The organism is Enterobacter sp. GER_MD16_1505_Eko_090, assembly GCF_003331015.1.
Lineage (GTDB): Bacteria > Pseudomonadota > Gammaproteobacteria > Enterobacterales > Enterobacteriaceae > Enterobacter > Enterobacter roggenkampii.
Genome location: NZ_PUQF01000008.1, coordinates 57,672 through 115,342 on the forward strand (window position 1 = coordinate 57,672; position 57,671 = coordinate 115,342).

Sequence of the window (57,671 nt, forward strand, 5' to 3'; positions counted from 1 at the left end):
GCGCTCGCGCACCAGCGCCAGCGTCTGACGCATTTTGCACGCCGCCGCTGATTTGGACGAACCGAAGTTAGAGTGCGACAGCAGCGCCACCTTCGGCTCGATACCGAAGCGGCGCACGGTCTCGGCGGCCATCACGGTGATCTCCGCCAGCTCGTCCGGGCTCGGATCGTCGTTAACATAGGTGTCAGCGATAAAGGTGTTCCCGCTCGGCAGCAGCAGGGCGTTCATCGCCCCGGCGGTATGGACGCCGTCGCGATAGCCGAAGATCTCCTGCACCACGCTAAAGTGCTCGTGGTAGTCGCCGATGGTGCCGCAGATCAGCGCATCCGCCTCGCCGCGATGGACCATGATCGCGCCGATCACCGTCGTGTTGCTGATGACGGCTTTCTGCGCCTGCTCCTGGGTGATCCCCCGGCGTTTCATGATCGCGTAGTATTCGCTCCAGTACTCTTTGAAGCGCGGATCGGATTCGTTGTTGACGATCTCGAAGTCGACGCCCGGCTTAATCTGCAGGCCCAGCTTCTGGATACGCATTTCAATCACTCTCGGACGACCAATCAGGATCGGTTTCGCCAGGCCTAAGGTGATCAGCTCTTGGGTGGCGTGCAGCACGCGCGCCTCTTCCCCTTCCGCCAGCACCACGCGCTTCGCGTCGGCGCGCGCCTGAGAGAAGATCGGCTTCATGAACAGGTTGGTTTTATAGACAAACTCGGTGAGCTTATCGACGTAAGCGTCGAAGTCTTCAATCGGGCGCGTCGCCACGCCGGAATCCATCGCCGCTTTTGCCACCGCAGGGGCAATTTTGACAATCAGACGCGGGTCGAACGGTTTTGGAATGATGTAGTCCGGACCAAAGCTCAGATCCTGATCGCCATAGGCTGAGGCAACCACTTCACTCTGCTCGGCGTGGGCCAGCTCCGCAATGGCGTGCACCGCGGCCAGCTTCATCTCTTCGTTGATCGCCGTCGCGCCAACGTCCAGCGCGCCGCGGAAGATGAACGGGAAGCAGAGCACGTTGTTCACCTGGTTCGGGTAGTCGGAACGCCCGGTGCAGATAATGGCGTCTTCACGCACCGCTTTCGCCAGCGGCGGCAGAATTTCCGGCTCAGGGTTCGCCAGGGCCAGGATCATTGGCGCGCGCGCCATCTTCTTCACCATCTCCTGGGTCAGCACTTTCGGACCCGAGCAGCCGAGGAAGATATCCGCGCCGTCAATCACGTCCTCAAGCGTGCGCTTGCCGTCGTCTTCTACCGCATACGCCGCTTTGGTTTCCGCCATGTTCGGCTCGCGATCTTTGTAAATCACGCCCTTGGAGTCGCAGACCACAATGTTGTGTTTCTGCATACCCAGCGCCACCAGCAGGTTCATACAGGCGATGGCCGCGGCGCCAGCGCCGGAGACCACCATGCGCACGTCGGAGAGATTTTTCTCTACCACGCGCAGGCCGTTGAGAATGGCGGCGGTGCTGATAATGGCCGTTCCGTGCTGGTCGTCATGGAACACGGGAATGTTCATACGCTCGCGCAGCTTCTGCTCGATATAGAAACATTCCGGCGCTTTGATGTCTTCCAGGTTGATCCCGCCGAAGGTCGGCTCCAGCGCGGCCACCACGTTGATGAATTTGTCAGGATCGAGCTCGTCCACCTCGATATCAAACACGTCGATACCGGCGAATTTCTTGAACAGCACCCCCTTGCCTTCCATCACCGGCTTACCGGCCAGCGCGCCGATGTTACCGAGACCCAGTACCGCCGTGCCGTTAGAGATCACGGCAACAAGGTTGCCGCGCGCGGTGTATTTATAGGCCGCCAGCGGATCTTTTTCGATCTCCAGACACGGGGCCGCCACGCCCGGCGAGTAGGCCAGCGCCAGATCGCGCTGTGTCGCCAGCGGCTTGGTTGGGGAGACCTGAATTTTGCCCGGGACAGGGAACTCGTGAAAATCGAGGGCACTCTGTTTCAACTGCTCATCCATCTTATTTTTCCTTTCACGTATCGGTCAAAAGGGTGACGAAAACGATCCGGTTGCACACCCTGGTGTGCCGCCTAGTATCGCCTCAGGCCGCCTCCTAAACTTTGAAGGCTGCCAAACTCTCACCATCACACATTAAAAATTGTTATCAATTTATAACAGCCATGTTACCCGTCTCAAAAGCAATGCCTCCCCCGTCTGCTATGCTTTTTTGTTAAGTCCATCATGATTTTCTCAGAAGTGTGAACTAACGCACTCAGCTAACGCTTTTATTTCCAAGGAGTAATCATTTATGAACCAGCTAGACGGCATCAAACAATTCACCACGGTGGTGGCAGACAGCGGCGATATCGAGTCGATTCGCCACTATCAGCCGGAGGATGCGACCACTAACCCTTCGCTACTGCTCAAGGCAGCCGGGCTTACCCATTTTAGTCATCTCATTGATGACGCCATTGCCTACGGAAAACAGCGCGGGAAGACGCAGGAGCAGCAGGTCGCCGAAGCCAGCGACAAGCTGGCAGTTAATTTTGGTGCGGAAATTCTTAAAAGCATTCCGGGGCGCGTCTCGACTGAAGTTGACGCACGCCTCTCGTTCGATAAAGAAAAGAGCATCAACAAGGCTCGCCGCCTGGTGGAACTCTACCAGGAGCAGGGGATCGATAAATCACGCATTCTGATCAAGCTGGCGTCGACCTGGGAAGGCATCCGCGCGGCAGAGGTGCTGGAAAAAGAGGGAATTCACTGCAACCTGACGCTGCTGTTCTCCTTTGCCCAGGCGCGCGCCTGTGCCGAAGCGGGCGTGTTCCTGGTGTCACCGTTTGTTGGCCGCATCTACGACTGGTACCAGGCGAAACAGCCGATGGATCCGTACGTGGTGGATGAGGACCCGGGCGTGAAATCGGTGCGCAATATCTACGACTACTACAAGCAGCATCGCTACGAAACCATCGTGATGGGGGCCAGCTTCCGCCGTACCGAGCAGATCCTCGCCCTGGCGGGCTGCGACCGCCTGACCATCTCCCCTAACCTGCTCCAGGAGCTACAGGACAAAGAAGAGACGGTCATCCGCAAGCTGATCCCCACCTCTACCGTTCTGCCAAAACCGAAAGCCATGACCGAAGCCGAATTCCGCTGGGAGCACAATCAGGACGCCATGGCCGTGGAAAAACTGGCGGAAGGTATCCGCCTGTTCGCCGTCGACCAGCGCAAACTTGAAGATCTTCTCGCTGCCAAACTTTAACCTTGCCACGGAGTGAACTATGTCCCGTATAGAGCTCGCCAATGCCATCCGCGCCCTCAGCATGGATGCCGTGCAGAAAGCCAATTCTGGCCATCCCGGCGCACCGATGGGCATGGCCGATATTGCCGAAGTGCTGTGGAACGACTTCCTGAAGCACAACCCTAACGATCCCACCTGGTACGACCGTGACCGCTTTATTCTCTCCAACGGCCACGCCTCGATGCTGCTCTACAGCCTGCTGCACCTGTCCGGTTACGATCTGCCGCTTGAGGAGCTGAAAAACTTCCGCCAGCTGCACTCCAAAACCCCGGGGCACCCGGAGATCGGCTATACGCCGGGCGTGGAAACCACCACCGGGCCGCTCGGTCAGGGGCTGGCAAATGCGGTCGGGCTGGCGATTGCCGAGCGTACGCTGGCGGCACAGTTCAACCAGCCGGACCACGAGATTGTCGATCACTACACCTACGTGTTTATGGGTGACGGCTGCCTGATGGAGGGGATTTCCCATGAGGTCTGCTCCCTGGCGGGCACCCTGGGGCTCGGCAAGCTGATTGGCTTCTACGATCACAACGGCATCTCCATCGACGGGGAAACCGAGGGCTGGTTCACCGACGACACGGCAAAACGCTTCGAGGCCTACCACTGGCACGTGGTGCACGAGATCGACGGCCACGATCCTGAGGCGGTGAAAAAAGCGATTCAGGAAGCGCAGAGCGTGAAGGACAAACCGTCCCTGATTATCTGCCGCACGGTTATCGGCTTCGGCTCGCCGAACAAGGCGGGCAAAGAAGAGGCGCACGGCGCGGCGCTGGGTGACGAAGAAGTGGCGCTGACCCGGCAGAAGCTGGGCTGGAAATACCCGCCGTTTGAAATCCCGAAAGAGATCTACCGGGCGTGGGATGCCCGTGAAGACGGTGAGAAAGCCCAGCAGGCCTGGAACGAGAAATTCGCCGCCTACAAAAAAGCGTACCCGGAACTGGCCGCCGAGTTTTCCCGGCGCATGAGCGGCGGTCTGCCGGAGGACTGGGACGATAAAACCCAGGCGCTGATTGAAAACCTGCAGTCCAACCCGGCAAAAATCGCCACCCGTAAGGCGTCGCAAAACACCCTGAATGCGATTGGCCCTCTCCTTCCTGAGCTGCTGGGCGGCTCGGCGGACCTGGCACCGAGTAACCTGACCATCTGGTCGGGCTCGAAATCGCTGAAGGAGGATATTGCCGGGAACTATATCCACTACGGCGTGCGCGAGTTCGGGATGACCGCGATCGCCAACGGCATCGCCCACCACGGCGGCTTCGTGCCCTACACCGCCACCTTCCTGATGTTCGTCGAGTACGCCCGTAACGCGGCGCGCATGGCAGCGCTGATGAAGGCGCGGCAGATTATGGTCTATACCCACGACTCCATCGGTCTGGGAGAAGACGGCCCCACCCACCAGGCGGTTGAACAGCTGGCGAGCCTGCGTTTAACGCCCAACTTCAGCACCTGGCGCCCGTGCGATCAGGTCGAAGCGGCGGTGGGCTGGAAGCTGGCGGTAGAACGCCATAACGGCCCGACGGCGCTGATTCTGTCACGCCAGAACCTGACGCAGATTGAGCGCACGCCGGAGCAGGTGAAAAACATTGCCCGCGGCGGCTATATCCTGAAAGACAGCGGCGGCAAGCCGGACGTGATCCTGATTGCGACCGGTTCCGAGGTGGAAATCACGGTGAAAGCGGCGGAAAAACTGACCGCCGAAGGCCACGCGGTGCGCGTGGTGTCCCTGCCCTCAACGGATATCTTTGACGCCCAGGACGAGACGTACCGGGAATCGGTGCTGCCCTCTAACGTCGCGGCGCGCGTGGCGGTGGAGGCCGGTATTGCCGACTACTGGTACAAGTATGTCGGGCTCAAAGGGGCGATTGTTGGGATGCGGGGCTACGGTGAGTCCGCCCCTGCCGACAAGCTGTTCCCGTACTTCGGCTTTACCGTTGAGAACGTGGTAGAGAAGGCGCTGAGCGTGATTTAGTGCGGTCTGCGTTGCCGGGTGGCGGCTACGCCTTACCCGGCCTACAAAACCACCAAACCGTAGGCCGGGTAAGCGACAGCGCCACCCGGCAAAAAGCTACCGCGTGATCCACAGCGTGGGCCAGGCGTCTGGCCCATTCCAGTTATCACAGCTGGGTTCCTCGGCATAGCGCACCAGGCGGAAACGCTGGCCGTCAAACCGCCAGCGCGTCTGGATCCCACAATCCCCCATACCGCGCCCCAGCGAGAGCGTGGTCAGCTCGCGCGTCTTTTCATCAAAGCTGGCGTTCATCAACTCGATTTCGCTGCTGTCGCCTGACGGCGTAAACGGCAGACGCAGCCTCACGCTGCGGGCAGAGAACGGTTTTTTACGTGACACCAGCCACGCCAGATCGACCGTGTTATAGGCCCCCGCCTCGCAGCTGACGATCAGCAGCGCTTTGTCATCGGTTAACGCGGTGACGCGCACTTCGCGACGGTTAGGATCCAGCGAACACTGGCTGCTGTTCATCCTGCCGGTACCATAATCCAGCAGATCGTTCAGTTCTGCGTGGGAAAGCGGTGTTGGGGTAGGATTAACGATCGCCACCTTTTTCAGGGCAGGTGCGGGCGGCACGCTTAACGGCGGATCGTCACCTTTCTTGATCCACGCGGTTTCGCTGCCAACGCGCTTTTGCTGGGCATCAATGAACAGCAGCGCGGCTTTCAGACCGGCCAGTGAAATCACCTGCTTACCGCCTCGCAGAGTCAGGGCTTTTCCTTCCTGGATGTTTTTCAGAAAGGCGGTGATGGTGGCCGCATCGTCCGTTTTCAGATGCCAGGGGGTGAGCTGCCAGCGCTGTTTGTCGAGCTTCAGGGGAACATTATCCAGCAGCAGCCGCGGGGCAATATCCGGCTCTTTCACGGAGGGGGTATCAAGACCGCCGAGATCGATACGCAGCGTGGCATCCGTTTTCGCCCCGGCGCTCCGGGTGAGCGTCATGACCAGACCGCGGTGTTCGCCCGTGTTGCGGGCAAGGCAAAAGTTCTGGTTATTGCAGGTCACCTGCCAGTCAGAGAAGGCTTGCTGCGCGGGTGCAGCCCGCACCTGCGGCGCGAGGAGCACACAAAACAGGGAAAATAAAAAGACGCTGTAGCGCATGAATGACACAATCCCGGAACGAAAACGCATAACAGGGCAGTATCTTCGTGTTCCCGCCGGGGTTGCTCAATCGGATTTATCAGATATACCTGAAAAACAGGCTATATCCGTTCGAAAGGGGTGTTCATCAGCCCGGTTGTCTGTAAATACTGCAGCAATATCACCGCTTTACCATCCCTGATTTCGCCTGAACGCACCATCTCCAGCGCTCGGGCAAAAGGAAGCTCCAGCACGTCGATATCTTCATCCTCTACGCCACCGCCCCGGTGCGTGCGCTGTGCGTCGCTGTATTCAGCAATGAAGAAATGGACAATTTCCGTCACGCCGCCCGGGGACATGTACAGCTCGAAGACCTTTTTGACCTCGCCCACTTCAAAGCCGGTCTCTTCGACGGCCTCTTTGCGGATGCAGACTTCCGGCTCATCGTCATCGAGCAGGCCCGCGCAGGTTTCAATCAGACGTCCGTCAGGATTGCCATTGACCCATGTTGCCACCCTGAACTGACGGATCAGCACCACGCTCTGCTTTTCACGGTTATAGAGCAGGATGGTTGCTCCGTTACCACGGTCATAGACCTCGCGCTTGTGGCGGATCACTTCACCGTTGTTACGTGTAAGATCATAGGTGATGTTACGCAGGACAAAGTAGTTTTCAGAGAGAATTTTGTCTTTGATAACGTCAATTTTCAGGGTCATACGGGCTCCACGGCACAATGAGTCGTCCTATACTACGCCGTGAATCCCGCTTTGTCGTCCGCCGGATTAATGATGTTGTGGTACATCAACTCCCAGCCAGTCGAGTATCCCCTGCGCGGCATGACGCCCTTCCGCCATCGCGGTGACGACCAGATCCGCGCCGCGTACCGCATCGCCCCCGGCGAAGATCTGCGGGTTGGTCGTCTGGTAACGATAGCGGCTCTCGACCGAGGCCACGATCCGCCCCCAGTCATCCGTTTCGACACCCTGCGCCTGCAGCCACGGCATCGCGTGCGGATTAAAGCCAAACGCCATGATGACTGCATCCGCGGCCATCACAAACTCGCTGCCCGCCACCGGAACGGGCCGACGACGCCCCTGCGCATCCGGCTCACCGAGCGCGGTACGCAGCATCCGGATACCGTTGACCTTACCGTTCGGATCCAGCGTCAGCTCAACCGGCTGGACGTTAAACTCAAATGACGCCCCCTCTTCTCTGGCGTTCTGCACCTCTTTCTTCGAGCCCGGCATGTTGGCCTCATCCCGACGATAGGCGCAGGTGACCGTCGCCGCGCCGTGACGTAACGCCGTGCGGACGCAGTCCATCGCGGTATCGCCTCCACCCAGCACCACCACGTTCAGGCCACGGGTGTCGATGAACGGCTCGCTGGCCGTCGCCTCCAGCCCCATAACATGCCGCGTGTTGCCCACCAGGAAAGGCAGCGCGTCGTAGACCCCTGGCGCATCCTCGTTCGGAATACCCGCCTTCATCGAACGATAGGTACCCACGCCAATAAACAGGGCGTCGTAATCGCTCTTGAGCTGCGACATCGACACGTCCTGGCCCACCTCGCAGTTCAGCTCGAAGCGGATCCCCATCGCGGTAAAGATCTCTCTGCGCCGCGCGAGCAGCGATTTATCGAGCTTAAATGCCGGGATGCCAAAGGTTAGCAAACCGCCGATCTCCGGATGCCGGTCATAGACCGTCACGCTCACGCCGCGGCGCGCCAGCACGTCGGCGCACGCCAGCCCGGCGGGCCCCGCGCCGACAATCGCGACACGTTTACCTGACGGCGTGACGGCGGACATATCCGGCCGCCAGCCCATCGCCAGCGCCCGATCGGAGATGTAGCGCTCGATGTTGCCGATCGTCACGGCCCCCGCCGCGTCACGAAGCGTGCAGGCTCCCTCGCATAACCGGTCCTGCGGGCAGACGCGACCGGTAATTTCAGGTAAACAGTTGGTCTGATGAGAAAGCTCGGCCGCGCCGGTGATATCCCCCGCGTTGAGGCGCTCAATCCACTGCGGGATGTGGTTGTGCAGCGGGCAGGTCCATTCGCAAATGCTGTGCTCTCCGCACTTCAGGCAGCGCGACACCTCGCGGGCGGCCTGTTCGGCCCGGAACGGCAGGTAAATTTCGTTAAAATGGCCCACGCGCTCTGCGCCAGCCAGCTTGTCGGGCTCGCCGCGGGGCGGGGTCGTTTGCATCTGCTGCAGTTTGGTACGCGGCGCGTCCACGCTGACGGCCTCGGCACCATGCCAGGGCTGTGCCTCCAGGCAGGCCGTGCGCTGTCGGCGCGATTTCGCCAGTTTTTCCAGCGCGGCGGGCGTCGCCAGGGAGAGGGCATCCGCCGGGCAATTTTCGATACAGGCCGGGCCGTGTGGACGCGTCAGACAGAGATCGCATTTATTCGCCGAGGCCTTCACGCTGCCATTGTCGAGCGGAGTGACGATAATCTCCATCGTGCCAAACGGGCAGGCCACCACGCAGGCCTTACAGCCGATGCATTTTTGTTGATTCACCTGTACGCTGTCATCGCATTTGCTGATGGCGCCGTTCGGGCAGCTTTGCGCGCAGGGTGCATTTTCGCAATGATGACAGGTCACGGGGTGGCTCTTCTCGCCGGATCTCAGGACCGTGATACGGGGATGAAAATGGCGCTCGCTCAGGGCATGCTGCTCACCGTTGTGCGCCATCACGCAGGCGACTTCGCAGGCGCGACACCCAATGCACTGCTGGCTGTTAGCCATAATAAAACGATTCATAACCACACCTGTTTTTGGTTCAATAACCTTTCTCTTTATAAGAGTATGGTATTTACGCATCACGGTGCGTTCGGGCAATGTTCAAATGCCTGAAGCGCCCAATTATTTCCAGTGAACCTGTGGCAGATCAATTTTATTCAGAGAGCCGTTCTGTGACCGTTAAACGACCCGTTTCCGGAAGCCTTGCCTGGGCTTTCTTTTCGATCATTGCCCTATCCGTACTCAGCAGCACCGTCGCGTTGCTGACGCTGGCCAGCAGCCAGCGCGATGCCGAAGCCATCAACATCGCTGGCTCACTGCGCATGCAGAGCTATCGTCTGGGCTACGAGATGCAGCGCAACAGCCCTTCCCTTGCGGCACATCGCGAGAGCTGGCAACAGACGCTCGGCGCGCCTGCCCTGCAGAAGCTGAACCGCTGGTATGTCCCGGACAATGTGAAAGCACGCTATCAGCAGCTGCATGTGGCCTGGCAGGAGATGGATGCGCATATCGCCCGCGGCGACAGCGCGTGGTACCAACGCAATATTGAGGATTTTGTCGGCCGCATTGATGCCTTTGTGCTCGCCCTCCAGCACTACACCGAACATAAAATTCAAACGGTCACCCTGCTCTCGCTGGCTGGCGCACTCGGGATCCTGCTGCTGACGCTGTTTACCCTGCGTCGCATCCGTCGCCAGGTGGTGCTGCCGCTGAACAACCTGGTGGCGGCCAGCGAACGCATTGAGCGCGGCGAGTTTGCCACCCCTGCGCCGGATAGCGCCCTGCCGAACGAGCTGGGGCAGCTTTCGCGCGCCTTTAACCACATGTCGGCCGAGCTCGATACACTCTACCGTTCGCTCGAAGCCTCGGTTGCGGAAAAGACGCGGCACCTGCACGAAGCCCACCAGCAGCTCGACATGCTGTTTAAGTGCTCGCAGGCGCTCAATACCGGCCAGATAGACAGCCACTGTTTCCGGCATATCCTGCAGATTGTCCATGACTATACGCAGATGAATTATCTGGAACTGCGCACCAGCGACGACTGGCGGCTGTGCGAAGGGACGGAGGCTGAGGGTATCCCTCTGCAAAACCTGCCGGTACTGATGCAGGACACGCTCTACGGCGAGCTGCGCTGGCAAAGCGAGGCGGACAGCGTCCCCCTTCCGCTGATGAGAAGCGTGGCGACCATGCTCGGGCGCGGGCTGTACTTTAACCAGGCGCAAAAGCATTACCAGCAGCTGCTGCTGATGGAAGAGCGCGCCACCATTGCCCGCGAGCTGCACGATTCGCTGGCGCAGGTGCTGTCGTATCTGCGCATTCAGCTTGCACTGCTCAAACGCGCCGTGCCGGAAGAAAATACCCAAGCGCAGGCCATTATCACCGACTTCTCCCGCGAGCTGAACAATGCCTGGCAGCAGCTGCGCGAGCTGCTGACCACCTTCCGCCTGACGTTGAACCACGCGAATTTACCCGCGGCGCTGCAGGAGTCACTCGATGCCCTGCAGAGCCAGACGCAGGCGAAACTGCATCTCGACTGCCGCCTCTCCTCGCTGGCGCTCGACGCGCAAAAGCAGGTGCATCTGTTACAGATCGTGCGTGAGGCGGTGTTGAATGCCATTAAGCACGCGCAGGCCAGCGAGATCACCGTGAGCTGCGTGACCGCAGCGGACGGTACGCACAGCGTCAGCATTCGCGACAACGGCATCGGGATTGGCGAGGCCAGCGAGCCGCCGGGACATTACGGTCTGAACATTATGCGCGAACGCGCGCAGCGGCTTGGAGGAGTGCTGCACTTTTCACAGCCGCAAAACGGCGGCACGCTGGTCAGCGTGACGTTTCCGGCGCCCACGCCGTTAACGGGTAAATAACGGTAAAGAGGGAAGCGCAGGGAAAAGCGCATGATAATTTACACTATCTCCTTTATTTCTCCACGTTTGACCTGGGCCTTACCGCTAAAGTTATGCGGGCAATAAACAATAATGACGTGCAGCAAAACGAGGTCACACTTTCATGGCGAATTTTTTCATCGATCGCCCCATTTTTGCCTGGGTGCTTGCCATCCTGTTGTGTCTGACAGGTGTCCTGGCGATTACGTCACTTCCCGTTGAGCAATACCCCGACCTGGCACCGCCGAACGTGCGCGTCACCGCAAACTACCCCGGCGCATCGGCACAGACGCTGGAAAATACCGTGACGCAGGTTATCGAGCAGAACATGACGGGTCTGGATAACCTGATGTACATGTCCTCGCAAAGCAGCGCCACGGGACAGGCGACGGTGACCCTGAGCTTTAAGGCGGGCACCGACCCGGACGAAGCGGTGCAGCAGGTCCAAAACCAGCTGCAGTCGGCGATGCGCAAGCTGCCCCAGGCAGTGCAAAACCAGGGCGTGACCGTGCGCAAAACCGGCGATACCAACATATTGACCATCGCCTTTGTCTCAACAGATGGCTCGATGGATAAACAGGACATCGCGGACTACGTCGCCAGTAATATTCAGGATCCCATCAGCCGTATCAACGGCGTCGGGGATATCGATGCCTACGGCTCACAGTACTCCATGCGTATCTGGCTCGATCCCAACAAGCTGAACAGCTACCAGATGACGGCGACCGACGTGACGGATGCTATCAAAGCCCAGAACGCCCAGATTGCCGTGGGGCAACTGGGGGGAACGCCTTCCGTTGATAAGCAAGCCCTGAACGCCACCATCAATTCGCAATCCCTGCTGCAGACGCCGGACCAGTTCCGCAATATCACCCTGCGCGTGAATCAGGACGGGTCGGAAGTGCGTCTGGGCGATGTCGCCACGGTGGAAATGGGTGCCGAAAAATACGACTACCTGAGCCGCTTTAACGGCAATCAGGCTTCCGGTCTGGGGATTAAACTGGCCTCCGGCGCGAACGAAATGGCGACGGCAAAACTGGTGTTAGATCGTCTGGACGAGCTTTCGCAGTATTTCCCGCACGGGCTGGAGTACAAAGTCGCCTATGAAACCACCTCCTTCGTTAAAGCCTCCATTGAGGACGTGGTGAAGACTCTGCTCGAAGCCATCGCGCTGGTGTTCCTGGTCATGTACCTGTTCCTGCAAAACTTCCGCGCGACGCTGATCCCCACCATTGCCGTCCCCGTCGTGCTGCTGGGGACCTTTGCGGTGCTCTACGCCTTCGGGTACAGCATTAATACCCTGACGATGTTTGCGATGGTGCTGGCAATCGGCCTTCTGGTGGATGATGCCATCGTGGTGGTTGAAAACGTCGAGCGCATTATGAGCGAAGAAGGGCTCTCTCCGCGCCAGGCGACGCGCAAGTCCATGGGGCAAATTCAGGGGGCGCTGGTCGGGATTGCGATGGTGCTGTCGGCCGTCTTTATCCCGATGGCCTTCTTTGGCGGCACCACCGGGGCGATTTATCGCCAGTTCTCGATCACCATCGTCTCGGCGATGGTGCTCTCCGTGCTGGTCGCGCTGATCCTCACCCCCGCGCTGTGCGCCACCATTCTGAAACCGCTGCACAAAGGGGAGCATCACGGGCAGAAAGGGTTCTTCGGCTGGTTTAACCGGATGTTCAACCGCAACGCCGCGCGCTATGAATCTGCCGTTGGTCGCGTACTGCACCGCAGCCTGCGCTGGATGATGATTTACGTTGTGCTGCTGGGCGGGATGGTGTGGCTGTTCCTGCACCTGCCCACCTCGTTCCTGCCGATGGAAGACCGGGGGATGTTCACCACCTCGGTGCAGCTTCCGAGCGGCGCAACGCAGCAGCAGACGCTGAAAGTGGTGCAGAAAGTGGAGCAGTACTTCTTCACCAAAGAGAAAGATAACGTTGTCTCGGTCTTCTCCACCGTCGGTTCCGGCCCGGGCGGAAACGGGCAGAACGTTGCCCGCATGTTTGTCCGCCTGAAGGACTGGGACGAACGCGATACCCGGACGGGCACCTCGTTTGCCATCATTGAACGTGCGACAAAAGCCTTTGCGCACATCAAAGAAGCGCGCGTCTTTGCCAGCAGCCCACCGGCGATAAGCGGCCTGGGCAGTTCAGCCGGGTTTGATATGGAGCTGCAGGATCACGCCGGGGCGGGCCACACGGCGCTGATGGCCGCACGCGATAAGCTGTTAGCGCTGGCAGGCAACGATCCCGGCCTGACCCGCGTTCGCCATAACGGCCTCGACGACAGCCCGCAGCTTCAGGTGGATATCGATCAGCGTAAGGCGCAGGCGCTGGGTGTGTCGATCAACGATATCAACGACACCCTGCAAACGGCGTGGGGGTCGAGCTATGTGAATGACTTTATGGATCGCGGCCGCGTGAAAAAAGTGTATGTCCAGTCCGCCGCGCCGTTCCGCATGCTGCCGGATGATATTAACCGCTGGTTTGTCAGAAATAATGCTGGCGGCATGGTGCCGTTCTCCGCCTTTGCCAGTTCGCACTGGGAGAGCGGATCGCCACGCCTGGAACGCTATAACGGCTACTCTGCGGTTGAAATCGTCGGGGAAGCCGCGCCGGGCGTCAGCACCGGTACCGCCATGGACACCATGGAAAAACTGGTGCAACAGCTGCCCGCCGGTTTTGGTCTCGAGTGGACGGCCATGTCTTACCAGGAGCGTCTCTCAGGGGCGCAGGCCCCCGCCCTTTACGCGCTCTCGCTGCTGGTTGTCTTCCTCTGCCTTGCCGCCCTGTATGAGAGCTGGTCGGTCCCGTTCTCGGTCATGCTGGTCGTGCCCCTTGGGGTTATCGGTGCGCTGCTCGCAACGTGGATGCGCGGCCTGGAGAACGATGTCTACTTCCAGGTGGGCCTGCTCACCGTCATTGGGCTGTCGGCGAAAAACGCCATTCTGATCGTTGAGTTTGCTAACGAGATGAATGCCAAAGGCCACGAGCTGATGGCCGCCACGCTGCACGCCTGCCGTCAGCGCCTGCGTCCGATCCTGATGACCTCGCTGGCGTTTATTTTTGGTGTACTGCCGATGGCGACCAGCACCGGTGCAGGTTCCAGCAGCCAGCATGCCGTCGGCACGGGGGTGATGGGCGGCATGATTTCGGCCACCATCCTGGCCATTTACTTCGTTCCGCTGTTCTTTGTACTGGTGCGTCGCCGCTTCCCGCTAAAGGAACGTCCTGAGTAAGTGGTTGAAATAAAAAAAGGCGGCTTTATCGGCCGCCTTTTTACTGTGTGATTAATTCACACTATGGTTATTTTACTTATTTTAGTGCTCTTGCAATTCTTACTGAATGTCATTTACGAAGCATGCCTTCGATAAAATCTTTCCAGTTCCCCAGTTCACGTTCAATCATAACAACCTCTCTTATTATTATGCGCATTCTACAAAAACGTACCATCATTGTGAAGACTATTTAACCAATTGCTGTGATTGTACCCTACGTCCTGCGGGGATTTATGATAAATATGAACGGAGAGCCCTCAATTTTTTGTGACGGCCAGCAATATTTTGAAATAACCCTACGAACGGGTGAGTTTTATTTTATTTGCTGAGTTTATTGGATTTTTAAAGTTAATGGACATCTATGCTTAAATGATGAAAGAATATTCAGCGTACAGTTGTGAGTCGAATTAAGAAGACATATTAATCCAGACAATTCCTGAATGTGTTATATTCCACTTAAGGATATATCTTCGAATTTACTGAACATTTAATTATCAGAACATCAAAAGGATTCACCATGGTTGTGATGTACGGCATTAAAAATTGCGACACCATCAAAAAAGCCCGCCGCTGGCTGGACGCTAACAGCGTAGAGTACCGCTTCCACGATTACCGTGCCGACGGGCTCGATGCAGAATTTCTGCATAGCGCTATCCGCGAACTGGGTTGGGAAGCCCTGCTGAACACCCGCGGCACCACCTGGCGTAAACTGGACGACTCTCTGCGCGCCAGCATCACCGATGCCGACAGCGCGGCAAAACTGATGCTCGAGATGCCGGCAATTATCAAACGCCCATTGCTCTGCGCGCCAGGGCAGCCTATGCTGCTGGGTTTCAGTGAAACCCTTTATTCCGACTTTTTTCGTTGAGGTGTAGTTTATGTCATGCCCGGTCATTGAGCTGACTCAGCAGCTTATTCGCCGTCCTTCCCTTAGCCCGGACGACGCAGGTTGTCAGGCTCTTATGATTGAACGCCTGCGTGCCATCGGTTTTACCATTGAACGCATGGACTTTGGCGATACCCAGAACTTCTGGGCGTGGCGCGGACAGGGCGAAACGCTGGCCTTCGCCGGGCATACTGACGTCGTTCCCGCCGGTGACGCGGATCGCTGGATTAACCCGCCGTTTGAGCCGACCATTCGCGATGGCATGCTGTTTGGTCGCGGCGCGGCAGACATGAAAGGCTCTCTGGCGGCGATGGTCGTGGCGGCAGAGCGCTTTGTGGCGCAGCATCCGAATCACAAAAACCGTCTCGCGTTTTTGATCACCTCCGACGAAGAAGCCAGCGCGCACAACGGCACCGTGAAGGTCGTCGAAGCGCTGATGGCCCGCAACGAGCGTCTCGACTACTGCCTGGTCGGTGAGCCGTCCAGCACCGAAGTGGTGGGTGACGTCGTCAAAAACGGACGCCGTGGCTCGCTGACCTGTAACCTGACCATTCACGGTGTGCAGGGCCACGTTGCGTATCCGCATCTGGCCGATAACCCGGTCCACCGCGCCGCGCCAATGCTGAGCGAGCTGGTGGCGATTGAGTGGGATAAGGGCAACGAGTTCTTCCCGCCGACCAGCATGCAGATTGCGAACGTCAAGGCCGGGACCGGCAGCAATAACGTGATCCCGGGGGATTACGTCGTCCAGTTCAACTTCCGCTTCAGCACGGAACTGACCGATGAGATGATCAAGGCGCGCGTTATCGCCCTGCTGGAAAAATATCAGCTGCGCTATACCGTGGAGTGGTGGCTTTCCGGCCAGCCGTTCCTGACGCAGCGCGGCAAACTGGTGGATGCGGTGGTGAACGCCATCGAGCACTATAATGAAATTAAGCCACAGCTGCTGACAACGGGTGGCACCTCAGACGGACGCTTTATCGCCCGTATGGGTGCTCAGGTTGTCGAACTGGGGCCAGTGAACGCAACCATTCATAAAATAAATGAGTGTGTCAATGCGGCAGATTTACAACTGCTGGCCCGTATGTATCAACGTATTATGGAGCAAATCGTCGCCTGACGAACGCTCTGAGAGGAATAGCGAATGGATTGGCTTTCAAAGTACTGGTGGGTTCTGGTGTTGGTTTTTCTGGTCGGCGTACTGCTGAACGTGATTAAAGACCTTAAGCGCGTGGACCATAAAAAATTTCTCGCCAACAAGCCGGATCTTCCCCCGCACCGTGATTTCAACGACAAGTGGGACGATGACGACGACTGGCCGAAGAAGGATCAGAAGAAGTAATCGATCCGATTCCCCCTCTCCATGGGAGAGGGGGAAGAATCACATAAACTCAACAATATCATCGTTATCCGGCTTACCGCCGCTGAGCGCTTCATCAAAGTAGTGCTTCGGTACGGTATAGCGCAGATGGTCAAGCGCAAACTGCATGCTGCGGTCGTCAATGGCGTGGCCCAGATCGTCAACGATATCCAGCGTCACATCCCCACCCTCACGCATCAGCGCTTCCTGGGCAGCAACCGCATGCGAGAGCTCAATCACCCGGTCTTCACCGCCGTGGATTAAGTGGATCGTGGTTTGCGTGGTTGCGCTTGTCGGTAACGTCGCAAAACGGCCGTTAAAGGCGATCACCCGTGAAACCAGACCCGGCTGCGCCTTTACGCTTTCCAGCGACATGATTGACCCCTGCGAGAAGCCAATCAGCGCGGTCGCTTCGGCTCCTACGCCGCTCTGCTGCTGCCAGTAGCGGACGACGTCGATAAAGGCCGGCATGATGGCGTCGATACGCGCCTGACGGTTCTCTTCCGTCACGCCCTGAACCGAGAACCACTGGCGCCCGTTCGGGCCGCATGGCTCTACGCCACCGATGCTTATAATCAACGCTTCCGGGAAAACGGGCGCAAACCAGCTGCCAATCTGCCCCATATTGACGGCATTATCGCCAACACCATGAAACAGAAGCAGTAACTGTTTAGCCGGTTTGTCAGGGCTTTGAACAACAAAATGGTCATGTTTCATGGTGGTCTCCTTAATAGATGACCTGGATTCTACGCCTCCCGGCGGGAATGACCATGCCACTTTACTGAAGAAGTCATTGAAAAAATTGCCATTGCAAAATGGCTTCCTTCAACTGCTGGCAGCGCGGATAATCAATGGTTTCAAGCGCTTGCGCGGTTTCAGAGCGCAGCTTTGCCAGCAACGCTTTTCGCCCGAGCTCATCCGTTTTCCCTGCTAGTTTCCCCCGCAGGGCCGGAAGCGGCATATCAACGGTGAGCAACAACCGCGTCAGCGCGGCAACCGAGGTTGAAAACGCGCGATGGGCAAAAGCAAACCCCGCCAGCTCCCGCCAGTCATCACTATTAAGGGTAGCTTCCCAGCCGTCGTCCACCGGGATCTTTTCACCGTTCCAGGCCGACAGGACGCGCATATCCCGGCATAAACGGTGATGTTCCTGCGCGCACAGCCGACGCCCGGCCTCGCTCAGCGGCAGCAGCGCCATCGCCGTGTAGCAGCCGCTGCTGGCTTCCCGATGGCTCCCCATCCGCACCAGCACAAACCCGCACCGCTGCCAGAAACGCCACAGCTCGTCGGTATAACCAAAACTCACCGACAGATAATCTTCCCCGCTGGCGCTACGGATAAGCCGTTGCCCGATGCCTTCCCGCTGGCGCAGGGGGTGAATCGCAATGCGGCTAACCCGTCGCCCTTTCAGCGTCGCCGCGAGCGGAGAGCCGCCGTGCGCCGCCAGCGACTGCGCCACGAGATTCCCGCGTGGACGCCGGTATCCCGCCCACACGGCGCGGCTAAGCTCCGGTGACAACCCGCCCTCTTCCACCAGCCAGAGCGCGCCTGCAATATCAGCCCCCGTCTCTGCAACAGCAAAGTGCTGGCCGGGCGCGTCCATCATCCGGCGTAAATCGAGCGGTGACGTGCGGTAGTGTGCAGCACACAGCAATTCATAAACGCTTGCCGCGCGTGCCGGGTCGCTCTCCCACATCCGCGGCGCCAGCGGCGTTATACGAACCTCACCTTCCGGTTTGCGATCGATAAGCGCATCATCAAATAACAGAGCATTTGCCACGAACCGCTCAAGCGGACATCCGGCGGCCCAGCGAATGGGGGTCGATAAGGCATAATGCCGCAGTCCGCTGAAACGGGCGCAGAACTTCAGCAGGAAGCCCCTGCCCGTCCCTTCATAGCCCTGCACCGTGGTGGTTAATAATACGCGCGTAAAGCGCGTCACCAGCTTCTCCAGCAGCGGGCCCGGGATGGCAGCCGCTTCATCGACAATCAGCCAGTCGGCCTGCAGCGTGGAGGCCAGCAGCGCATCCGGGGCCATAAAGTGGAAATGCTCGCCCGCAAAGCGCGCAATGACATCCGTTGCCCCTTTAGCCGGTGCCGTGACCACCGCACTCCCCTGAATGCTATTGAGCAGCATCCCCGCCAGCGCTGACTTTCCGCGCCCGCGCGGTGCCGTTACGGCAGCGATGCCCGCAGGCATGGTCAGAAGCGCGTCGAGGATCTCCGCCTGCTCGCGCTGCGGTGCGCCGCTGGCAGGCTGCCAGGCGGGTAAATCCGGCGCAACGGGAACGGACAAAGGACGATGCTGTTGCCAGACAATCGCATCCGAATCGGCGGCAAGCGTCCGGCAGAAGTGGTGCACAAAGTGTGGAGTGGCGATCGGCTCCGCACTGTCGCTCCAGCGCAAAGAGTCGCTGTCTGGCCTGTCGGCCCAGTCAGCAAGCGGAGGAACCAGCAGCACCAGGAGGCTTCCGGCGCGCAGCGTCCCGCTGAGCGCGGCGAAGGCTGAGACGTCAAACCCGGCGCGCGCGTCAAAAACGGCGTGAAGGTATTCGCGTCCCAGCAGTCCGCTGAGGGTTTTAGAGGGATTGTCATCCAGCCACAGCCAGTCTCCCGGCAGGGTATTACGCAGGTCAGCCGCCTGACTCAACGTCCACTGCGTCTCACCGCTGAGCACCACCAGCCGACGATGGCCGGTGCGCTCAAGCTCGCGTATCAGCTGTTCAAACGCCAGCATTACATCGCTTTACCGAAGGTATTACACTGCGCCGGGTCGCCGCTGTCGAAACCGCGTTTAAACCAGCTGTAGCGCTGCTGCGAGGTACCGTGAGTGAAGCTGTCCGGCACGACGCGCCCCTGGCTCTGCTGCTGAAGACGGTCGTCACCGATCGCCTGAGCGGCATTCAGCGCCTCCTCAAGATCGCCGGATTCCAGCACGCCCTGCTGCTGCATGCTGTGGCCCCAGACGCCCGCGAAGCAGTCCGCCTGCAGCTCCATTTTAACGGACAGGCGGTTCACGTCAGCCTGCGACGCATTTTGCTGGAGCTGGCGCACTTTTGGCTCAATTCCCAGCAGCTTTTGCACGTGATGGCCGACTTCATGCGCGATCACGTAGCCCTGGGCAAAATCGCCATCAGCGCCAAGCTTGCGTTTCATGTCATCGTAAAAAGAGAGATCGATATAGACGGTGCCGTCCGCCGGGCAGTAGAACGGCCCCATCACGGACTGTCCGGTGCCGCATCCGGTGCGGGTTGCGCCCCGGTACATCACCAGCTTCGGCTGCTGGTAGGTACGCCCCATCTTCTCAAAAAGCTGACCCCAGGTGTCTTCCGTTGTGGCGAGGATCACGGAGGTAAATTTGGCCGCTTCATCTTCATTCGGGCTGATGGAGCGCTGAGAATGCTGCTGCTGTTGCAGCGGCTGACCGGTCATTAACCCGGTGAGATCGACGCCGTAATAGCCCGCGACCAGCACCACAATCAGCAGAATGATACCGCCCTTGCCGCTGGGTAAGCGGAAGCCGGGTCCGCCCATGGAAGGACCGCCGCCGCCATCACTGCGTCTGTCTTCTACATTGTCACTTTCACGACGCCCTTGCCAGCGCATAACCACCTCTAACTATTCCATTTATAATAGCTATGATCGTAGGCGGTTAACGGCAAGATTACCATAGGAAACAAAGGTAAGACGCCAAAGGATGCGAACATCCTTTGGCAAGTGAGGGAGTTAGTCGAGCTTAACGCCTAAACGGTGAGCAACCGCTTCGTACGCTTCAATCAGGCCACCCAGGCTCTGACGGAAGCGGTCTTTGTCCATTTTATCCAGGGTTTCTTTGTCCCACAGGCGGCTACCGTCCGGTGAGAACTCATCGCCCAGCACCACTTCGCCTTTGAACAGACCAAACTCCAGCTTAAAGTCGACGAGGATCAGACCCGCGTCATCAAACAATTTTTTCAGCACGTCGTTGGCTTTGTAGGTCAGCTCTTTCATGCGCGCCAGGTTCTCTTTGTTCACCCAGCCGAAGGTTTCGCAGTAGGAATCATTGACCATCGGGTCGTGCATGGCGTCGTTTTTCAGGAACAGATCGAACAGCGGTGGATTCAGTTCGATACCTTCTTCAATGCCCAGACGCTTCACCAGGGAGCCCGCAGCACGGTTACGAATAACGCACTCAACCGGAACCATATCCAGTTTTTTCACCAGACATTCCGTATCGGACAGCAACGCTTCCATCTGAGTCGGGATACCCGCTTCGGCCAGTTTGGTCATAATGAAGTGGTTGAACTTGTTGTTCACCATGCCTTTACGATCGAACTGCTCAATGCGCGCGCCATCCCCTGCTGACGTATCATTGCGGAACTCGAGCACCAACAGATCCGGGTTTTCCGTGCTGTATACGGTCTTCGCTTTGCCACGATACAACTCAGCTTGCTTCTGCATCTTCATTACTCCTGGTGTGATGATTTGTGTTCAAAACTGGGGATATTATGCCACGCACACGTTTGCGTAGCACGAAAATAAAAAGGGCTGGATTCACCAGCCCTCGTATTTATTTGCTGAATGCTGCCTGGAAAACAGCGACCAGCGCATCGTTCTGCGACTGGGTCAGCGTGTGACCTTTTGGATCGATAAACTGCAGGCTACTGCGGTTATCAAGGTCACCGACCTGAATCTTGTAGTCACCGGAGGCAAGCTGAGGATCTTTCGCGCCCAGTTCCTGCCACGCGCTGTCGGAGAGCGGCTTATAGGTTGCCGTCATGCTGCCGGTTGAGCGGGTGCTGTCGGTCACTTTCATGCCCACTTTTTCCAGCGTCGCTGGCAGACGCTGCCAGGTCTGGTTAAACGGTGCACGCACCACCAGCATTGGCAGGCCGGTATCATCCGCGCCGCTCTGGACATCGAAGGTCACACCGTTGCGGCTCTGCGCGGCGTTGGCAGCATCGGTCGCGTTTTTATCCAGGCCTGCGGCAATCACGTTCAGCATTTCGGTGCTGTAACGCTGCAGGGATGCGGCATCCGCAACCGGTTTACCCGCCTGCTCCAGGTTCAACAGCTTAACGTTAACCGCCTGCTGATAACCCTGTGGTTTAACGGAGACTTGATAACGACCGCGGTACTGCTGGTCTTCATCCAGACGGTTCCATTCGATCCAGTCGGTGGTTAACGTCTGGCTGGCATCATCGCGTTTATCGATGGTGTAGTTCTTCGCCTGAATGACGCTGACAACCTGCGGCCACAGGGTGCTACCGCGCGCGCTCTCAACCATCAGAGACGCCGTATCACCGGTGAACTGGGTACGCGCCCCGCTCACCAGCGCCAGAGGCTGTGCTGGTGGACGAATATCAAGCGCTTTACCGACCAGGCCGCTGCCGTTGGTCACGGGAATATTATAATCGCCGTTCTGAATCGGCAGGATCATACCAGCCGGTGCGTGAAGTTCAGCAAGCGGGGTCGCATCCAGATAGGATTCATCACCGCTCACCTGGCGCTTGTAGCGCGAGTCTGAACTACAGGCAGCGAGCAGCATAACAAGCGAAACACTCGCAACCTTCGCCAGGCGCGACTTCTGTACTGAATAAGCCATCAAATCTCCCTAAACTTTACAGCAAACCGGCATGCTTCAGCGCTGCCCTGACGATATCACGACCGTGGTCGGTAATCGGTGTCATTGGCAGACGCAGCGTGTCGGTTGCTACAAGCCCCAACTCCTTACATGCCCATTTCACTGGGATCGGATTGGGTTCGACAAATAATTTATTGTGCAGCGGCATCAGACGCTGATTTATGACACGCGCTTCATCAAAGTGACCGGCCGCGGCCAGTTTGCACATTTCAGCCATGTCGCGCGCCGCAACGTTTGCCGTTACGGAGATCACGCCATGACCACCGAGCTGCATAAAGTCCAGCGCGGTCGCATCATCACCGCTCAACAGGATAAAGTCGTCTGAAACCAGCTCTTTGATCTGATGAACGCGGCTTAAGTTCCCTGTCGCCTCTTTAATACCGATAATATTTTTGACTTCCGAGAGACGACCAACGGTTTCCGGCAGCATATCGCAACCGGTACGGGACGGCACATTATACAGAATTTGTGGCAAGTCAGTATGTTCAGCGATGGCTTTGAAGTGCTGGAACAAACCTTCCTGAGTAGGACGGTTATAGTAAGGGGTCACCGTCAGACAGCCGACAATGCCGCTGTCGTTAAAACGTTTAGTCAGGCTGATCGCTTCTGCGGTGGCATTCGCGCCTGTGCCCGCGATGACCGGAATACGTCCGTCAGCCAGTTCCAGGGTCAGCATAACCACATCGCCGTGCTCGTCGTGGCTCAGCGTTGCAGATTCACCGGTAGTCCCTACCGAAACGATCGCCGAGGTTCCATTGGCGACATGGTAATCAATCAGCTTCTTCATGCTAGACCGGCAGACGTTACCTTTTTCATCCATCGGTGTTACAAGCGCGACAATACTTCCCGTGAACATGAGCCATCCTCTGTGCGAACAAGAGTCTCAATGGTACGTTTGGAACTGTAATAAAAGCAAGCGACCTGAGGCCCTCAGGCGGTTGTATGCATGTTTTTTTTATGCTTTCCTTAGGAAGACTTAACCATGCAAAGGAAGAACAGGTTTGACAACCTCATCACAACATTACCTGGTTATCACTGCGCTGGGTGCCGACAGGCCGGGTATCGTGAACACCATCACCCGCCACGTAAGCAGTTGCGGCTGTAATATTGAAGACAGCCGTCTGGCCATGCTCGGCGAAGAGTTCACATTCATTATGTTGCTTTCAGGGACATGGAACGCCATCACGTTGATTGAATCGACCCTGCCGCTGAAAGGTGCCGAGCTGGATTTGCTGATCGTCATGAAGCGTACCACCGCGCGCCCTCGCCCGGCCATGCCTTCTACCGTCTGGGTGCAGGTTGAAGTGCCTGATTCTCCACATCTGATAGAGCGCTTCACCGCGCTGTTTGACAGCCATCAGATGAACATCGCCGAGCTCGTTTCCCGCACACAGCCGGGCGACGCAAGCACGGTTCCCACGCTATTTATTCAAATTACCGCGCACAGTCCTGCATCACAGGATGCGTCAAATATCGAGCAAGCGTTCAAAGCCCTCTGTACAGAATTAAACGCGCAGGGCAGTATAAGCGTCGTCAATTATTCGCAGCACGAACAGGATGGAGTTGAGTAATGAATCCACTGAAAGCCGGTGACATCGCACCGAAATTTAGCTTACCGGATCAAGACGGCGAGCAAGTAAATTTGACCGACTTCCAGGGACAGCGTGTTCTGGTCTATTTCTACCCGAAAGCCATGACCCCCGGCTGCACCGTACAGGCCTGCGGCTTACGCGATAACATGGATGAGTTGAAAAAAGTCGGCGTGGAAGTGCTGGGTATCAGCACCGATAAACCAGAAAAGCTGTCACGATTTGCTGAAAAAGAGCTGCTGAACTTCACGCTGCTTTCTGACGAAGATCATCAGGTATGCGAGCAGTTCGGCGTCTGGGGCGAGAAGACGTTTATGGGTAAAACCTACGACGGTATTCACCGCATCAGCTTCCTGATTGACGCCGACGGTAAAGTTGAACACGTGTTTGACGACTTCAAAACCAGCAACCACCACGACGTGGTGTTGAACTGGCTGAAAGAAAGTGCCTGAAAGTGAGTGTCGGGTGGCGGCTTCGCCTTACCCGACCTACAAGGATAAATAGGCCGGGTAAGCGCAGCGCCACCCGGCAAAACTTACTGCTCTTCTACCGCCGGCACATCCGGCCACGCGTGGACGACCGCTTTAATCAGCGTCGCCAGCGGAATGGCGAAGAACACGCCCCAGAATCCCCACAGCCCGCCGAAAATCACCACCGATAAGATAATCACCAGCGGATGCAGGTTCACCGCTTCGGAGAACAGCACCGGTACAAGCAGGTTACCGTCCAGCCCCTGAATAATCAGATACACCGCGAAGCAGCTCCAGAACTCGGTACCCAGCCCAAACTGGAACAACGCCACGCCAACCACCGGAATGGTCACCACAAACGCGCCGATGTAGGGGATCAAAACCGAAAATCCGACCAGCACGGCCAGCAGCAGCGAGTAGTTCAGGCCGAAAATCAGGAAGCCAATCCAGGTGGCGACCCCCACCACAATCATCTCCAGCACCTTGCCGCGAATGTAGTTGGTGATCTGCTGGTTCATCTCTTCCCAGACCTGCCCCGCCAGCCCGCGGTTGCGCGGCAGAATACGGCGTACGGCGTTGAGCATCTGGTCTTTATCTTTCACCAGGAAGAAGACCATCAGCGGCACGAGGACAAGGTAAACCGCCAGCGTCAGCAGTCCGACCAGGGACGCCAGAGAGTACTTCACCACCGAATCGCCCATCGTCATGATGCGGGCGCGCATATTTTCGGCCATCGCGTCGATAATCCCGGCATCCATCAGCGCAGGATAACGGCGCGGCAGCGTGGCGGCGAAATCAGAAAGCTTATTCAGCATGCCGGGCATATCGCGGATCAGGTTAATTCCCTGTTGCCAGGCTACCGGCATCACCACAAAGGCCATCAACAGGAGAATGCCGACAAACAGCACCAGCACGATGCTGGTCGCCCAGCGGCGGGAACACCCAATATTCTCCAGGCGCGCCGTTGGCCACTCCAGCAGGTACGCCAGCACAATCGCTACCAGCAGAGGGGCGAGCAGGCCGCTGAAGAAGAACAGGATACCGAACCCGGCGACCAGAATAACCAACAAAGCAATGGCTTCCGGGTCGCTGAACCGACGCCGGTACCACTGCATTAACATTTCGAGCATACAACCCTTCCCTGAATCGAATGGCGGGAGTGAGAGGGTGAATTGTATCTAACTGTCACAAAAAAGACTTTCGCTTTTTGTATCCCGATCGCAATCCGCAAAAGCCTGATGAATGGGATTTTCTTCATGCTACAACACGGCTACACTCCCATGGCAGCAGAGATGAACGATATGCCGGTTCATCGGTCAAACTAGCACATCTAACATACAGGACAGTGGTTATGTTCAGGCAGTTGAGAAAAACACTGGTTGCAACACTGATTGCCGTGGTGACGGTCGGTCAGGTGTTGCCCGCTTTTGCTGACTCGTCCGATACATTGCCGGACATGGGCACCACGGCAGGAAGCACGCTCTCTATTGGGCAAGAGATGCAAATGGGCGACTACTATGTCCGCCAGCTGCGCGGCAGCGCCCCGCTGATTAACGACCCTTTGCTGGTACAGTACATAAACGGGCTGGGAATGCGTCTGGTGGCGCACGCCGACTCGGTAAAAACCCCCTTCCATTTTTATTTAATCAATAATGACGAAATCAACGCCTTCGCCTTCTTTGGCGGTAACGTGGTGCTGCATTCGGCGTTATTCCGTTATTCGGACAACGAAAGCCAGCTGGCCTCGGTCATGGCGCACGAAATTTCGCACGTCACCCAGCGGCACCTGGCACGTGCGATGGAAGACCAGAAACGTAACGCTCCCCTCACCTGGGTGGGCGCACTGGGTTCCATTCTGCTGGCGATGGCCAGCCCGCAGGCCGGGATGGCGGCGCTGACCGGTACGCTGGCCGGGACGCGCCAGGGGATGATCAGCTTTACCCAACAAAACGAGCAGGAAGCGGACCGTATCGGCATCCAGGTGTTACAGCGCTCAGGCTTTGACCCGCAGGCCATGCCGAGCTTCCTCGAAAAACTGCTCGATCAGGCGCGTTATTCTTCCCGTCCACCGGAAATTTTGCTCACGCACCCGCTGCCTGAGAGCCGTCTGTCGGACGCGCGTAACCGTGCCAACCAGATGCGCCCGGTCGTGGTCCAGTCTTCGCAGGATTTCTACATGGCGAAAGTGAGAACGCTGGGGATGTACAATTCCGGGCGTAACCAGCTCACCAGCGACCTGCTGGATGCCCTGGCGAAAGGCAACGTGCGTGAGAAAAACGCCGCGCAGTATGGTCAGGCGCTCCAGGCGATGGAAGCCAGCAAATACGACGAGGCGCGTAAAGCGCTGCAACCGCTTCTGGCGGCCGACCCGAACAACCCGTGGTACCTCGATCTGTCGACGGATATCGATCTGGGGCAGAAGAAGCCTGCCGATGCGATTAACCGCCTGAAAGGGGCGAAAGACGTCCGCACCAACCCGGTGCTGCAGCTTAACCTGGCGAACGCTTACCTGCAGGGCGGCCAGCCGGGTGAAGCGGCGACCATCCTGAACCGTTACACCTTTAACAATAAAGACGATCAAAACGGCTGGGATCTGCTCGCTCAGGCGGAAGCCCAGCTTGGCAACCGCGACCAGGAGCTCGCGGCGCGTGCCGAAGGCTTTGCCCTGGTGGGCCGCCTCGATCAGGCCATTTCCGCGCTCAGCAGCGCCAGCTCGCAGGTCAAACTCGGCAGCCTCCAGCAGGCCCGATACGACGCGCGTATCGATCAGCTTCGCGGCCTGCAGCAGCGCTTCAAGCCGTACGAGAAGATGTAATCAAGGAGAATTCACGTCATGACAGACGCCGTAAAAATTTATCACAACCCGCGCTGCTCCAAGAGCCGCGATACCCTGAGCCTGCTGAAGTCTAACGGCGTGGAGCCGGAGGTGGTGCTGTACCTCGACACCCCACCGGACGCGCAAACCCTCCGCCAGCTGCTGCATATGCTGGGCATGGGCAGTGCACGGGATTTGATGCGCAAGAAAGAAGATCTGTATACGTCGCTTAACCTGAATGACGACCGTCTCTCCGAGGAGCGGCTGATACAGGCGATGGTTGAAAATCCAAAGCTGATTGAGCGCCCGATTGTGGTGGCGAACGGCCAGGCGCGCATTGGACGCCCGCCGGAAGACGTGCTCGAGATCCTCTGATGGTTTCGCCCGGTGGCGCTGCGCTTACCGGGCCTACGGGTGCCATATGTAGGCCGGGTAAGGCACAGCCGCCACCCGGCACAACTATAGCTTCAGAATATCTTTCACAAACGGAATGGTCAGCTTGCGCTGGGCGGTAATCGAGGCGCGATCGAGCTGATCCAGCGTGTCGAACAGCGTGCGCATTTCGCGGTCCAGCCGCTTCAGCAGGAAACGGCCCACGTCTTCCGGCAGCTCAAACCCACGCTGCTTTGCACGCAGCTGTAGCGCCTGAAGCTTATCTTCATCCGACAGCGGCTGGAGCTTGTAGATTTGTCCCCAGTCCAGGCGAGACGCCAGATCCGGCAGGCCCAGATTCAGCTGTCGAGGTGGGCGATCGCCGGTGATCAGCAGCCGGGTTTTGCCCGATTCCAGAATGCGGTTGTAGAGGTTAAAGATCGCCATTTCCCACGGCTCATCCCCCGCCACGCATTCGATGTTATCGATGCAGACCAGGGAGAGATGTTCCATCCCCTCCAGCACGTCAGGGACAAACCAGGTTCGTTTATCCAGCGGCACGTAGCCTACCGCATCACCGCGCGCAGAAAGCTCCGCACAGGCGGCATGCAGCAGATGGCTGCGCCCCGCACCTTCGCGTGACCAGATATAGATGTATCCGCTGTGTTCCTGACGCAGCACGTTTTGCAGTGCAGCCAGTAAAGAGGGGTTATCACCCGGCCAGAAACTTGCAAACGTTTCGTCGTCAGGGAGATAGAGTGGCAGAGAGAGCTGTGCCGGTCCGTTCAGAAGTACCTCAACCAGATCTGACATAAAATCGGCATGGAGTTTAACACGGAACCTGCAAGGAGAGAACCGGGCGGATCGTCCGCCCGGTTAAAGGATCACTGTGACGCTTTTTCGCTTTCGTCAGCGTCCAGCACCACCTCTTCCGGGCGGATCACGGAGATCAGCTTGAAAATGAGGCTCAGGCCAACGCCGACGATGGTCGCCAGCGCCATGCCTTTCAGCTCGGCCGCCCCGATGTGCACCTTCGCGCCGCTCACGCCGATAATCAGGATCACCGACGTCAGGATCAGGTTCTGCGCTTTGCTGTAATCCACTTTGGATTCAATCAGCACGCGAATACCGGAAGCACCGATTACCCCGTACAGCAGCAGAGACACGCCGCCCATCACCGGCACCGGGATGATCTGAATCGCTGCCGCCAGCTTGCCGACGCAGGAGAGCAGAATGGCGATGATCGCCGCGCCGCCGATAACCCAGGTACTGTAGACGCGGGTAATCGCCATCACGCCGATATTTTCACCGTAGGTGGTGTTTGGCGTAGATCCAAAGAAACCGGAGATGATGGTGGAGAAACCGTTCGCAAACATGGAACGGTGCAGGCCCGGGTCGCGGATCAGGTCACGTTTGACAATGTTTGCCGTCACCACCAGGTGGCCGACGTGCTCTGCAATCACCACCAGCGCCGCAGGCAGAATGGTGAAAATCGCAAACCATTCGAAGCGCGGCGTATAGAAGGTAGGCAGCGCGAACCAGTGCGCCTGCGCAATCGGGGTGGTATCCACCACGCCCATCATAAAGGAGAGCGCATAGCCCGCCAGCACGCCGATCAGGATCGGGATAATCGCCATAAAGCCGCGGAAGAGGACGGAACCGAATACCGTCACGCCCAGCGTCACCAGCGAAATAATAATGGTTTTAGAATCCGGTGACTGACCGTCCGCAGGCAGCAGCCCAGCCATGTTCGCCGCGACACCCGCCAGCTCCAGGCCGATGACGGCAACGATGGCCCCCATTGCCGCAGGCGGGAACATCACGTCCAGCCAGCCGGTACCGGCTTTCTTCACGATGAAGGAGACCAGGCAGAACAGCACGCCACACATGATAAAGCCGCCCAGCGCGACCTCATAACCCAGCGGCAGCAACAATAACACCGGAGAGATAAAGGCGAAGCTCGACCCGAGATACGCCGGGATTTTGCCTTTACAGATAAAAAGGTACAGCAGCGTACCAATGCCGTTGAACAGCAGCACGGTTGCCGGGTTAATGTGGAACAGGATTGGCACCAGCACGGTTGCGCCAAACATGGCGAACAGGTGCTGCAAACTAAGCGGGATAGTCTGTAAAAGCGGCGGTCTTTCACTCACCCCGATAGCACGGCGCGTCATAGTGTTTTCCTCTGAGTAGTATCGTTGTTGGTGTTTTATTCAAAAAAAAGCCGACTATCAAAGTCGGCTTATTTATCGTTATTCGATTATTTCGTACCAAAGATCTTATCGCCGGCATCGCCGAGCCCCGGGATGATGTACCCGTGCTCGTTCAGGCCCTGGTCGATAGAGGCGGTATACAGCTCAACGTCCGGGTGCGCTTTTTCCAGTGCCGCGATCCCTTCCGGTGCCGCAACCAGCACCAGCACTTTAATGCTGCTGCAGCCCGCTTTTTTCAGCAGGTCGATAGTGGCAATCATTGAACCGCCGGTTGCCAGCATCGGGTCAACCACCAGCGCCATACGCTCGTCGATGTTGGACACCAGCTTCTGGAAGTAAGGAACCGGCTCGAGGGTTTCTTCGTTACGGTAGATCCCCACCACGCTGATGCGCGCGCTTGGCACATGCTCCAGCACGCCTTCCATCATGCCGAGACCGGCACGCAGGATTGGCACAACGGTAATTTTCTTACCTTTGATCTGCTCAACCTGCACCGGGCCGTTCCAGCCTTCGATGGTGACTTTTTCTGTCTCCAGATCGGAGGTCGCTTCGTAAGTCAGCAGGCTGCCGACTTCAGAGGCCAGTTCGCGAAAACGCTTCGTGCTGATGTCATGCTCACGCATCAGGCCCAACTTGTGTTTAACGAGTGGGTGTTTCACTTCCACAATCTTCATTCTCTTTCTCCTCTGAATGGCATCCGCAAAAAAATCGCGGGATTATACCGCTTTTTTCGGATTAGGCCATACCCATCTTGCTTGACGTATATCAAGCAAAGTGATTTAGAGACAAAAAAACCGGAGGCGAGACTCCGGCTTGGGTGCGGGTTCTGCCGGGTGGCGCTAACGCTTACCCGGCCTACACGTCCCGTAGGCCCGGTAAGCGCAGCGCCACCGGGCAATTATAGCTGCTCGCCGTTGCTCGCAATCACCTGCTTATACCAGTCGAACGACTTTTTCTTGCTGCGGTTCAGCGTGCCGTTGCCTTCATTGTCTTTATCGACAAAGATAAAGCCGTAGCGTTTTTTCATTTCACCGGTACCGGCAGATACGAGGTCGATACAGCCCCACGGGGTGTAACCCATCAGGTCTACGCCATCTTCCACCACCGCTTTTTTCATCTCGCGGATGTGGGCGGCCAGGTAGTCAATGCGGTACTGGTCGTTCACCGTGCCGTCGCTCTCCTGCACGTCGATTGCGCCAAAGCCGTTTTCAACGATAAACAGCGGCAGCTGGTAGTGATCCCAGAACCAGTTGAGGGAGTAGCGCAGCCCCACCGGGTCAATCTGCCAGCCCCAGTCAGATTTCTGCACGTACGGGTTAGAGACCAGGCTCTTGCTCTCGTCATAGTCCAGCTGCGGGTTGTCCGCCGTCGCCTTGGTGGCGAAGGACATATAATAGCTAAACCCGATGTAATCCACGCAGCCCTGCGTCAGCGCGACTTTATCTTCTTCGGTGATATCCAGCGCGAAGCCGCGACGTTCAAAGTAGTTGAGCAGATGCTGCGGATACTTACCGCGCACATGGACGTCGGTGAACCAGTAGCGGCGGTGCATGGCGTTCATCGCCATCATCATGTCGTCCGGTGCGCAGGTCAGCGGGTAGATGGGGCACATGGCAATCATGCAGCCGATCTGCAGGGACGGGTTAATCTCGCGCCCCGCCTTCACCGCCAGGGCGCTGGCCACCAGTTCATAGTGCGCGGCCTGGAACATCACCGGCTCACGATCTTCACCCGGCGCGTACTTCAGCCCGGAGTTGGTAAACGGCGCAAAATCTTCATGGAAGTTGGCCTGGTTGTTGATCTCGTTAAAGGTCATCCAGTACTTCACTTTATGCTGATAGCGCTGGAAAACCACTTTCGCAAAACGCACAAAGAAGTCGATCAGCTTACGGTTGCGCCAGCCGCCGTATTCCGTGACCAGGTGAAAAGGCATCTCAAAGTGGGAAAGCGTAATCACCGGTTCGATGCCGTACTTCAGGCACTCGTCGAACAGATCGTCATAGAATTTCAGACCGGCCTCGTTCGGCTCAAGCTCGTCCCCTTTCGGGAAGATACGCGTCCAGGCGATGGAGGTACGGAAGCATTTGAACCCCATCTCAGCAAAGAGTTTGATGTCTTCTTTATAGCGGTGGTAGAAATCGATGGCTTCATGGTTAGGGTAATTTTTCCCCTCAAGCACGCCGTTGGTGATTTCGCGCGGTACGCCGTGCGCGCCCGCCGTCATCACATCGGCAACGCTAACGCCCTTGCCGCCCTCTTTCCAGCCGCCCTCAAGCTGATGCGCCGCAACGGCACCCCCCCACAGAAAATCTGCTTTAAATCCTGACATTTGCTTTCCCTCATTCTGCGTTATTTTCTGCAAAAACAATTACAGAAACCGGTTTCAGTTCGATGATGTGCAAAGGGGATAGCCGTTGCAAGCAGAACGCCGAAACCGGTTTCATTTTCGTGAACAGAGTCAAGTTTGTCGCCCTGCCTAAGCCAGAGAGAAAAAAAGATCCCCGCACCGAGAATAGGCTCGCAAACGTTTGCCTGGACTGTTAGAATTGCGCCGATTTTTCTTACTAGCTATGCAATCGCGTGGGGACTTGAGCCGTGACCAACAAAACTTCTCTCAGCTACAAAGATGCCGGTGTTGATATTGACGCAGGTAATGCGCTGGTTGACCGAATCAAAGGTGTGGTGAAAAAAACCCGCCGCCCGGAAGTGATGGGTGGTCTGGGTGGATTCGGCGCACTGTGCGCGCTGCCGCAAAAATATCGTGAACCTGTTCTGGTCTCGGGTACTGACGGTGTAGGCACCAAGCTGCGCCTGGCGATGGATTTAAAACGTCACGACACGATCGGTATCGATCTGGTCGCGATGTGTGTGAATGACCTGGTGGTTCAGGGCGCAGAGCCGCTGTTCTTCCTCGATTACTACGCGACCGGCAAACTGGACGTGGATACCGCGGCCAGCGTCATTAACGGTATCGCCGAAGGCTGTCTGCAGTCCGGCTGTGCGCTGGTCGGCGGCGAAACCGCTGAAATGCCGGGTATGTATCACGGCGAAGATTATGACGTCGCGGGCTTCTGCGTCGGCGTAGTAGAAAAATCAGAAATTATCGACGGCAGCAAAGTGGCGGATGGCGATGTGCTGATCGCGCTGGCTTCCAGCGGCCCACACTCCAACGGCTACTCCCTGGTGCGTAAAATCCTCGAAGTGAGCGGCTGCGACCCGCTGACCACCGAGCTTGACGGTAAACCGCTGGCAGACCACCTGCTGGCGCCAACCCGCATCTACGTGAAAAACGTGCTGGAACTGATTGAGAACGTTGACGTGCACGCTATCGCCCACCTGACCGGCGGCGGCTTCTGGGAGAACATCCCGCGCGTGCTGCCGGACAACACCCAGGCCGTAATCGACGAATCCTCATGGCAGTGGCCAGCCGTGTTTAACTGGCTGCAGACCGCAGGCAACGTGAGCTCTCACGAAATGTACCGCACCTTTAACTGCGGCGTGGGTATGGTTATCGCCCTGCCAGCAAGCGAAGCGGATAAAGCGGTTAAACTGCTGACCGAAAAAGGTGAAAACGCGTGGAAAATCGGTACGATTAAAGCCTCCGATTCCGAACAGCGTGTGGTCATTGAATGAAAAACATCGTGGTGCTCATTTCCGGCAACGGAAGCAATTTGCAGGCCATCATAGACGCCTGCAAACAGAAGAAAATCAACGGCACCATTCGGGCAGTATTCAGCAACAAGGCCGACGCGTTCGGCCTTGAGCGCGCGCGGGAAGCGAACATTCCCGCGCACGCGCTGGAAGCCAGCCAGTTCGCCGGGCGTGAAGCCTTTGACCGCGAGCTGGTGCAGGAGATTGATGCCTACGCACCGGACGTGGTGGTGCTGGCGGGCTATATGCGCATTCTGAGCCCGGCTTTTGTCGCACACTACGCCGGACGTCTGCTGAATATTCACCCTTCTCTTCTGCCGAAATATCCCGGCCTGCACACCCATCGTCAGGTTCTGGAAAACGGCGATGAGGAGCACGGCACCTCCGTGCATTTCGTGACCGACGAGCTGGACGGCGGTCCGGTGATCCTGCAGGCCAAAGTCCCGGTCTTTGACGGCGACAGCGAAGAAGACGTGACCGAACGCGTGCAGACCCAGGAACACGCCATTTACCCGCTGGTGGTAAGCTGGTTTGTCGACGGGCGCCTCGAAATGCGCGACGGCGCTGCCTGGCTGGATGGCGTGAAGTTACCCCCGCAGGGCCATGCGGCGGAAGAGTAGTTTGTTATGTCGGGTGGCGCCGCGCTTACCCGACATCTACCTTGCATTACCCGATATTCCCTTCTCCAACCTTCTAAATTCCCCAACAAAAAAAATAACTGTCATACTTTTCTGGCACTGTTGGACATATCGTGGAAATGCTCGCCATAATAAGGACGAGACGGATTTACCACGTCCTGTGATTGAACTGGAGTGTGAGCTGTAATGGGTCAGGAAAAGTTATATATCGAGAAAGAGCTAAGCTGGTTAGCATTTAACGAACGTGTACTCCAGGAAGCGGCTGACAAAAGTAACCCGCTGATCGAACGCATGCGTTTTTTGGGCATCTATTCCAACAACCTGGATGAGTTCTACAAGGTTCGCTTTGCCGAGCTGAAAAGACGGATCATCATCAGCGAAGAACAGGGCTTAAACTCTCACTCGCGGCATCTGCTGGGCAAAATCCAGTCCCGCGTGTTGAAAGCCGATCAGGAATTTGACGGCCTGTATAACGAACTGCTGCTGGAGATGGCGCGCAATCAAATCTTCCTGATTAACGAACGTCAGCTTTCCGTTAACCAACAAAACTGGCTGCGCCACTATTTTAAACAGTACCTGCGCCAGCACATTACCCCGATTCTCATCAACCGCGAAACCGACCTGGTGCAGTTCCTGAAAGATGACTACACCTATCTGGCCGTAGAAATTATTCGCGGTGAATCCATTCGCTACGCGCTGCTGGAGATCCCGTCCGACAAGGTCCCGCGCTTCGTGAACCTGCCGCCGGAAACCCCGCGCAGACGTAAGCCGATGATCCTGCTGGATAACATCCTGCGCTACTGTCTCGACGACATTTTCAAAGGCTTCTTCGATTACGATGCGTTAAACGCCTACTCGATGAAGATGACCCGTGACGCCGAATATGACCTGGTGCACGAGATGGAGGCCAGCCTGATGGAGCTGATGTCCTCCAGCCTGAAACAACGCCTGACGGCTGAGCCGGTGCGCTTTGTTTATCAGCGCGATATGCCGGACGCCATGGTAGAAATGCTGCGCGAGAAGCTGACCATTTCGCGCTATGACTCCATCGTGCCGGGCGGCCGTTACCACAACTTTAAAGACTTCATTGGCTTCCCGAACGTCGGCAAGGCCAATCTGGTGAACAAGCCGCTGCCGCGCCTGCGCCATCTGTGGTTTGATAAATTCCGCAACGGGTTCGACGCCATTCGCGAGCGCGATGTTCTGCTCTACTATCCGTATCACACGTTTGAACACGTGCTGGAGCTGCTGCGACAGGCCTCGTTCGACCCGAGCGTGCTGGCGATCAAAATCAACATCTACCGCGTGGCAAAAGATTCCCGCATCATCGATGCGATGATCCACGCCGCGCACAACGGCAAAAAAGTGACCGTGGTGGTTGAGCTGCAGGCGCGCTTCGACGAAGAGGCGAACATTCACTGGGCGCGCCGTCTGACGGAAGCGGGCGTGCACGTGATCTTCTCCGCGCCGGGTCTGAAAATTCACGCCAAGCTGTTCCTGATCTCCCGTAAAGAGGGCGACGACGTGGTGCGCTATGCCCACATCGGTACCGGGAACTTTAACGAGAAAACGGCGCGGATTTATACCGACTACTCGCTGCTGACCGCCGATGCGCGCATCACCAACGAGGTACGCCGGGTCTTTAACTTCATTGAGAACCCGTACCGCCCTGTCAGCTTCGACTATCTGCTGGTCTCGCCGCAGAACTCGCGCCGTCTGCTGTACGATATGATTGATAAAGAGATTGCCAATGCCCAGAAAGGGCTGTCGTCCGGCATCACCCTGAAGCTTAACAATCTGGTCGACAAAGGACTGGTGGACAGGCTGTACGCCGCGTCCAGCTCTGGCGTACCGGTTAACCTGCTGATCCGCGGCATGTGCTCGCTGATCCCGGAACTGGAAGGCATCAGCGACAATATTCGGGTGATCAGCATTGTTGACCGTTACCTGGAACACGATCGGGTCTATATTTTCGATAATGCAGGCGACAAACAGGTCTATCTCTCTTCGGCAGACTGGATGACGCGCAATATTGACTACCGAATTGAAGTCGCAACCCCGCTGCTGGATCCACGTCTGAAACAGCGTATTCTCGACATTATCGAGATCCTGTTCAGCGATACGGTGAAGGCGCGCTATATCGACAAAGAACTCAGTAACCGCTATGTACCGCGCGGCAACCGCCGTAAAGTGCGGTCGCAACTGGCGATTTACGACTATATCAAATCACTCGAGCAACCCGATTAACCTATGCCGATAAATGATAAGACCCCACGCCCGCAGGAATTCGCCGCGGTCGATCTTGGCTCTAACAGTTTCCACATGGTCATCGCCCGTGAGGTGGATGGCGCGCTGCAGATCATCGGTCGTCTGAAGCAGCGCGTACACCTGGCGGATGGCCTTGATGAACGCAGCATGCTCAGCGAAGAGGCGATGGAGCGCGGGTTAAACTGCCTGTCGCTGTTTGCTGAACGCCTGCAGGGCTTCTCGCCCTCCAGCGTATGCATCGTGGGCACCCACACCCTGCGCCAGGCGCTGAATGCGCCAGAGTTTCTCAAGCGGGCCGAAAAGGTGATCCCCTACCCGATTGAGATCATCTCCGGTAACGAGGAAGCGCGTCTGATTTTCATGGGCGTCGAGCACACCCAGCCGGAAAAAGGGCGCAAGCTGGTGATCGACATCGGCGGCGGTTCTACAGAGCTGGTGATCGGCGAAGACTTTGAGCCTCGCCTGGTGGAAAGCCGCCGTATGGGCTGCGTCAGCTTCGCGCAGATGTATTTCCCGGGCGGCACCATCACCCGCGAGAACTTCCAGCGTGCACGTATGGCGGCTGTCCAGAAGCTGGAAAACCTGGCCTGGCAGTACCGCATTCAGGGCTGGAACGTGGCGCTGGGCGCGTCGGGCACCATCAAGGCAGCGCATGAAGTGCTGCTGGCAATGGGTGAAAAAGATGGGTTCATCACGCCCGAACGCCTGACGCTGCTGACCGACGAAGTGCTGAAGCATAAAAGTTTTGACGCCTTAAGCCTGCCGGGGCTTTCCGACGAGCGTAAGGCGGTCTTCGTGCCGGGGCTGGCCATTCTCTGCGGCGTGTTTGATGCGCTGGCCATTAAAGAGCTGCGCCTGTCCGACGGCGCGCTGCGCGAAGGCGTGCTGTACGAAATGGAAGGCCGCTTCCGCCATCAGGATATTCGCAGCCGCACCGCGCAAAGCCTGGCCAACCAGTACAACATCGACCGCGAGCAGGCGAAGCGCGTGCTGGACACCACGGTGCAGATGTATGAACAGTGGGAAGAGCAGAATCCGAAGCTCGCGCACCCGCAGCTTGCCGCGCTGCTGAAATGGGCCGCGATGCTGCACGAGGTGGGGCTGAATATCAACCATAGCGGGATGCACCGCCATTCGGCCTATATTTTGCAAAACAGCGATCTGCCTGGCTTCAACCAGGAGCAGCAAACCATGATGGCGACCCTGGTGCGCTATCACCGCAAAGCCATCAAGCTCGACGACCTGCCGCGCTTCACGCTGTTTAAGAAAAAGCAGTTCCTGCCGCTGATTCAGCTCCTGCGTCTGGGCGTGCTGCTCAATAACCAGCGTCAGGCGACCACCACGCCGCCCACGCTGAAGCTGAAAACCGACGACCATCACTGGACGCTGAGCTTCCCGCACGACTGGTTCAGCCAGAACGCGCTGGTCCTGCTGGACCTGGAAAAGGAGCAGCAGTACTGGGAAGCGGTCACCGGCTGGCTGCTCAAAATCGAGGAAGAGAGCGCCGACGTCGCCGCGTAACGGTTCAGGCGTCCGCGCAGGACGCCTCTGTTTCCAGCAGTGACTCAAGCGGTGCCGGTCTGCCAATCAGATAGCCCTGCACATAATCGATACCTAGCGCGTGAACCGCGCTACGTATCTCTTCGGTCTCGACATATTCCGCCACCACCAGCATCTTTTTCATGCGCGCCAGATGGCAGATAGACGCCACAATCTGATAATCCAGGCTGTTGTTGACGATATTTCGGATGAAGTCGCCGTCGATTTTAAGAATATCCGCGTCCACGCTTTTTAGCCGCGCGTAGCTTGCATAGCCGGTACCAAAATCATCAATCGCAATGCGTACCCCCATTTTCTGCAGCTGACTGAGGATATGCAGCGCCTGCTCCGCGTTGCAGAAGTTGCTGCACTCCGTCACTTCAAAGATCAGCTGCCACGGCTCAATAGCGTATTTCGCCAGCACGCGGCTCACCTCAAGCGGGAACTGCACCCGACACACTGTTGAAGGCGCCAGGTTAATAGCAAAGCGCTGGCCGGGCAGTCTTTCCCGATACGCGGCCAGGAAGCGCAGCGTATGCTCAAGCACCCACAGATCCACCCGGGAGGACAAACCAAACTCCTGCGCGACGGGCAGGAACTGATCGGGGGAGATCAGTATCCCATTGGTGTCCGGCATCCGCAGCAGGACTTCGTGATAGCAATCGCCACGCAGGCCGCGAACGGGTTGAACCAGCAGGATGAATTCGTCGTTGTCGAGCGCCTTCTGCAGGCGGCTCATCATCGCGACTTTATCCTTCAGGCTGCGCTGCAAATGGACGGCACCGCGCTGCTGAAGATTTTCCGGGTGATTAGAGGAGAGTGACAGATCGGCCACCACCGCCAGCTCCCCCAGCACCAGATAAAGATGGTTAACCGGGGACCGGACATAGCAGTAGCTTACGCCAACCTGCGGCTGCAGCGGCATGCCGTCCCAGACAAAGCGGAACTGCTTGATATGCTCGTCCAGGGCGTCAATCCGCTGCTGGTGCGATTCCGCGTTGAGCCGCACCGCCATGTCATATCCGGTGAGGTGATACACCTGCTCATTGGGCTGGAGCGTAGCGTTAACCCACTGCGCCAGCTGCTGTTTGTACTGAATACGCAGCTGCACGCCGTAATTTCGGCCCAGAATTTCCAGCTCCGGAATGCGCAGCAGGCATAGCGCCGACCACGGATTCTTCGCCAGATCGCGCGACAGCGCCCGCAGGTTAGGCATATGGACAACCGGATCGAGCAGTGCCAGCCTGCGGGCGTGTTTGTTCACCGCGCGCTGCCGGGTCGCCAGCATCGACATATAAATCACCACAAACGAAAAGACCAGGTAACTGGAAGAGGTGATCGCCAGCTGAATATCGTACCCCGCGTTCACTGGGATATAGCGGTAAAAATAGTGAATGGACACCAGCAGTATCGGGGTCCAGATCAGCGAAATCAGCTTATAGCCAAAACGCATCGCGCCCCAGAGCATCACCGGCATCAGCAGCGACAGGGTATAGTTAGTGGTGAAGATGGAGCTGTTTTCATTTATCGGGAGCAGCAGCAGCGACAGCAGCCCGCCAAGCGCAATCGCCCAAAGCAAAAACTCCGCGGCCGTCACCTTTTTATCTATCTGGAAACGGATCTGCGAGAGAAGACTTTTGATATAGCGCGGATGACGGATCAGGCGGATCAGCAGATAGCTCAACGGCACGCCCGTCAGCCCGCTGACCAGCAGCGCCTGGTAGTTAATGAGCGTACGAATGTTAAGAGGGTTCAACCCCGCGAGGCTCTGGCGACTCTCATACACGCCCAGATACACCGCAAACTGAAACAGCACCAGAAACAGCGTCGCGGGGCAGATGACCTGCCAGAAGATGCGCTGCGCCATCAGCCGGATGTCGCCGTACGCCGTCATATTGCGTCTGGGCGCAAACACCCGGTAGCCGCCCCAGCTGAGGACTAAAGGGACAATAAAATGGAGCACCCCGGCAACCGTTTCGAACATCCCGACCGACGGGTAATAGCGGATAAACAGCGACAACACGATCCCGGGAAGGGCTTCCAGGCCAAAGAACATCATCAGCGAGAGCAAAAAGGAGAGCGGTAAATAATAAAGCGCCGCGATACCGTCCCCCAGCTGCGTGAACGTATTTGCCACGCTCAGCACGGGAAGCAAAACCACCGGTAATAGTAGCGGCAATGCCCACCAACGGTATTTATTGTTTTTCAGAAAAGCGAAAATCTTCATAGATGCCCGGTTAAACCCCTTTTTCTCCAGAGGGAAGATAAAGACAGGCATCCAACCTGACCTGGCGCCACCCCGCGACGTGCAGAGTGAACAGTGTGGAGGAGGGATTTTAAATATCAGAGCCGGGAATCCGTTGACTTAAATCAAACTATTTCACGCAAATAAGCCTTGCAGAAGAATTTTGTGAAATAATTTTCTTCATATTATCAATATGGTAAATGCAATTATTAATTTCAATAACAATAGTTAATGCAAACGTTGACGGTTATTTACACATCACAGAATTGACCCCATCTTCCCGCTGTGCCTTAATATCCTTATCGCCCGGGAGGGCTTATCCAGGAAAAACAGAGTGAGTCAGGTCACGCGTATGCGCAAACGCCATCGATTTAACACCCGAATGACCCGCATCATACTGCTTATCAGTTTCCTGTTTTTCTTTGGCCGCTTCGTTTACTCTTCGATTGGCGCCTGGTACCACCATCAGGACAAAACCCAATCACAGCAATCCAGCCTGACCGCCGACACCGCTGACCGCTAACCCCCCAAAGGATGTTGTACGAGCCGAATAAGGGCCGCGATCCCTTTGCTGAGGATTTTATCCTGCCGCATCACCACCGCCAGCTGCCGCTGCAGCATGGGCGTCAGCGACATCACGCACAGCCCCTCGCGATCGGCATCCTGTTCTACCGCCATTCGCGGCACGATGCTGTAGCCCAGCCCCGCGCGAACCATGCGTTTGATCGCCTCGATGCTGCCAAGCTGCATCACCGGCGCCATCGCTACCCCATGGGCGGCAAACCAGCCATCGATCAGCGCCCGGGTCCCGCTGCCTGTCTCAAAGGCGATCAGCGGCTGGGCATGGAGCGCCTCCGGGGTTAACTCCCTGAAAGCGTCCTGCTGCTCCCTTGAGGCGATAAAGACAAACTCTTCGTCCATCACCGGCATGACGTCCAGCGCTCTGCCGCTCACCGGCAGGGTCACCAGCCCCATATCGAGACGGTTCTCTTCAATGGCCCTGACGATGTCGAGGGTGTTGCCCGTCGTGACTCCCACGCTCAGGAGCGGATAGTCGCGGCGTAGCTGCTCCAGCAGCGGCGGCAGAAGATGAATGCAGGCCGTCGCCCCCGTGCCAAGGGTAATGGTGCCGCTCACGTCGTGGCTAAACGCATTCACGGCCCGGATGGCGTCATCCACCACCTGCTGAATACGCTCCCCGTGCGCCAGCAAGGTTTCTCCGGCAGCCGTCGCCTTAATCCCTCGCCCGGTACGCTCCACCAGCCGCGTTTGCAGAAACTGCTCCAGCTGGCGTATTTGCAGGCTGACGGCGGGCTGGGAGAGGCCCAGAACGTCCGCTGCCGCTGAAAAGCTGCCGCGCTGGTGAACCAGGCGGAAGGTGGCGAGATAGCCCAGATTAAGCGTCGTCATTCAAAGTTTCTCTTATACCGTGCATAAGGTTGCAGCCCTGCCAGCACAATACCGCGCCCGTTATGCTCAGGACAACTGCATAACGGAATGAAAACTCATGGAAACTTCTGCCCTTCCTCGTCGCCTCGCCCTCACCGCCGGGTGTAATCAACTCATCAACTGGGGGATCTCGTTTTATATGCCCGGCACCTTTGCGCGGGCCATTTCAGCCGACCGGGGATGGTCGTCACCGCAGATTTACCTCGGCCTGACGCTGGCGATGCTGGTGATGGCGGCGGTATCTCCTTTTGTCGCCCGCCTGCTGGCACGCTTTGGCGGTCAAAAAGTGGTGATGGTCGGAACGCTGCTGATCGCCGCAAGCTGCGCAGAAATGGCGTATACCCGGACGCTTTATGGCTGGTACGGCGCCTGGATTGTCGCCGGCACTGGGATGCGCCTGTCGCTGTACGATGCGCTGTTCGCCGCGCTGGTCAACCTCTACGGGCAGCAGGCGCGAAGAACGATCTCACACGTCACGCTGGCGGGCGGGCTGGCCTCCGCCGTCTTCTGGCCGCTGGGCGATGGCCTGCTTCACATCATGAGCTGGCAGGACGCGTTACGCATTTATGCCCTGCTTGGCCTGCTGAGCGCAGTGCTGATCCGCACGCTTCCCCGGCAGCGGCTGACGGAAAACACGAAGGCCATCGCGCCGCCCCTGCGCAACGAGCGGCGTAACGCCTGGCTTTATGCGGCCTTCATCGCCCTTATCACCTTTGTCTCTAACGGCACCTCCACCCATCTGCCGGAGTTTATTGCCCACTTTAGCCTGCCGGTCGCCATCGGCATGCTGTGGGGGATCGGCCAGACGGGCGCACGCTCGCTGGAGGTGCTGGCAGGTGGCCGCTTAACCCCCTTCAAGCTTACGCTTTTTACCGCTCTTGCCATGCCGCTGTGTTTTCTTGTGGGAATAAGCAGCGCCCTGTTTGTCTGGTGCGCGGCCGGGTTTGTGCTGGGCTACGGCGCCATCAACGGACTGGTCACCATAGTAAAAGCCACGCTGCCACTGGAGCTGTTTAGCGCGGAAAGCTATGCCCGCCGCACGGGCATGCTGCTTATCCCGGGCCAGCTGATGGCCGCAGCCGCACCGTTTGCCTATGCGTGGCTGAACAAAACGCTGGGGATCGCGGGTGCAATGGGAATGTCGACGGGGTTAACGCTGGTGATTGCCGGGCTGGCGATAGCGATCGTGCGCCGTCCCGGGAGGCAAACTGTATCGCACTGTATCCCGCGCGACGCGCTGACAAACGGGTACAAAACGCCCCCTCCGGCAAATATCTCCGATACATAAAAATGGTTTTCTTTCCCTGTCGTCATTCAGAACCGATGAGGAGAGAACCATGATTCGTCGTTACGCAATTTTACCCCTGCTCGTTCTGGCCTCTGTAACACATGCCCAGGCCACGCCGCTGGACAACCTGAGCGCCGCGGACGTTAACGGCCCCGCCGCCGTTGCCCCGCTGGCGCAGCCGCAACCGCCGGCAAAACTGATCGTCGATCCGCCGCTTTCCGGGCCGCTGAGTAAAGGCGCGGTGTTTATCCAGTACCGTGCCGAAAACCTGCGCATCGAGCCGGTATTCGGACCTGAAGCGCTCAAGGTCACCCCGCGCATCGGGCACATTCACGTGGTGGTGGACGGCGCGCCGTGGCACTGGGCTGACGCCAGCGGAGAGCCGGTAATTCTGGTGGGACTCCCCGCCGGTAAACACAAGGTGACGATTATTCTGGCCGACCCGACGCACAAGCCGCTCGACCACAAAACCATCGAATTCACCGTACCGCCTCATGCGGCGGTCCACCATTTTTAAGGAGTCTGAAGATGAAAGCACTGACTGTACTGACGGCAGGCCTGCTGGCGCTTTCCGCCAGCGCCTTTGCGCAGAGCAAAACCAGCGTCGTGCTGGTGCACGGCGCGTTTGCCGACGGCAGCAGCTGGAATAAGGTGATTACCCTGTTGCAGAAACAGCACGCAGAGGTCATTGCCGTCCAGCTGCCGCTCACGTCGCTTAACGATGACGTTGCGGCCACAAAGCGGGCCATCGCCCGCGCCCAGGGGGATGTCGTGCTGGTGGGTCACTCCTGGGGCGGCACCGTGATTAGCGAAGCGGGCAACGATGCGCGGGTGAAATCGCTGGTGTATGTGGCGGCGTTCGCGCCGGATGGCGGCCAGTCGACGGCGGACCTCGCGGGAAGCTACCCGCCGCCGGGCAGCGCGGTCATCGCCAAAACGGCGGACGGCTATTTATATCTGCCAACGGACGCCGTCAGGAAGGATTTCGCGCCGGACGTGAAGCCCGAGGAACAAACTGCAATCGCGGCCACGCAGGGGCCAATTAAGGACGATGCGTTTGGTGAAAAGGTGACCCACGCGGCGTGGCATGATAAGCCGAGCTGGTTTGTGGTCAGCAAAAATGACCGAATGATCAACCCCGATCTTGAACGTGCGATGGCGAAGACGATCCATGCGAAAACCACCGAGGTCTCCGCGAGCCACGTGTCGATGGTGAGCCAGCCGGAGGCTATCGCCCGGACGATTGAGCAGGCGATTGAAGCAAAATAGTATTTTGTAAATTGTAGGCCGGGTAAGCGCAGCGCCACCCGGCAAAAAACAGCCTCAGTGCCCGCCATCCGCGGGATAATCCCGATTAATCCACGCGTGGTCCTCTTCCCAGGTGAACATCCATTTGCGCACCGGCCCGGCCATCACGTTGAGGTAGTAGCTGTCATACCCGGCCATCGTCGCCACCGGGTGGTATCCCTTCGGCACCATGACCACGTCACGGTTATAGACCGCCATACACTCATCCAGCGCTCTGTCGTCGGTGTAAACCCGCTGCATGCAGAACCCCTGCTCCGGGTTGAGGCGATGGTAGTAGGTCTCCTCCAGGTAAGTCTCCCGGGGCGGGTTATCCGTGTCGTGCTTGTGGCTCGGGTACGAGCTGGTGCAGCCCTCGTTAGTCCAGACTTCCACTACCAGCAGGCTGTCCGCGGGCTTATCTTCCGGCAGAATGTTGTGCACGTAGCGCTGGTTATGGCCCTTGCCGCGCGCTTCAGCGTCGATATCCTGCGGCGCAATCAGCCGCGTCGGATACGTGCCCTTGCCGGGGGCGGCGCAGACCGCCAGCTCGAGCCTCGTTAGCGCCTTCACCTGCACCGTCTCCTGCGGGGTAACGTACACCGCCCACGGCTTGATGCGCTCGAACGGGCTCATCCGCTCGCCGATGTCGTTAAACTGCGCGGAAGGCGTGCTGATGGAGGCGCGCCCGGCGACCAGCACCAGGCAACGCTCTTCGCTGACGGCGGGCAGCGTCAGCTGCTGCCCCTCCTGCAGCTCATACGCCTCAAAGCCGACGTATCCCCACCCTGCGCGTTCCGGCGTGACGGACTGGGTCCGCCCCTCCGCGTTCGGCTGTTGCCAGCGTGATAACAGACGTGACATGTCACCTCCTCAAATCAGTCCGGCGTCGCGCGCCAGGCGGCTCAGGTTGTTATACCCCAGACGGGCGTAGGTCAGCGGATGGGCAACCGCCGGGTCCTGCTCCGCCTCCACCACCAGCCAGCCGTGATAGTCCTGCGCCTTCAGCAGCCGCATGATCGGCGGGTAATCGACGCAGCCGTCGCCCGGCACGGTAAACACGCCGCTCAGTACCGCATCAAGGAAGCTGGTTTTACGGTTTTTGACATCCGCCAGTACGTCGGCACGCACGTCTTTGCAGTGAACGTGGTTGATACGCGACGCCCAGCGCTGCGCCACCGCCAGCGGATCGGCCCCGGCAAAAGTCAGGTGACCGGTGTCCAGCAGCAGTCCAACCTCTTCGCCGGTGTGGGTCATCAGGTTGTCCACGTCGTCAGCGGACTCAATCACCGTCCCCATATGGTGGTGATAGGCAATCTGCACCCCCTGCTGCTGGGTGTAGCGGGCAAATTCCGTGAGCTTCTCGCCATACTCCTTCCAGCGTGCCTGCGGGAAACGCGGGCGCAGATGCACCGGCGTCTGCTGCTCGCCGTGAATGCAGCCGCTCACTTCCGCAAACACCAGCACCTTTGCCCCCAGCTCGCGCAGCAGCGTCAGGTGGGACTGCACGGCGGCGATCTCCTCCTCCACGCTGCGCTCCAGCAGTCGGCCGGAGTACCAGCCGGAGACCAGCTGCAGGTCATGGCGCTGCAGGATGGGGCCAAGCAGCCGCGCTTCGCGCGGGAATTTATTGCCCAGTTCAAACCCTGCGAAACCGGCCTCTTTCCCTTCGCTCAGACAGGTCTCCAGCGGCGTCTCTGCGCCGAGAGAAGGCAGATCGTCGTTCGTCCACGTCAGCGGGTTAATGCCCAGTTGTACACTCATTGTCGTCTCCATTATGCGTGTCCGCGCTCGCGCCACCAGGCGATAAGCTGCAGGTAGTTGTCCCGGATGCGCGCCACCAGCTGCGCATCGTCAATATCGTGCTTCAGCCACGCGCGGGAGGCATCGCCGAACAGCGTGCGCCCTACGGCGAAGCCTTTTACTACCGTCTGCCCTGCTGCGGCCCTGAAGTCGGCGCGCAGCTGTTCTGCCGGGGCATCCAGGCCGAGGATCACCACCCCGCGGCAGTGCGGGTCCCGGCGTTCGATAATCTCGCTCAGTGCCGTCCAGCCCTCCGCTGAGAGCGGCGGCAGCTTCCACCAGTCGGGGTAAATGCCGAGGTTGTAGAAGCGGGAGATGGCGCGCAGGTAGAGCTCGTCGCTGCGCGGCATGGTCGCAGGCAGGATCACCTCCAGCAGCAGCTCGTGCCCGGACTGGCAGCAGGCGTGGTACACCTCGGCGATTTTCTGCTCCTGCTCCAGGCGCAGGCCGTGGGCATCTTCCGGATGGAAAAAGACCAGGCACTTCACCACGTGCTCCTGCGGCCAGCTGATGAGCTGGGTGCCGATGTTGCCGTGCTCCATCTCCAGCGGACGCGAGCCAGGCAGCTCAATGGGGCGACCAATCCACCACCCCTCGCCGGTGATGGCGTTGAGCGCGTCCTGTCCAAAGGTGCCGTCGCACAGCAGGCCCGCTTTGCCTGCCAGCCCGGCGCGGCTCGCCGCCTCGCGGCTGGCCTGCAGGATCAGCTGCTTGAGCGCCGGAATACGTTTGAGCGACGCCCCGCACTGCAGCGCCATATCCTCAAGCTGGCTGCGGTGGTCGAAGGCCATCACGCACAGCTCCGGCCATTCGCGGCGGCGGGTAGTGACCCGGTGCAGATGGTTCAGACGCGGGTCGAGATCCGGGCGCGGCACATCCGCAGCGCGGGAGAGATAGTCATCCAGCTCGATTTTGCTCGGCATCGCCGGGGCGCAGCCGTGGCGCGAGACCACCAGCGCGCCGCAGGCGTTGGCATAGCGGCACGCCTGCTCCCAGCCCTCGTCGTTCAGGTAGCCGCGCAGCAGGCCGGACATAAACGCGTCCCCCGCCCCGAGGACGTTCAGCACCTCCACGCGCACGCCGGTCACCGTCAGGCCGTCGTCCAGCCGGGGCGGAATGGCGTCGGTATAGACCGAGCAGCCGAGCGCACCGCGCTTGCAGACCAGCGTGGCCTGGCTCACCGCACGCACCTGCCCCAGCGCCTGCAGGGTCTCCGTGCTGCCGCCCGCGATATGGAACTCCTCCTCGGTGCCGACAATGACGTCGAAGAGGTGCAGCACCTCCTGCAGCTCGCGAGTAACCTTATCCGCGGCGATAAAGCGCGTTTCACCGTCGCCTAAGGAGGTCAGCCCCCACAGCACCGGACGGTAGTCGATGTCCAGCACCGTGCGCACGCCGTGACGGCGGGCATAGCCCAGCGCCGTCAGCACCGCCTCGCGGGTCTGAGGATGAGAAAGGTGAGTCCCGGTGATGGCAAGACACCGTGCGGAGGCAATGTAGCTTTCGTCCACATCGCTGGCCGTAATGCCCATATCCGCGCAGTTATCGCGATAAAAAATCAGAGGAAAGGTGTCCCGGTCTTTAATGCCGAGTAGCACCAGCGCCGTGAGGCGGTCTTTATCGGTAATCAGATGGCTGGTATCGCAGCCCACCTGGCTGAGCTCTTCGCGCAGGAAGCGGCCCATATGCTCGTCGCCCACGCGCGCCAGCATCGACGAGCGCAGGCCCTGGCGCGCGGTGCCGTACGCCACGTTGCCGGACGAGCCGCCGAGGTATTTGGCGAAGCTCGACACATCCTCCAGACGGGCACCAATCTGCTGACTGTAGAGGTCTACCGCCACGCGGCCCATGCATATCACATCAAACTGCTTTTCCACGTTGATACCTCATCAGACAATGTCGTTCACGTTCAGCCAGCGGCCTTCCCGGTGCGAGAGCGCGATCGCGTCCAGCACGCGCGACACCTTCCAGCCCTCTTCGAAGTCCGGCCACATCGGCGCGTCGGCGGCAATCCCGTCCACCAGGTCGCGCACCTCCACCGTTTTTTGATCGTTAAAGCCAATCCCATGGCCTGCGCCCATGCAGAACGCGGCGTAGTCCGGGTGTGCCGGGCCGACGAGCAGGGTGCGAAACCCCTGACGGTTTACCGGATCGTCATGCAGATAGAGCTTCAGCTCCGCCATGCGCTCCTGGGTAAAGCTGATGGCGCCTTTCGTCCCGGTGATGACGTACGACAGCCCCATCTTGCGGCCGCAGGCGACGCGGGAGGTTTCAATCACGCCCTGCGCCCCGCCCGCGAAGCGCACCATCGCGTGGGCCTGATCCTCGTTTTCGACGGCAATCATGTCTGACGATCCGGCCTTGGCCGGACGTGCCGGGACCACAATCTTTAGGTCACCGCAGACCTGCTCGATATCCCCCACCAGGTACTGGGCCATGTTGACGATATGCGCCGCGAGGTCGCCCAGCGCCCCCAGCCCGGCGGTCTCTTTGAAGCAGTGCCAGTGAATGGGCGACAGCGGGTCGGCCATATAGTCTTCGTTGTGGGTGCCGTAGAAGTGGATCACCTCGCCAATCTCGCCGCGGGCAATAATCTCCTTCGCCAGCTGCGCCGTCGGGTTCTTCATGTAGTTGAACCCCACCAGCGTTTTCACCCCGGCCCGCTTCGCGGCGTCGACCATCTCGCGCGCGTCATGGGCGTTCAGCGCCAGCGGCTTCTCCGAGTAGACGTGCTTGCCGTGGCGGATCGCCTCCAGCGCCATCTCTTTATGCAGGTGATTGGGTGAGCAAATATCCACCACGTCAATCGCCGGGTCGGCCACCAGCGCCCGCCAGTCGCCGGTGGAGCGGTTAAAGCCAAACGCCTGCGCGCGCGCTGCCGCCAGCTCCGGCGTGACTTCCGCCACCATCTCGCGCACCAGCCTGCCGCGCAGGTTGAACACCGTCGGGGCCTGGGCATAGGCGATAGCGTGCGCCTTGCCGATATACCCGGTGCCAATCAATCCAATACGAACCTCTTTCATCGTGATCCTCACAGTGCGCCGCGACGGCTCTTGGCGTAGGTATCAAACGCCACCGCCAGAACGATAATTAATCCGGTGATAATCTGCTGGTAGTAGGCCGAGACGTTCATCAGCACCAGGCCGTTAATCAGAATACCCATGATGATGGAACCGATAATGGTGCCGCCGATGCGCCCGTAGCCGCCCATCAGCGAGGTGCCGCCAATCACCACCGAGGCGATGACGCGCAGCTCAAAGGAGATCCCGGCCACCGCCTCGGCGCTCCCCAGACGCGCGCTCAGAATGAAGCCCGCCAGCCCCGCCAGGCAGCCAATCAGCACGTAGACGCTGACCAGCACGTGCTTGACGTTCACCCCCGCCAGGCGCGCCGCCTCCGGGTTGCCGCCGATGGCGTAAACGAAGCGGCCCCAGCGGGTTTTATGCAGCGCCAGATAGCCGCCGAGGGCGACGATGGCGAAGATCCAGATCGGAATGGAGATGCCGAGCAGCTCCCCGCGCCCCCACCAGCGGTAGCCCTGATCGAAACCGGCGATCGGCGCGCCGTCGTTGATCACCAGCGTCAGGCCGCGCCAGATGGTCATCCCGCCGAGGGTGACGATGAACGGCGGCAGGCGCAGGCGGGTCACGCCCAGACCGTGCAGGAAGCCAATCGCCGTCCCCATCGCCAGACAAATCCCCAGCCCAATCAGCCAGCTCATGCCGCCCCAGGCGTTCGGGTCGACGGTGGTGAAGTTGTCGCCCTTAATCACGTACGCCGCGGTCATAGCGCACACCGCCAGAATGGAGCCCACGGAGAGGTCAATCCCGGCGGTCAGGATGACGAAGGTCATCCCCACGGCCATGATCCCGTAGATGGAGACTTCGGTCAGGATGTTGAAAATATTGCGTTCAGAGAAAAAGTTGCTGTTCTGCGACTGGAAGAAGATCAGCAGCAGGATCATGAAAATCAGCACCCCGAAGCGCTCGAAGAAGGCGATGGGATCGATGCGTCCGGCGCGTTTGACCGGGGCCTGCGTTTTAGAAATCATCTGCGTCATGAGAAACTCCGTTATGCCGCGTTCAGGGCGTTGTGGTTGATGGCCATCATCGTCATCAGCCGTTCTTCGTTAGCGTCGTCACCGTGGATCTCGCCGGTCACTCGCCCTTCGCTCAGGGTGATGATCCGGTCTGACACCGCCATCACTTCAGGCAGATCGGAGGAGATCACGATCACCGCCACGCCCTTTTTTGCCATGTCAAACAGCACCTGGTGCACTTCCGATTTGGTCCCCACGTCGATGCCGCGCGTCGGCTCGTCGACGATCAGCACCCGCGGGTTGAGCGCCATGCAGCGCGCGAGGATCACCTTCTGCTGGTTACCACCGGAGAGCTTGCGCACCTCCTGCGCGCTGTTGACCATTTTGATCTGCAGCGCCTTGCGGTAGGACTCGATCAGATCGTCCTCTTTGCGGGTGTTCACGAACCAGCGCCACTGCAGCAGCGAGGAGAGGCACGAGAGCGACAGGTTGTCGCGAATCGACAGCCCCAGCACCGCCCCCTCTTTTTTGCGGTCTTCCGGCACCAGCGCCACGCCCTGGTCAAGGGCATACAGCGGGTCACGCGGCTGGTAGGGCACGCCGTCCAGCTCAAAGCTGCCCGAGGTAAACGCGTCCGCGCCAAAGAGGCAGCGGGCCACCTCGGTGCGCCCGGCGCCCACCAGTCCGGCAATGCCTAAGACCTCCCCGGCGTGGACGTGGAAGCTGATGTCGTGCAGGGCGATGCCGTGCGGATCCAGCGGCGGCTTTTCGCGGCTCAGCCCCTTCACGGCCAGGCGGACGGGTTTATCCTCATGGTGGGTTTCGCTGGCGGGACGGCGGTTAAACGCCACGTCGCGCCCGACCATCAGGCGGATCAGCTGCTCTACGTTCGTTTCAGCCACCGCGCCGGTGCCGGTGAAACGGCCGTCCTGGAAAACGGTGAAGCGGTCGCAGAGCTGGAAAACCTCGTGCAGGCGGTGGGTGACATAGATAATGCTCACGCCACGGTTTTTAAGCTCGCGCACCACGCGGTGCAGGCTTTCCACCTCACTGTCGCTCAGCGCGGCGGAAGGTTCGTCCATAATGATTAGCCTGGCGTTGAGGGTCAGCGCCCGGGCGATCTCCACCATCTGCTGCTGGGCCACGCTCAGACGGGCGACCGGCGTGGTCGGCGCAACGTTCAGCTGCAGATAGTCGAGAATGACCTGCGCCTCCTGATTGACCGCCTTTTCGTCGACGATCAGGTTACGTTTACGCGGCTCGCGCCCGAGAAACATGTTTTCCGCGACGGTCATGTTGGGCAGCAGGTTGAATTCCTGATAGATGGTGATAATGCCCTTGTTCTGGCGCTCCACCGGGGAGTCGTCCACCGGCAGCGTTTCGCCGTTGAACCAGATCTCCCCGCGGGTTTGCGGCTGCGCCCCCGCGAGCGCCTTCAGCAGCGTGGATTTACCCGCCCCGTTCTCCCCCAGCAGGGCGTGGATCTCGCCCGCGCCGACGGTCAGCTGGGCGCTGCTTAGCGCCCAGACGCCGGAAAAGCTTTTTGCCAGGTCGGTCACTTTCAGTAAGGGTTGCGACATCGGTCTGCTCCTCCTTTAGAGTGAGCCGCCGCGCCAGCGACGGCTGCGGATAAATCAGTTACCGGCCTCACCGATACGCTCAGCCTGCTGCAGGTTCTCTTTGGTGATCAGCGTCGGCGGATAGTCGGCCCCGGTGATGGCCTTCTTCTCGCGCACGTTGGCCACCAGCTGGCTCATCGCCGTCTGCACCGCAAAGCCCGGACGCTGGTCCGCCGTTACCGCCAGCCAGCCGTCGCGCACGCGGGCCAGCGCTTCCGGTACCGCGTCAAAGCCGGTGACCAGAATTTCGCCCGGCTTCACGCCCTGGCTCTGCAGGGCTTCGATCGCCCCCAGCGCCATATCGTCGTTGGCGGAGAGGATCACCTGCGGGCGTTTCGGCAGCGAGGGCAGCACGCTTTCCACGATGCGCATCCCTTCAGAACGCATCCAGTTGCCTGTCTGATCGGCAACAATCTTGTACTTATCCCCGCCCGCCTTCAGGCTGTCGCGGATCCCTTTGGTGCGTTCGATGTTGGAGGAGGAGCCCGGCTGGCCGGTCAGCAGAATGATTTCCGCCCCGTCGGGGAATTTGGTTTTCACAAAATCGCCAATCGCCTGGCCGCCCTTGTAGTTGTTGGCGCCAAAGTGCGGCACTTTTTTCTGGCTGTCGACGGAGCGGTCAAGGGTGACCACCGGCAGCTTCGCATCCTGAATTTCATCCACCGCGCTGGAGACCGCGTTCACGTCGTTCGGGGAGACGATAAAGCCCTGCGCCCCGCGGGTGATGGCGTTTTCCAGGTCAGCCACCTGCTTCGGTGAACTGCCCTGCCCGTCCAGCACCTGAAGCTTCACGCCCATCTCTTTTGCGGCTTTTACCGCCGTGCGCTGCATGTGAACTTCAAACGGCATGGCCAGGTTTGGCGTACTGAACACAATTTGCTCGTTTTCGGCGAGGGCGGCCCCGGACGTCATGGCGATGAGGGCGGCTACGATCAGTTTTTTCATTATTATGTCTCTCTGTGTAGGGTGGTTGTGTTTAGAGGACGATCTCGCGCTGGCTGCGCAGTGACTCCAGCGCTTTATCCGCGAGGTACAGCGCACGTTCACCATCATCGCCGCTGCAGTCAGGCACCGCTTCGCCGCGCAGGACCGCAACAAAGTGTTCCCATTCCGCGGCGTAAGCGGATTTGTAGCGCTGCAGGAAGAAGTGTTCCGGCAGCGCGCTGGTGCAGCCCTGTTTGCCGTAGTGCTGCACCTGGTTTTCCAGAATGTTGCCCGCGCACAGCAGCCCTTCGGAGCCGTGCAGTTCCAGGCGCTGGTCGTAGCCGTAAGAGGAGCGGCGGCTGTTGACGATGGTCGCCATCGCGCCGGAAGCGTATTTCAGGACGATAAACGCGGTATCGATGTCGCCTGCCTCGCCAATCGCCGGATCCACCAGGTTGCTGCCCTGGGCATACACCGACACCGGCTCTTCGCCCATGATGAAGCGCGCCATGTCAAAGTCATGAATGGTCATATCGCGGAACATGCCGCCGGAGACGCGCACGTACTCCGCGGGCGGCGGAGACGGATCGCGGGAGATGATGAGCAGCGATTCCGGCTTGCCGATGCGCCCGGCCTGCGCGTCGGTTTTCACGCGGCGGAACTGCGGGTCAAAGCGGCGGTTAAAGCCGATGAACAGCGGCACGTCGTACTCTTTGACCACCTTCAGGCAGTCGCGCACGCGGGCGAGGTCGAGGTGTACCGGCTTTTCGCAGAAGATGGCCTTGCCGTGGCGGGCGGCCATTTCAATCAGATCCGCGTGGGTATCGGTCGCGGAGGCGATCAGCACGGCGTGAACGTTAGGGTCGGTCATCGCTTCATCCAGACTCTGCTGGCGGGCCTGATACTGCGTGGCGAGGCGGGTGGCAAATTCCTGATTCGGGTCAACCACGGACCAGAGCGTGGTCGCGCCGTGGCTGGCGATGTTAGCTGCATGTACCTGGCCAATTCGGCCAGCGCCCAGTAAAGCAATGTTAAACATAACGGCTCCCGGTGTTGGTGAATGCTGTGAACTAACGACCCTATAAATAAAACATTTATTTCATTTTTATAAATAGTGAAAATTATGTTTTTGAGTGCGGGTTAACACTTTTGAGATGAATGAGATAAATTTTGTTATCAATCTCACAACACAGGTGAACGTGCGGCAACTCCCCTCACCCCGGCCCTCTCCCTCAGGCAGAGGGAGTAAAAAACCACAACGAGCCGTCCCCTCTCCCTGAGGGAGAGGGTTAGGATGAGGGGAAAACAAAAATGAAATGAAAATTTCGTTACTTCGGGAAAACTCAATACTGACGGGCTTTTTTCACCTGCGACTGCGTTTGCTCCGCGGCCTCACGCACGGCAGACGACTCTGCCACCTGCGCATCACCGGTTCGCCACCAGGAGGCGTAGTCGTGGGTCATGGTCTTCGGCAGCACCTTGATGTCCAGCAGCGTCGGGCCAGGATGGGCGCGGGCCGCCTCCAGCGCCGCCAGCAGGCTTTGCTCATCGTTTACCCGCCACGCGCGGCAGCCGTAGCTTTCCGCATTTTGCGCAAAATCGACCTTCACCAGCGGCCCGTCAAGCCGTCCGGTTTCCGGGTTGCGATGGCGGTTTTCCGTGCCAAAGCTGCCCATGCCGTGCCCCATCTGCAGGTTGTTAATGCAGCCGAAGCTGGCGTTATCAAACAGCAGAACGGTGACCTTAATACCCTCCTGCACGGCGGTTTGCAGCTCGGAGTGCAGCATCATGTAGGAGCCATCTCCCACCATGGCGTACACCGGCAGCCCGGGTCTGGCGAGCTTCGCGCCGATGGCCGCCGCAATCTCGTACCCCATGCAGGAGTAGCCGTACTCCAGGTGATAGCTGTCCGGCGTTTTGACCTGCCAGAGGCGCTGTAAATCGCCCGGTAGCGAACCGGCCGCGCCCACCACGATGGCGTTATCTTCAATATGCTGGTTGATGAGCCCCAGCACCCGCGTCTGGGTCAGGCGGGTATTGAGCGCCTCGCCGTATTCCGCAAGCTGCGCGTCCAGGTGCCCCGCCACTTCGGGCGCGTCGTCAGGACGCCACTGGCGATCCCACAGGCGACGGCACTCGTCGCGCCAGGCGGATTTCGCCTCAGCGATCGCCTCTCCCCAGCCGCTGCGGTAATCACCAAGCGCGTGGGTCAATGCCTCGAGCCCGGTTTGAGCGTCGGCAATCAGCGCCGTGGCGTCCAGCTTCAGGGCGTCAAACTCGGCCACGTTCAGCAGCAGGAATTCCACGTCCGGATGGGAAAAGAGCGCCTTGGAGCCGGTGGTAAAGTCGGTCAGGCGCGTGCCGATGCCGATCACCAGGTCGGCCTGCGGCGCGAGCTGGTTGGCCGCCATCCCGCCCGTCACCCCTACGCCACCGAGGTTAAGTGGGTGGTCACTTACCAGCGCCCCCTTTCCGGCCTGGGTTTCGGCAAACGGCAGCTGCAGCGTCTCGACAAAGTCGCGAAACGCCTCATGCGCGCCGGAATAGCGCACGCCGCCGCCGCACACCACCAGCGGGCGACGCTTGCGGGCGATCAGCGCCCGCGCCTGCGCCAGACGCTGCGGATCGGGCGGACGACGCTCGATGTGGTGCACGCGACGCGCGAAGAAGCTCAGCGGGTAATCCCACGCTTCCCCCTGCACGTCCTGCGGGAGGCAAATCGTCACCGCACCGGTATCTGCCGGGTCAGTAAGCGTTCGCATCGCGCTGAGCATCGCGCTCATCAGCTGCTCGGGGCGGTTAATGCGATCCCAGTAGCGGGAGACCGGACGGAAACAGTCGTTGGTGCTGATGCTGAGGTCGTGATACTGCTCAATCTGCTGCAGCACCGGGTCCGGCTGGCGGCTGGCGTAGATATCGCCCGGGAGCAGCAGCAGCGGAATACGGTTCGCCGTGGCGGTTGCCGCGGCCGTGACCATATTGGCGGCGCCCGGCCCGACGGAGGAGGTGACGGCAAAGATGCGCTGACGACGGTGCTGTTTGGCAAATCCCGTCGCCATATGGGCAATGCCCTGCTCGTTGCAGCCCTGCATCACCTGCAGATGGCCCGGATCCTGCTCCAGCGCCTGGCCGATACCCAGCACGTTGCCGTGCCCAAAGATGGTGGCGACGCCCTCCACGAAGGGCGTTTCGTTGCCATCCACGCTTACGTACTGTTGATTCAGGAACCGGACCAGCGCCTGGGCCATGGTCATACGTTCGGTTTGCATAACGCCTCCTGTCAGCCCAGCGTCGGCATGGAGAACGCAGCGCCTGTCTCCTGCTGCATTTCCGGCCAGCGCGCGGTGATGGTTTTCATTCGGGTGTAGAAGCGCACGCCGTCGTTGCCGTGGACGTTGAGCGCGCCGAAGATGGAACGCTTCCAGCCGCCGAAGCTGTGGAACGCCATCGGCACCGGGATCGGCACGTTGACCCCCACCATGCCCGCCTGCACCTCTTCGCAGAAGCGACGCGCGCAGCCGCCGTCGCGGGTGAAGATCGCCGAGCCATTACCATATTCATGGCGGTTAATCAGGTCCACCGCGCTGGCGTAATCTGCTACGCGCACCACAGAAAGCACCGGACCAAAAATCTCTTCTTTATAGATGGTCATCTCCGGGGTGACGTTATCGAACAGCGTCGGCCCGACGAAGTAGCCCTGCTCGTGGCCCTTCACGCTGAAGCCGCGACCGTCCACGCGAAGCGTCGCCCCCTGTGCTTCTCCGCTGTCGATGTAGCCCAGCACCTTGCTGCGGTGCGCGGAGGAGATGAGCGGCCCCATTTCGTTTTCCGGCGTCTGGTCCAGCCCCGGCCCGACGCGCAGCGCGGCAATCTGTTTTTCCAGCCGGGCGCAGAGGTCATCGGCGGTGTTATCGCCCACCGCCAGTACCACCGAGAGCGCCATGCAGCGTTCCCCCGCCGCGCCGTAGGCCGCGCCCATGATGGCGTTGGTCGCCATCTCCATGTCGGCATCCGGCATTAAAATGCAGTGGTTTTTCGCACCGCCCAGCGCCTGGCAGCGCTTACCGTGGGCGGACGCGGTCTGGTAAATGTATTCGGCAATCGGCGTGGAGCCGACAAAGCTCACCGCCTGCACGCGCGGGTCGGTCAGGAGCACGTCAACGGACTCTTTATCGCCCTGCACCACGTTGAAGACGCCGTCCGGCAGGCCGGCCTCTTTCAGCAGCTGCGCCAGCGCGAGCGCCAGCGAAGGGTCTTTTTCCGACGGTTTCAGCACGAAGGTATTCCCGGTCGCCAGCGCAATCGGGAACATCCACATCGGCACCATCGCCGGGAAGTTAAACGGCGTGATCCCGGCGCAGACGCCGAGCGGCTGCATCAGCGAGTGGCTGTCAACGCCGGTCCCGACGTTCGCCGAGTGTTCGCCCTTTTGCAGATGCGGGATGCCGCAGGCAAACTCCACCACTTCCAGGCCGCGGGTCAGTTCACCCACCGCGTCGGAGAAGACCTTGCCGTGCTCTTCGCTGATAAGACGGGCCAGACGTTCCATATTCTCTTCCAGCAGCGCCTTGAAGCGGAACATGACGCGCGCGCGCTTAAGCGGAGCATGACGCGCCCACGCCGGAAACGCCTGCTGCGCGGCGGCAATCGCCTGCTCCGTTTCCTGTGCCGTACTCATCACCACCTGGCGGATCTGCTCGCCGCTGGCCGGGTTGAAGATCGCCTGAACGCGCTGGCCTGAACCGGTGACACATTCGCCGTGAATAAAATTCGCTACCGTCTCCATCCTTAACCTCTCGCTGTTGATACGTGACTTGACCTGAACACTGTGTACTGAACACTATATATGAAACAAATATTCCATTTTAAGTTGAAATAAAATAAATGATGATTATTGTGATCAAGGATGGATTTTTATGTTAACAGCCAGCACCACTGACGCCGCGTGCGCTATTAAGGGTTCTCGGGCGAGGAAATGACTGAATCTTCTGTTTCATTTTTGCTGCCAGATGGATGGCCGACATTTAAAAGACGCGGTTTTGCGTTTAGAATCATATGACTGTATTTGGGGGATAACATGACGACAGCAACCAGCCTGAACGAACTGCAGCAGCAAATCCGCGATCGCTACGATAGCCTGAGCAAGAGGCTGCAGCAGGTCTCCCGCTACGTGCTGGACAATACCAACAGCGTGGCGTTTGATACGGTTGCCGTTATTGCCGAGCGCGCCGACGTGCCGCCCTCGACGCTGATCCGCTTTGCCAACGCCTTTGACTTCACCGGCTTCAACGAAATGAAACAGCTGTTTCGCATGAACCTGGTGGAGGAGACCGCCAGCTACAGCGACCGCG

The 57,671-nt window shown here is 58.8% G+C and carries 48 protein-coding genes (2 of these 48 cut by a window edge); 20 read left to right on the forward strand and 28 right to left on the reverse strand.

What is annotated here, in order from left to right; translation table 11 throughout:
• Positions 1-1,974, reverse strand: the 5' portion of a protein-coding gene (gene maeB / locus C6A40_RS10970) for an NADP-dependent oxaloacetate-decarboxylating malate dehydrogenase (RefSeq protein WP_114191281.1). Its footprint begins 306 nt before the window's first position; 1,974 of the gene's 2,280 nt are visible here — the first part of the coding sequence; the start codon lies at positions 1,972-1,974; the stop codon falls past the left edge of the window.
• Between the two features lie 289 nt (positions 1,975-2,263).
• On the opposite strand from maeB, the gene tal reads away from it, so the two are divergent.
• The gene (gene tal / locus C6A40_RS10975) at positions 2,264-3,214 is read left to right on the forward strand and encodes a transaldolase (RefSeq protein WP_008501618.1); all 951 of its coding nucleotides are present in this window, start codon (positions 2,264-2,266) and stop codon (positions 3,212-3,214) included.
• A 19-nt stretch (positions 3,215-3,233) separates the two neighbouring features.
• Positions 3,234-5,222 (forward strand): transketolase, encoded by a 1,989-nt coding sequence (gene tkt / locus C6A40_RS10980; RefSeq protein ID WP_045335295.1) that lies wholly within the window; start codon positions 3,234-3,236, stop codon positions 5,220-5,222.
• Between the two features lie 96 nt (positions 5,223-5,318).
• On the opposite strand, the gene C6A40_RS10985 is transcribed toward tkt, so the two are convergent.
• The 3 genes from C6A40_RS10985 to aegA form a co-directional block, all read right to left on the reverse strand.
• The gene (locus C6A40_RS10985) at positions 5,319-6,362 is read right to left on the reverse strand and encodes a DUF1176 domain-containing protein (protein WP_045335351.1); all 1,044 of its coding nucleotides are present in this window, start codon (positions 6,360-6,362) and stop codon (positions 5,319-5,321) included.
• 101 nt (positions 6,363-6,463) lie between these two features.
• Positions 6,464-7,057, reverse strand: coding sequence for a GDP-mannose pyrophosphatase NudK (gene nudK, locus C6A40_RS10990; RefSeq protein ID WP_025912781.1), 594 nt, complete (start codon positions 7,055-7,057; stop codon positions 6,464-6,466).
• Positions 7,058-7,123: 66 nt separating this feature from the next.
• Positions 7,124-9,103, reverse strand: coding sequence for a formate-dependent uric acid utilization protein AegA (gene aegA / locus C6A40_RS10995; RefSeq protein ID WP_045335298.1), 1,980 nt, complete (start codon positions 9,101-9,103; stop codon positions 7,124-7,126).
• Between the two features lie 152 nt (positions 9,104-9,255).
• On the opposite strand from aegA, the gene narQ reads away from it, so the two are divergent.
• Positions 9,256-10,950 carry a nitrate/nitrite two-component system sensor histidine kinase NarQ gene (gene narQ / locus C6A40_RS11000; protein WP_045335352.1) on the forward strand — a complete coding sequence of 565 codons (1,695 nt, stop codon included), beginning with the start codon at positions 9,256-9,258 and terminating at the stop codon, positions 10,948-10,950.
• Between the two features lie 142 nt (positions 10,951-11,092).
• The gene (acrD, locus tag C6A40_RS11005; RefSeq protein WP_008501624.1) at positions 11,093-14,206 is read left to right on the forward strand and encodes a multidrug efflux RND transporter permease AcrD; all 3,114 of its coding nucleotides are present in this window, start codon (positions 11,093-11,095) and stop codon (positions 14,204-14,206) included.
• A 109-nt stretch (positions 14,207-14,315) separates the two neighbouring features.
• Here acrD and ypfM read toward each other — a convergent pair whose 3' ends face one another.
• Positions 14,316-14,375, reverse strand: coding sequence for a protein YpfM (gene ypfM, locus C6A40_RS11010; protein ID WP_015572204.1), 60 nt, complete (start codon positions 14,373-14,375; stop codon positions 14,316-14,318).
• A gap of 387 nt (positions 14,376-14,762) precedes the next feature.
• Here ypfM and C6A40_RS11015 point away from each other — a divergent pair, with 387 nt between their 5' ends.
• From C6A40_RS11015 to C6A40_RS11025, 3 genes are read left to right on the forward strand one after another with little or no spacing between them, the layout of a single operon-like run.
• A complete protein-coding gene (locus tag C6A40_RS11015) occupies positions 14,763-15,113 on the forward strand; it encodes an ArsC family reductase (RefSeq protein WP_008501625.1) in 351 nt (116 codons plus the stop codon).
• Between the two features lie 10 nt (positions 15,114-15,123).
• Positions 15,124-16,251: a succinyl-diaminopimelate desuccinylase gene (gene dapE / locus C6A40_RS11020; RefSeq protein WP_058657737.1), complete on the forward strand. Its 1,128-nt coding sequence runs from the start codon at positions 15,124-15,126 to the stop codon at positions 16,249-16,251.
• 24 nt (positions 16,252-16,275) lie between these two features.
• A complete protein-coding gene (locus C6A40_RS11025) occupies positions 16,276-16,473 on the forward strand; it encodes a YpfN family protein (RefSeq protein WP_008501627.1) in 198 nt (65 codons plus the stop codon).
• A 39-nt stretch (positions 16,474-16,512) separates the two neighbouring features.
• Here C6A40_RS11025 and ypfH read toward each other — a convergent pair whose 3' ends face one another.
• From ypfH to dapA, 6 genes are all read right to left on the reverse strand, one after another.
• The gene (gene ypfH, locus C6A40_RS11030) at positions 16,513-17,208 is read right to left on the reverse strand and encodes an esterase (RefSeq protein ID WP_045335301.1); all 696 of its coding nucleotides are present in this window, start codon (positions 17,206-17,208) and stop codon (positions 16,513-16,515) included.
• A 73-nt stretch (positions 17,209-17,281) separates the two neighbouring features.
• Complete coding sequence (locus tag C6A40_RS11035; protein WP_045335302.1) at positions 17,282-19,228, reverse strand: tRNA(Met) cytidine acetyltransferase TmcA; 1,947 nt, start codon at positions 19,226-19,228, stop codon at positions 17,282-17,284.
• Positions 19,228-20,097, reverse strand: a complete 870-nt coding sequence (ypfJ, locus tag C6A40_RS11040) for a KPN_02809 family neutral zinc metallopeptidase (RefSeq protein WP_008501630.1) — start codon at positions 20,095-20,097, stop codon at positions 19,228-19,230. Before ypfJ ends, C6A40_RS11035 begins: the two co-directional genes overlap by 1 nt.
• 120 nt (positions 20,098-20,217) lie before the next feature.
• On the reverse strand, positions 20,218-20,931 hold the full coding sequence (gene purC, locus C6A40_RS11045; protein WP_008501631.1) for a phosphoribosylaminoimidazolesuccinocarboxamide synthase: 714 nt from the start codon (positions 20,929-20,931) through the stop codon (positions 20,218-20,220).
• A gap of 109 nt (positions 20,932-21,040) precedes the next feature.
• On the reverse strand, positions 21,041-22,075 hold the full coding sequence (bamC, locus tag C6A40_RS11050; protein ID WP_008501632.1) for an outer membrane protein assembly factor BamC: 1,035 nt from the start codon (positions 22,073-22,075) through the stop codon (positions 21,041-21,043).
• A 16-nt stretch (positions 22,076-22,091) separates the two neighbouring features.
• A complete protein-coding gene (dapA, locus tag C6A40_RS11055; protein ID WP_008501633.1) occupies positions 22,092-22,970 on the reverse strand; it encodes a 4-hydroxy-tetrahydrodipicolinate synthase in 879 nt (292 codons plus the stop codon).
• A 145-nt stretch (positions 22,971-23,115) separates the two neighbouring features.
• On the opposite strand from dapA, the gene C6A40_RS11060 reads away from it, so the two are divergent.
• Positions 23,116-23,685, forward strand: a complete 570-nt coding sequence (locus C6A40_RS11060; RefSeq protein ID WP_023325845.1) for a glycine cleavage system transcriptional repressor — start codon at positions 23,116-23,118, stop codon at positions 23,683-23,685.
• On the forward strand, positions 23,685-24,155 hold the full coding sequence (bcp, locus tag C6A40_RS11065) for a thioredoxin-dependent thiol peroxidase (protein WP_008501635.1): 471 nt from the start codon (positions 23,685-23,687) through the stop codon (positions 24,153-24,155). The genes C6A40_RS11060 and bcp overlap by 1 nt, the downstream gene beginning before the upstream one ends.
• An 83-nt stretch (positions 24,156-24,238) precedes the next feature.
• On the opposite strand, the gene C6A40_RS11070 is transcribed toward bcp, so the two are convergent.
• Positions 24,239-25,303, reverse strand: a complete 1,065-nt coding sequence (locus C6A40_RS11070) for an AI-2E family transporter (protein ID WP_008501636.1) — start codon at positions 25,301-25,303, stop codon at positions 24,239-24,241.
• Between the two features lie 221 nt (positions 25,304-25,524).
• Here C6A40_RS11070 and bepA point away from each other — a divergent pair, with 221 nt between their 5' ends.
• Both bepA and arsC read left to right on the forward strand, forming a co-directional pair.
• Positions 25,525-26,988: a beta-barrel assembly-enhancing protease gene (bepA, locus tag C6A40_RS11075; RefSeq protein WP_045335304.1), complete on the forward strand. Its 1,464-nt coding sequence runs from the start codon at positions 25,525-25,527 to the stop codon at positions 26,986-26,988.
• Between the two features lie 18 nt (positions 26,989-27,006).
• The gene (arsC, locus tag C6A40_RS11080) at positions 27,007-27,363 is read left to right on the forward strand and encodes an arsenate reductase (glutaredoxin) (RefSeq protein WP_032652948.1); all 357 of its coding nucleotides are present in this window, start codon (positions 27,007-27,009) and stop codon (positions 27,361-27,363) included.
• 84 nt (positions 27,364-27,447) lie between these two features.
• On the opposite strand, the gene C6A40_RS11085 is transcribed toward arsC, so the two are convergent.
• The 4 genes from C6A40_RS11085 to C6A40_RS11100 all read right to left on the reverse strand — a co-directional run bounded on the left by C6A40_RS11085 (position 27,448) and on the right by C6A40_RS11100 (position 31,902).
• The gene (locus tag C6A40_RS11085; RefSeq protein ID WP_213014348.1) at positions 27,448-28,149 is read right to left on the reverse strand and encodes a DnaA inactivator Hda; all 702 of its coding nucleotides are present in this window, start codon (positions 28,147-28,149) and stop codon (positions 27,448-27,450) included.
• Between the two features lie 95 nt (positions 28,150-28,244).
• Positions 28,245-29,534 carry a uracil permease gene (gene uraA, locus C6A40_RS11090; protein WP_023294266.1) on the reverse strand — a complete coding sequence of 430 codons (1,290 nt, stop codon included), beginning with the start codon at positions 29,532-29,534 and terminating at the stop codon, positions 28,245-28,247.
• Positions 29,535-29,620: 86 nt separating this feature from the next.
• Entirely contained in the window at positions 29,621-30,247 is a 627-nt protein-coding gene (gene upp, locus C6A40_RS11095) for a uracil phosphoribosyltransferase (RefSeq protein ID WP_008501641.1), read from the reverse strand.
• A gap of 224 nt (positions 30,248-30,471) precedes the next feature.
• The gene (locus C6A40_RS11100; protein WP_008501642.1) at positions 30,472-31,902 is read right to left on the reverse strand and encodes a 6-phospho-beta-glucosidase; all 1,431 of its coding nucleotides are present in this window, start codon (positions 31,900-31,902) and stop codon (positions 30,472-30,474) included.
• Between the two features lie 266 nt (positions 31,903-32,168).
• Here C6A40_RS11100 and purM point away from each other — a divergent pair, with 266 nt between their 5' ends.
• The 4 genes from purM to ppx all read left to right on the forward strand — a co-directional run bounded on the left by purM (position 32,169) and on the right by ppx (position 37,651).
• Entirely contained in the window at positions 32,169-33,206 is a 1,038-nt protein-coding gene (purM, locus tag C6A40_RS11105; protein WP_008501643.1) for a phosphoribosylformylglycinamidine cyclo-ligase, read from the forward strand.
• The gene (gene purN, locus C6A40_RS11110; RefSeq protein WP_021241814.1) at positions 33,203-33,844 is read left to right on the forward strand and encodes a phosphoribosylglycinamide formyltransferase; all 642 of its coding nucleotides are present in this window, start codon (positions 33,203-33,205) and stop codon (positions 33,842-33,844) included. Before purM ends, purN begins: the two co-directional genes overlap by 4 nt.
• 204 nt (positions 33,845-34,048) lie before the next feature.
• On the forward strand, positions 34,049-36,109 hold the full coding sequence (gene ppk1 / locus C6A40_RS11115; RefSeq protein ID WP_008501645.1) for a polyphosphate kinase 1: 2,061 nt from the start codon (positions 34,049-34,051) through the stop codon (positions 36,107-36,109).
• Positions 36,110-36,112: 3 nt separating this feature from the next.
• Entirely contained in the window at positions 36,113-37,651 is a 1,539-nt protein-coding gene (gene ppx, locus C6A40_RS11120) for an exopolyphosphatase (protein ID WP_008501646.1), read from the forward strand.
• 4 nt (positions 37,652-37,655) lie between these two features.
• Here ppx and C6A40_RS11125 read toward each other — a convergent pair whose 3' ends face one another.
• Positions 37,656-39,896 (reverse strand): EAL domain-containing protein, encoded by a 2,241-nt coding sequence (locus tag C6A40_RS11125; protein WP_045335353.1) that lies wholly within the window; start codon positions 39,894-39,896, stop codon positions 37,656-37,658.
• Between the two features lie 352 nt (positions 39,897-40,248).
• Here C6A40_RS11125 and C6A40_RS11130 point away from each other — a divergent pair, with 352 nt between their 5' ends.
• The gene (locus C6A40_RS11130) at positions 40,249-40,437 is read left to right on the forward strand and encodes a YfgG family protein (RefSeq protein WP_052686627.1); all 189 of its coding nucleotides are present in this window, start codon (positions 40,249-40,251) and stop codon (positions 40,435-40,437) included.
• On the opposite strand, the gene C6A40_RS11135 is transcribed toward C6A40_RS11130, so the two are convergent.
• Complete coding sequence (locus C6A40_RS11135) at positions 40,434-41,324, reverse strand: LysR family transcriptional regulator (RefSeq protein ID WP_023344657.1); 891 nt, start codon at positions 41,322-41,324, stop codon at positions 40,434-40,436. The genes C6A40_RS11130 and C6A40_RS11135 overlap by 4 nt on opposite strands.
• Before the next feature lie 97 nt (positions 41,325-41,421).
• Here C6A40_RS11135 and C6A40_RS11140 point away from each other — a divergent pair, with 97 nt between their 5' ends.
• The 3 genes from C6A40_RS11140 to C6A40_RS11150 are packed head-to-tail and all read left to right on the forward strand — an operon-like array spanning position 41,422 to position 43,920.
• Positions 41,422-42,651 carry an MFS transporter gene (locus tag C6A40_RS11140; protein WP_045335307.1) on the forward strand — a complete coding sequence of 410 codons (1,230 nt, stop codon included), beginning with the start codon at positions 41,422-41,424 and terminating at the stop codon, positions 42,649-42,651.
• A gap of 49 nt (positions 42,652-42,700) precedes the next feature.
• Positions 42,701-43,168, forward strand: a complete 468-nt coding sequence (locus C6A40_RS11145; RefSeq protein ID WP_023325851.1) for a DUF6130 family protein — start codon at positions 42,701-42,703, stop codon at positions 43,166-43,168.
• 11 nt (positions 43,169-43,179) lie between these two features.
• Entirely contained in the window at positions 43,180-43,920 is a 741-nt protein-coding gene (locus C6A40_RS11150) for an alpha/beta fold hydrolase (RefSeq protein WP_045335310.1), read from the forward strand.
• 54 nt (positions 43,921-43,974) lie between these two features.
• Here C6A40_RS11150 and iolB read toward each other — a convergent pair whose 3' ends face one another.
• The 10 genes from iolB to C6A40_RS11200 form a co-directional block, all read right to left on the reverse strand.
• Positions 43,975-44,799 carry a 5-deoxy-glucuronate isomerase gene (gene iolB, locus C6A40_RS11155; protein ID WP_044597829.1) on the reverse strand — a complete coding sequence of 275 codons (825 nt, stop codon included), beginning with the start codon at positions 44,797-44,799 and terminating at the stop codon, positions 43,975-43,977.
• Positions 44,800-44,808: 9 nt separating this feature from the next.
• The gene (gene iolE, locus C6A40_RS11160) at positions 44,809-45,699 is read right to left on the reverse strand and encodes a myo-inosose-2 dehydratase (protein WP_021241820.1); all 891 of its coding nucleotides are present in this window, start codon (positions 45,697-45,699) and stop codon (positions 44,809-44,811) included.
• 11 nt (positions 45,700-45,710) lie between these two features.
• Positions 45,711-47,615, reverse strand: a complete 1,905-nt coding sequence (locus tag C6A40_RS11165; protein ID WP_045335312.1) for a bifunctional 5-dehydro-2-deoxygluconokinase/5-dehydro-2-deoxyphosphogluconate aldolase — start codon at positions 47,613-47,615, stop codon at positions 45,711-45,713.
• A gap of 12 nt (positions 47,616-47,627) precedes the next feature.
• The gene (locus C6A40_RS11170; RefSeq protein ID WP_045335314.1) at positions 47,628-48,761 is read right to left on the reverse strand and encodes a Gfo/Idh/MocA family protein; all 1,134 of its coding nucleotides are present in this window, start codon (positions 48,759-48,761) and stop codon (positions 47,628-47,630) included.
• A gap of 8 nt (positions 48,762-48,769) precedes the next feature.
• Positions 48,770-49,798, reverse strand: coding sequence for an ABC transporter permease (locus C6A40_RS11175; RefSeq protein ID WP_114191282.1), 1,029 nt, complete (start codon positions 49,796-49,798; stop codon positions 48,770-48,772).
• A gap of 11 nt (positions 49,799-49,809) precedes the next feature.
• Positions 49,810-51,357: a sugar ABC transporter ATP-binding protein gene (locus C6A40_RS11180; protein ID WP_021241823.1), complete on the reverse strand. Its 1,548-nt coding sequence runs from the start codon at positions 51,355-51,357 to the stop codon at positions 49,810-49,812.
• 54 nt (positions 51,358-51,411) lie between these two features.
• A complete protein-coding gene (locus C6A40_RS11185; RefSeq protein WP_008502118.1) occupies positions 51,412-52,341 on the reverse strand; it encodes a sugar ABC transporter substrate-binding protein in 930 nt (309 codons plus the stop codon).
• A gap of 31 nt (positions 52,342-52,372) precedes the next feature.
• A complete protein-coding gene (iolG, locus tag C6A40_RS11190) occupies positions 52,373-53,359 on the reverse strand; it encodes an inositol 2-dehydrogenase (RefSeq protein WP_023294280.1) in 987 nt (328 codons plus the stop codon).
• A gap of 304 nt (positions 53,360-53,663) precedes the next feature.
• Complete coding sequence (iolD, locus tag C6A40_RS11195) at positions 53,664-55,589, reverse strand: 3D-(3,5/4)-trihydroxycyclohexane-1,2-dione acylhydrolase (decyclizing) (RefSeq protein WP_045335316.1); 1,926 nt, start codon at positions 55,587-55,589, stop codon at positions 53,664-53,666.
• A gap of 11 nt (positions 55,590-55,600) precedes the next feature.
• A complete protein-coding gene (locus C6A40_RS11200) occupies positions 55,601-57,106 on the reverse strand; it encodes a CoA-acylating methylmalonate-semialdehyde dehydrogenase (RefSeq protein ID WP_045335317.1) in 1,506 nt (501 codons plus the stop codon).
• 291 nt (positions 57,107-57,397) lie between these two features.
• Here C6A40_RS11200 and C6A40_RS11205 point away from each other — a divergent pair, with 291 nt between their 5' ends.
• A protein-coding gene (locus tag C6A40_RS11205; RefSeq protein ID WP_021241828.1) for a MurR/RpiR family transcriptional regulator crosses the window boundary here: on the forward strand, positions 57,398-57,671 show its start. Its footprint extends 560 nt past the window's final position; only the first 274 of its 834 coding nucleotides appear in the window; its start codon is at positions 57,398-57,400; the stop codon falls past the right edge of the window.

What these genes read in the sequence shown, in the direction of transcription:
- C6A40_RS11145 (WP_023325851.1), top strand. Translation starts at nt 42,701, where the DNA reads ATGATTCGTCGTTACGCAATTTTACCCCTGCTCGTTCTGGCCTCTGTA.
- tal (WP_008501618.1), top strand. Translation starts at nt 2,264, where the DNA reads ATGAACCAGCTAGACGGCATCAAACAATTCACCACGGTGGTGGCAGAC.
- arsC (WP_032652948.1), top strand. Translation starts at nt 27,007, where the DNA reads ATGACAGACGCCGTAAAAATTTATCACAACCCGCGCTGCTCCAAGAGC.
- ppk1 (WP_008501645.1), top strand. Translation starts at nt 34,049, where the DNA reads ATGGGTCAGGAAAAGTTATATATCGAGAAAGAGCTAAGCTGGTTAGCA.
- C6A40_RS11170 (WP_045335314.1), bottom strand. Translation starts at nt 48,761, where the DNA reads ATGAAAGAGGTTCGTATTGGATTGATTGGCACCGGGTATATCGGCAAG.
- C6A40_RS11015 (WP_008501625.1), top strand. Translation starts at nt 14,763, where the DNA reads ATGGTTGTGATGTACGGCATTAAAAATTGCGACACCATCAAAAAAGCC.
- C6A40_RS11025 (WP_008501627.1), top strand. Translation starts at nt 16,276, where the DNA reads ATGGATTGGCTTTCAAAGTACTGGTGGGTTCTGGTGTTGGTTTTTCTG.
- iolD (WP_045335316.1), bottom strand. Translation starts at nt 55,589, where the DNA reads ATGCAAACCGAACGTATGACCATGGCCCAGGCGCTGGTCCGGTTCCTG.
- purN (WP_021241814.1), top strand. Translation starts at nt 33,203, where the DNA reads ATGAAAAACATCGTGGTGCTCATTTCCGGCAACGGAAGCAATTTGCAG.
- C6A40_RS11070 (WP_008501636.1), bottom strand. Translation starts at nt 25,303, where the DNA reads ATGCTCGAAATGTTAATGCAGTGGTACCGGCGTCGGTTCAGCGACCCG.
- bamC (WP_008501632.1), bottom strand. Translation starts at nt 22,075, where the DNA reads ATGGCTTATTCAGTACAGAAGTCGCGCCTGGCGAAGGTTGCGAGTGTT.
- C6A40_RS11180 (WP_021241823.1), bottom strand. Translation starts at nt 51,357, where the DNA reads ATGTCGCAACCCTTACTGAAAGTGACCGACCTGGCAAAAAGCTTTTCC.
- C6A40_RS11150 (WP_045335310.1), top strand. Translation starts at nt 43,180, where the DNA reads ATGAAAGCACTGACTGTACTGACGGCAGGCCTGCTGGCGCTTTCCGCC.
- C6A40_RS11100 (WP_008501642.1), bottom strand. Translation starts at nt 31,902, where the DNA reads ATGTCAGGATTTAAAGCAGATTTTCTGTGGGGGGGTGCCGTTGCGGCG.
- ypfJ (WP_008501630.1), bottom strand. Translation starts at nt 20,097, where the DNA reads ATGCGCTGGCAAGGGCGTCGTGAAAGTGACAATGTAGAAGACAGACGC.
- iolE (WP_021241820.1), bottom strand. Translation starts at nt 45,699, where the DNA reads ATGAGTGTACAACTGGGCATTAACCCGCTGACGTGGACGAACGACGAT.
- ppx (WP_008501646.1), top strand. Translation starts at nt 36,113, where the DNA reads ATGCCGATAAATGATAAGACCCCACGCCCGCAGGAATTCGCCGCGGTC.
- C6A40_RS11175 (WP_114191282.1), bottom strand. Translation starts at nt 49,798, where the DNA reads ATGACGCAGATGATTTCTAAAACGCAGGCCCCGGTCAAACGCGCCGGA.
- iolB (WP_044597829.1), bottom strand. Translation starts at nt 44,799, where the DNA reads ATGTCACGTCTGTTATCACGCTGGCAACAGCCGAACGCGGAGGGGCGG.
- aegA (WP_045335298.1), bottom strand. Translation starts at nt 9,103, where the DNA reads ATGAATCGTTTTATTATGGCTAACAGCCAGCAGTGCATTGGGTGTCGC.
- dapE (WP_058657737.1), top strand. Translation starts at nt 15,124, where the DNA reads ATGTCATGCCCGGTCATTGAGCTGACTCAGCAGCTTATTCGCCGTCCT.
- purC (WP_008501631.1), bottom strand. Translation starts at nt 20,931, where the DNA reads ATGCAGAAGCAAGCTGAGTTGTATCGTGGCAAAGCGAAGACCGTATAC.
- dapA (WP_008501633.1), bottom strand. Translation starts at nt 22,970, where the DNA reads ATGTTCACGGGAAGTATTGTCGCGCTTGTAACACCGATGGATGAAAAA.
- upp (WP_008501641.1), bottom strand. Translation starts at nt 30,247, where the DNA reads ATGAAGATTGTGGAAGTGAAACACCCACTCGTTAAACACAAGTTGGGC.
- iolG (WP_023294280.1), bottom strand. Translation starts at nt 53,359, where the DNA reads ATGTTTAACATTGCTTTACTGGGCGCTGGCCGAATTGGCCAGGTACAT.
- C6A40_RS10985 (WP_045335351.1), bottom strand. Translation starts at nt 6,362, where the DNA reads ATGCGCTACAGCGTCTTTTTATTTTCCCTGTTTTGTGTGCTCCTCGCG.
- acrD (WP_008501624.1), top strand. Translation starts at nt 11,093, where the DNA reads ATGGCGAATTTTTTCATCGATCGCCCCATTTTTGCCTGGGTGCTTGCC.
- C6A40_RS11125 (WP_045335353.1), bottom strand. Translation starts at nt 39,896, where the DNA reads ATGAAGATTTTCGCTTTTCTGAAAAACAATAAATACCGTTGGTGGGCA.
- ypfH (WP_045335301.1), bottom strand. Translation starts at nt 17,208, where the DNA reads ATGAAACATGACCATTTTGTTGTTCAAAGCCCTGACAAACCGGCTAAA.
- C6A40_RS11200 (WP_045335317.1), bottom strand. Translation starts at nt 57,106, where the DNA reads ATGGAGACGGTAGCGAATTTTATTCACGGCGAATGTGTCACCGGTTCA.
- bepA (WP_045335304.1), top strand. Translation starts at nt 25,525, where the DNA reads ATGTTCAGGCAGTTGAGAAAAACACTGGTTGCAACACTGATTGCCGTG.
- bcp (WP_008501635.1), top strand. Translation starts at nt 23,685, where the DNA reads ATGAATCCACTGAAAGCCGGTGACATCGCACCGAAATTTAGCTTACCG.
- C6A40_RS11140 (WP_045335307.1), top strand. Translation starts at nt 41,422, where the DNA reads ATGGAAACTTCTGCCCTTCCTCGTCGCCTCGCCCTCACCGCCGGGTGT.
- C6A40_RS11035 (WP_045335302.1), bottom strand. Translation starts at nt 19,228, where the DNA reads ATGCTGGCGTTTGAACAGCTGATACGCGAGCTTGAGCGCACCGGCCAT.
- C6A40_RS11135 (WP_023344657.1), bottom strand. Translation starts at nt 41,324, where the DNA reads ATGACGACGCTTAATCTGGGCTATCTCGCCACCTTCCGCCTGGTTCAC.
- uraA (WP_023294266.1), bottom strand. Translation starts at nt 29,534, where the DNA reads ATGACGCGCCGTGCTATCGGGGTGAGTGAAAGACCGCCGCTTTTACAG.
- tkt (WP_045335295.1), top strand. Translation starts at nt 3,234, where the DNA reads ATGTCCCGTATAGAGCTCGCCAATGCCATCCGCGCCCTCAGCATGGAT.
- C6A40_RS11185 (WP_008502118.1), bottom strand. Translation starts at nt 52,341, where the DNA reads ATGAAAAAACTGATCGTAGCCGCCCTCATCGCCATGACGTCCGGGGCC.
- nudK (WP_025912781.1), bottom strand. Translation starts at nt 7,057, where the DNA reads ATGACCCTGAAAATTGACGTTATCAAAGACAAAATTCTCTCTGAAAAC.